The 50,003-nt window shown below is 66.2% G+C and carries 48 protein-coding genes; 22 read left to right on the top strand and 26 right to left on the bottom strand.

Annotated features, from left to right (window positions below; all coding sequences use genetic code 11):
* Nucleotides 1–461 precede the first annotated feature (461 nt).
* Entirely contained in the window at nucleotides 462–755 is a 294-nt protein-coding gene (locus tag RTI28_RS26970) for a hypothetical protein (RefSeq protein ID WP_316923334.1), read from the bottom strand.
* Nucleotides 756–847: 92 nt separating this feature from the next.
* On the opposite strand from RTI28_RS26970, the gene pbpC reads away from it, so the two are divergent.
* Entirely contained in the window at nucleotides 848–3,202 is a 2,355-nt protein-coding gene (pbpC, locus tag RTI28_RS26965; protein ID WP_316923331.1) for a peptidoglycan glycosyltransferase PbpC, read from the top strand.
* Between the two features lie 3 nt (nucleotides 3,203–3,205).
* Here the strand turns inward: pbpC and RTI28_RS26960 are convergent, their stop codons facing one another.
* Nucleotides 3,206–3,655, bottom strand: a complete 450-nt coding sequence (locus RTI28_RS26960) for a DMT family transporter (RefSeq protein WP_316923330.1) — start codon at nucleotides 3,653–3,655, stop codon at nucleotides 3,206–3,208.
* Nucleotides 3,656–3,892: 237 nt separating this feature from the next.
* Entirely contained in the window at nucleotides 3,893–4,750 is an 858-nt protein-coding gene (locus RTI28_RS26955; protein WP_316923329.1) for a hypothetical protein, read from the bottom strand.
* Between RTI28_RS26955 and RTI28_RS26950 the strand changes: the two genes are divergently transcribed.
* Entirely contained in the window at nucleotides 4,685–6,292 is a 1,608-nt protein-coding gene (locus RTI28_RS26950) for a collagen-like triple helix repeat-containing protein (RefSeq protein ID WP_316923328.1), read from the top strand. The genes RTI28_RS26955 and RTI28_RS26950 overlap by 66 nt on opposite strands.
* A gap of 105 nt (nucleotides 6,293–6,397) precedes the next feature.
* On the top strand, nucleotides 6,398–8,068 hold the full coding sequence (locus RTI28_RS26945; protein ID WP_316923327.1) for a ShlB/FhaC/HecB family hemolysin secretion/activation protein: 1,671 nt from the start codon (nucleotides 6,398–6,400) through the stop codon (nucleotides 8,066–8,068).
* A 66-nt stretch (nucleotides 8,069–8,134) separates the two neighbouring features.
* On the opposite strand, the gene RTI28_RS26940 is transcribed toward RTI28_RS26945, so the two are convergent.
* Together RTI28_RS26940 and RTI28_RS26935 are read right to left on the bottom strand one after the other, a co-directional pair.
* Nucleotides 8,135–8,551 (bottom strand): response regulator, encoded by a 417-nt coding sequence (locus RTI28_RS26940; RefSeq protein WP_316923326.1) that lies wholly within the window; start codon nucleotides 8,549–8,551, stop codon nucleotides 8,135–8,137.
* Between the two features lie 70 nt (nucleotides 8,552–8,621).
* Nucleotides 8,622–8,864, bottom strand: a complete 243-nt coding sequence (locus tag RTI28_RS26935; RefSeq protein ID WP_316923325.1) for a Flp family type IVb pilin — start codon at nucleotides 8,862–8,864, stop codon at nucleotides 8,622–8,624.
* Between the two features lie 321 nt (nucleotides 8,865–9,185).
* On the opposite strand from RTI28_RS26935, the gene cpaB reads away from it, so the two are divergent.
* Genes cpaB through RTI28_RS26895 form a run of 8 tightly spaced genes read left to right on the top strand, consistent with a single transcriptional unit; the run spans nucleotide 9,186 to nucleotide 16,598 of the window.
* Complete coding sequence (gene cpaB, locus RTI28_RS26930; protein WP_316923324.1) at nucleotides 9,186–10,118, top strand: Flp pilus assembly protein CpaB; 933 nt, start codon at nucleotides 9,186–9,188, stop codon at nucleotides 10,116–10,118.
* Nucleotides 10,119–10,138: 20 nt separating this feature from the next.
* Nucleotides 10,139–11,404, top strand: coding sequence for a type II and III secretion system protein family protein (locus tag RTI28_RS26925; RefSeq protein ID WP_316923323.1), 1,266 nt, complete (start codon nucleotides 10,139–10,141; stop codon nucleotides 11,402–11,404).
* Complete coding sequence (locus RTI28_RS26920; protein ID WP_316923322.1) at nucleotides 11,401–12,600, top strand: pilus assembly protein; 1,200 nt, start codon at nucleotides 11,401–11,403, stop codon at nucleotides 12,598–12,600. The genes RTI28_RS26925 and RTI28_RS26920 overlap by 4 nt, the downstream gene beginning before the upstream one ends.
* Nucleotides 12,590–13,858 carry a CpaF family protein gene (locus RTI28_RS26915; protein ID WP_316923321.1) on the top strand — a complete coding sequence of 423 codons (1,269 nt, stop codon included), beginning with the start codon at nucleotides 12,590–12,592 and terminating at the stop codon, nucleotides 13,856–13,858. The genes RTI28_RS26920 and RTI28_RS26915 overlap by 11 nt, the downstream gene beginning before the upstream one ends.
* Nucleotides 13,855–14,736, top strand: coding sequence for a type II secretion system F family protein (locus RTI28_RS26910; protein ID WP_316923320.1), 882 nt, complete (start codon nucleotides 13,855–13,857; stop codon nucleotides 14,734–14,736). Before RTI28_RS26915 ends, RTI28_RS26910 begins: the two co-directional genes overlap by 4 nt.
* 1 nt (nucleotide 14,737) lies before the next feature.
* Nucleotides 14,738–15,622 carry a type II secretion system F family protein gene (locus RTI28_RS26905; protein WP_316923319.1) on the top strand — a complete coding sequence of 295 codons (885 nt, stop codon included), beginning with the start codon at nucleotides 14,738–14,740 and terminating at the stop codon, nucleotides 15,620–15,622.
* A 14-nt stretch (nucleotides 15,623–15,636) separates the two neighbouring features.
* Complete coding sequence (locus tag RTI28_RS26900) at nucleotides 15,637–16,320, top strand: tetratricopeptide repeat protein (RefSeq protein ID WP_316923318.1); 684 nt, start codon at nucleotides 15,637–15,639, stop codon at nucleotides 16,318–16,320.
* Nucleotides 16,317–16,598: a DUF3613 domain-containing protein gene (locus RTI28_RS26895; RefSeq protein WP_316923317.1), complete on the top strand. Its 282-nt coding sequence runs from the start codon at nucleotides 16,317–16,319 to the stop codon at nucleotides 16,596–16,598. Before RTI28_RS26900 ends, RTI28_RS26895 begins: the two co-directional genes overlap by 4 nt.
* An 85-nt stretch (nucleotides 16,599–16,683) precedes the next feature.
* Here the strand turns inward: RTI28_RS26895 and RTI28_RS26890 are convergent, their stop codons facing one another.
* The gene (locus tag RTI28_RS26890) at nucleotides 16,684–17,466 is read right to left on the bottom strand and encodes a response regulator transcription factor (protein WP_316923316.1); all 783 of its coding nucleotides are present in this window, start codon (nucleotides 17,464–17,466) and stop codon (nucleotides 16,684–16,686) included.
* A 138-nt stretch (nucleotides 17,467–17,604) separates the two neighbouring features.
* Nucleotides 17,605–18,075 (bottom strand): prepilin peptidase, encoded by a 471-nt coding sequence (locus RTI28_RS26885; RefSeq protein WP_042130540.1) that lies wholly within the window; start codon nucleotides 18,073–18,075, stop codon nucleotides 17,605–17,607.
* A 75-nt stretch (nucleotides 18,076–18,150) separates the two neighbouring features.
* On the opposite strand from RTI28_RS26885, the gene RTI28_RS26880 reads away from it, so the two are divergent.
* Complete coding sequence (locus RTI28_RS26880; protein ID WP_316923315.1) at nucleotides 18,151–18,594, top strand: TadE/TadG family type IV pilus assembly protein; 444 nt, start codon at nucleotides 18,151–18,153, stop codon at nucleotides 18,592–18,594.
* Complete coding sequence (locus RTI28_RS26875) at nucleotides 18,591–21,251, top strand: ATP-binding protein (protein ID WP_410479047.1); 2,661 nt, start codon at nucleotides 18,591–18,593, stop codon at nucleotides 21,249–21,251. The genes RTI28_RS26880 and RTI28_RS26875 overlap by 4 nt, the downstream gene beginning before the upstream one ends.
* Here the strand turns inward: RTI28_RS26875 and RTI28_RS26870 are convergent.
* From RTI28_RS26870 to RTI28_RS26840, 7 genes are all read right to left on the bottom strand, one after another.
* Nucleotides 21,236–23,179: a TadG family pilus assembly protein gene (locus tag RTI28_RS26870; RefSeq protein WP_316923314.1), complete on the bottom strand. Its 1,944-nt coding sequence runs from the start codon at nucleotides 23,177–23,179 to the stop codon at nucleotides 21,236–21,238. The two genes, RTI28_RS26875 and RTI28_RS26870, sit on opposite strands and share 16 nt — an antisense overlap.
* Nucleotides 23,180–23,286: 107 nt before the next feature.
* Nucleotides 23,287–23,847 (bottom strand): DUF4136 domain-containing protein, encoded by a 561-nt coding sequence (locus RTI28_RS26865; protein ID WP_316923313.1) that lies wholly within the window; start codon nucleotides 23,845–23,847, stop codon nucleotides 23,287–23,289.
* Between the two features lie 22 nt (nucleotides 23,848–23,869).
* Nucleotides 23,870–24,493, bottom strand: coding sequence for a DUF4136 domain-containing protein (locus tag RTI28_RS26860; RefSeq protein WP_316923312.1), 624 nt, complete (start codon nucleotides 24,491–24,493; stop codon nucleotides 23,870–23,872).
* A 10-nt stretch (nucleotides 24,494–24,503) separates the two neighbouring features.
* Nucleotides 24,504–25,253, bottom strand: a complete 750-nt coding sequence (locus RTI28_RS26855) for a methyltransferase (RefSeq protein ID WP_316923311.1) — start codon at nucleotides 25,251–25,253, stop codon at nucleotides 24,504–24,506.
* Nucleotides 25,250–25,555: a MazG-like family protein gene (locus tag RTI28_RS26850; RefSeq protein WP_042130553.1), complete on the bottom strand. Its 306-nt coding sequence runs from the start codon at nucleotides 25,553–25,555 to the stop codon at nucleotides 25,250–25,252. Before RTI28_RS26850 ends, RTI28_RS26855 begins: the two co-directional genes overlap by 4 nt.
* Nucleotides 25,556–25,734: 179 nt before the next feature.
* Nucleotides 25,735–26,601, bottom strand: coding sequence for a MaoC family dehydratase (locus RTI28_RS26845; RefSeq protein WP_316923332.1), 867 nt, complete (start codon nucleotides 26,599–26,601; stop codon nucleotides 25,735–25,737).
* 2 nt (nucleotides 26,602–26,603) lie between these two features.
* Complete coding sequence (locus RTI28_RS26840) at nucleotides 26,604–27,956, bottom strand: 3-oxoacyl-ACP reductase (RefSeq protein WP_316923310.1); 1,353 nt, start codon at nucleotides 27,954–27,956, stop codon at nucleotides 26,604–26,606.
* 117 nt (nucleotides 27,957–28,073) lie between these two features.
* Here RTI28_RS26840 and RTI28_RS26835 point away from each other — a divergent pair, with 117 nt between their 5' ends.
* Entirely contained in the window at nucleotides 28,074–29,351 is a 1,278-nt protein-coding gene (locus tag RTI28_RS26835; RefSeq protein WP_316923309.1) for an acetyl-CoA C-acetyltransferase, read from the top strand.
* Here RTI28_RS26835 and RTI28_RS26830 read toward each other — a convergent pair.
* Nucleotides 29,338–30,360: a bile acid:sodium symporter family protein gene (locus RTI28_RS26830; protein WP_316923308.1), complete on the bottom strand. Its 1,023-nt coding sequence runs from the start codon at nucleotides 30,358–30,360 to the stop codon at nucleotides 29,338–29,340. The two genes, RTI28_RS26835 and RTI28_RS26830, sit on opposite strands and share 14 nt — an antisense overlap.
* Before the next feature lie 85 nt (nucleotides 30,361–30,445).
* Between RTI28_RS26830 and RTI28_RS26825 the strand changes: the two genes are divergently transcribed.
* On the top strand, nucleotides 30,446–31,237 hold the full coding sequence (locus RTI28_RS26825; protein WP_316923307.1) for a helix-turn-helix transcriptional regulator: 792 nt from the start codon (nucleotides 30,446–30,448) through the stop codon (nucleotides 31,235–31,237).
* A gap of 128 nt (nucleotides 31,238–31,365) precedes the next feature.
* Nucleotides 31,366–32,259 carry a PA4780 family RIO1-like protein kinase gene (locus tag RTI28_RS26820; RefSeq protein ID WP_316923306.1) on the top strand — a complete coding sequence of 298 codons (894 nt, stop codon included), beginning with the start codon at nucleotides 31,366–31,368 and terminating at the stop codon, nucleotides 32,257–32,259.
* 4 nt (nucleotides 32,260–32,263) lie between these two features.
* Here the strand turns inward: RTI28_RS26820 and cueR are convergent, their stop codons facing one another.
* The 3 genes from cueR to RTI28_RS26805 are packed head-to-tail and all read right to left on the bottom strand — an operon-like array spanning nucleotide 32,264 to nucleotide 35,502.
* Nucleotides 32,264–32,662, bottom strand: a complete 399-nt coding sequence (cueR, locus tag RTI28_RS26815; RefSeq protein WP_316923305.1) for a Cu(I)-responsive transcriptional regulator — start codon at nucleotides 32,660–32,662, stop codon at nucleotides 32,264–32,266.
* Complete coding sequence (locus RTI28_RS26810) at nucleotides 32,659–35,061, bottom strand: heavy metal translocating P-type ATPase (protein ID WP_316923304.1); 2,403 nt, start codon at nucleotides 35,059–35,061, stop codon at nucleotides 32,659–32,661. The genes cueR and RTI28_RS26810 overlap by 4 nt, the downstream gene beginning before the upstream one ends.
* Before the next feature lie 54 nt (nucleotides 35,062–35,115).
* Complete coding sequence (locus RTI28_RS26805) at nucleotides 35,116–35,502, bottom strand: hypothetical protein (RefSeq protein WP_316923303.1); 387 nt, start codon at nucleotides 35,500–35,502, stop codon at nucleotides 35,116–35,118.
* A gap of 147 nt (nucleotides 35,503–35,649) precedes the next feature.
* Here RTI28_RS26805 and RTI28_RS26800 point away from each other — a divergent pair, with 147 nt between their 5' ends.
* Nucleotides 35,650–35,847, top strand: a complete 198-nt coding sequence (locus RTI28_RS26800; RefSeq protein WP_316923302.1) for a heavy-metal-associated domain-containing protein — start codon at nucleotides 35,650–35,652, stop codon at nucleotides 35,845–35,847.
* A gap of 235 nt (nucleotides 35,848–36,082) precedes the next feature.
* Nucleotides 36,083–37,264: a multidrug effflux MFS transporter gene (locus RTI28_RS26795; RefSeq protein WP_316923301.1), complete on the top strand. Its 1,182-nt coding sequence runs from the start codon at nucleotides 36,083–36,085 to the stop codon at nucleotides 37,262–37,264.
* On the opposite strand, the gene RTI28_RS26790 is transcribed toward RTI28_RS26795, so the two are convergent.
* Nucleotides 37,248–37,415: a hypothetical protein gene (locus RTI28_RS26790; protein WP_167335891.1), complete on the bottom strand. Its 168-nt coding sequence runs from the start codon at nucleotides 37,413–37,415 to the stop codon at nucleotides 37,248–37,250. The two genes, RTI28_RS26795 and RTI28_RS26790, sit on opposite strands and share 17 nt — an antisense overlap.
* A 110-nt stretch (nucleotides 37,416–37,525) precedes the next feature.
* Complete coding sequence (locus RTI28_RS26785; protein ID WP_316923300.1) at nucleotides 37,526–38,539, bottom strand: zinc-binding alcohol dehydrogenase family protein; 1,014 nt, start codon at nucleotides 38,537–38,539, stop codon at nucleotides 37,526–37,528.
* Nucleotides 38,540–38,655: 116 nt separating this feature from the next.
* On the opposite strand from RTI28_RS26785, the gene RTI28_RS26780 reads away from it, so the two are divergent.
* Nucleotides 38,656–39,576 (top strand): LysR family transcriptional regulator, encoded by a 921-nt coding sequence (locus RTI28_RS26780; RefSeq protein ID WP_316923299.1) that lies wholly within the window; start codon nucleotides 38,656–38,658, stop codon nucleotides 39,574–39,576.
* 429 nt (nucleotides 39,577–40,005) lie between these two features.
* Nucleotides 40,006–40,728 (top strand): helix-turn-helix transcriptional regulator, encoded by a 723-nt coding sequence (locus tag RTI28_RS26775; RefSeq protein WP_316923298.1) that lies wholly within the window; start codon nucleotides 40,006–40,008, stop codon nucleotides 40,726–40,728.
* 51 nt (nucleotides 40,729–40,779) lie between these two features.
* Here the strand turns inward: RTI28_RS26775 and RTI28_RS26770 are convergent, their stop codons facing one another.
* From RTI28_RS26770 to RTI28_RS26745, 6 genes are all read right to left on the bottom strand, one after another.
* The gene (locus RTI28_RS26770; RefSeq protein ID WP_316923297.1) at nucleotides 40,780–41,733 is read right to left on the bottom strand and encodes an adenosine deaminase; all 954 of its coding nucleotides are present in this window, start codon (nucleotides 41,731–41,733) and stop codon (nucleotides 40,780–40,782) included.
* A gap of 150 nt (nucleotides 41,734–41,883) precedes the next feature.
* On the bottom strand, nucleotides 41,884–43,239 hold the full coding sequence (locus RTI28_RS26765; protein ID WP_316923296.1) for an 8-oxoguanine deaminase: 1,356 nt from the start codon (nucleotides 43,237–43,239) through the stop codon (nucleotides 41,884–41,886).
* Between the two features lie 117 nt (nucleotides 43,240–43,356).
* Nucleotides 43,357–44,040, bottom strand: a complete 684-nt coding sequence (locus RTI28_RS26760; protein ID WP_316923295.1) for an SDR family oxidoreductase — start codon at nucleotides 44,038–44,040, stop codon at nucleotides 43,357–43,359.
* A gap of 408 nt (nucleotides 44,041–44,448) precedes the next feature.
* Nucleotides 44,449–45,033, bottom strand: coding sequence for a YigZ family protein (locus tag RTI28_RS26755; RefSeq protein ID WP_316923294.1), 585 nt, complete (start codon nucleotides 45,031–45,033; stop codon nucleotides 44,449–44,451).
* Nucleotides 45,034–45,043: 10 nt separating this feature from the next.
* The gene (locus RTI28_RS26750) at nucleotides 45,044–45,703 is read right to left on the bottom strand and encodes a TetR/AcrR family transcriptional regulator (RefSeq protein WP_316923293.1); all 660 of its coding nucleotides are present in this window, start codon (nucleotides 45,701–45,703) and stop codon (nucleotides 45,044–45,046) included.
* Between the two features lie 100 nt (nucleotides 45,704–45,803).
* On the bottom strand, nucleotides 45,804–46,721 hold the full coding sequence (locus tag RTI28_RS26745) for a LysR family transcriptional regulator (protein ID WP_316923292.1): 918 nt from the start codon (nucleotides 46,719–46,721) through the stop codon (nucleotides 45,804–45,806).
* A 127-nt stretch (nucleotides 46,722–46,848) separates the two neighbouring features.
* On the opposite strand from RTI28_RS26745, the gene RTI28_RS26740 reads away from it, so the two are divergent.
* Nucleotides 46,849–48,195, top strand: a complete 1,347-nt coding sequence (locus RTI28_RS26740) for an aspartate aminotransferase family protein (RefSeq protein ID WP_316923291.1) — start codon at nucleotides 46,849–46,851, stop codon at nucleotides 48,193–48,195.
* Nucleotides 48,196–48,256: 61 nt separating this feature from the next.
* Nucleotides 48,257–49,750 (top strand): CoA-acylating methylmalonate-semialdehyde dehydrogenase, encoded by a 1,494-nt coding sequence (locus RTI28_RS26735; RefSeq protein ID WP_316923290.1) that lies wholly within the window; start codon nucleotides 48,257–48,259, stop codon nucleotides 49,748–49,750.
* The last annotated feature ends 253 nt before the right edge of the window (nucleotides 49,751–50,003 follow it).

Genomic DNA, 50,003 nt, shown 5'->3' with positions numbered 1-50,003 from the left:
ATGCCTGCGGCGGTTTGGACTGATCACTGCGCAAGATCTCGTCTCAGTGCAACGCTGAGCGATCCAACCGCCGGATGCGGAAAACCGCACGTCCGGTGGTGTGGGAGGGGTAACGGGCACTAGTCCCGTTACCTCGACCCAATCATCGGTTGCAACGTGCCATGGTCTGTTGGATTTGAGTTGTCAGCCCTTGTTTTTTCGACGATGCATCGCGGGGAGGCTGTTGGGCTCGACTCGGTATCGAGTCGAACCAACAAGGCGGTCAACCATGGCCTGACAGACATAGGTACGTTGCAACAAATGTGGGAGCGGGCGTCGCCCGCGATGCGCCGCGCGGGCGGCGCTCGATCTTGAGGGCGCTGCAAGACTCAAGGCAGGCACCTGGCGGCCTTGATGCGGTTTCCCGCCAGGCTTTCAGAGAGGTGTAGAAACCCATGCACCGATAAGGGCACTACCAATGTTCAATGCACCACCCAACTCAACACCCACAACCCCAACAACGCCCAGATGATCCCCGCAATCACCGAAGCCCGCATGAACGCGCGCACCGCCGAATACAGCAGTAACAGGCCGATGAGCAGAATCAGGATGCTGATGAGCGAGGTATCCATCCCCAGCGTCTTCGCCAGCCCGTCGATGAAATTCCCCCCGGCGTTGGCCAGCAGGGCGAACAGCCCGGTCAGGGCGTCCACCACGAAACGGATCGCCGCGCCCAGCACCTGCCCCAGCCACTCGAAAAAACCTTCTACCCACATGGTCGTATCCTGATGTTCATCACAGCATTCGCGCTGCATTCCAGCCTTTGGCCATTGTCGGGCCGTCGCGGTTCCCCGACGCGGTGCGGCCCATGTTCAGCGTAGCCCTGCCGCGCCGGCGCACGACCCGCTGGCTGAGGATCACGGCGCTGGGCGTCGGCGGGCTGCTGGCGCTGCTCTGGCTGGCCGACCGCCTCTGGCCGCTGCCGCTGCCCGCCGATGACCTGGCGCGGGTCGTGCTCGCCGAGGATGGCACGCCGCTGTGGCGTTTCGCCGATGCCGATGGCGTGTGGCGCTATCCGGTGTCGCTCGACGAGGTGTCGCCGCTGTACCTGCAAGCGCTGCTGACCTACGAGGACCGCTGGTTCTATCGCCACCCCGGGGTCAATCCGCTGTCCCTCGGCCGCGCGGCCTGGCAGAACCTCAGCGGCGGTCGCGTGCTGTCTGGCGGCAGCACCCTGTCGATGCAGGTGGCGCGTCTGCTCGACCCGCATGCCCGGACCCTGCCGGGCAAGCTGCGCCAGCTGTGGCGCACGCTGCAACTGGAGTGGCACCTGTCCAAGCGCGAGATCCTCGAGCTCTACCTCAACCGCGCGCCCTTCGGCGGCACCCTGCAAGGCGTGGCCGCGGCGAGCTGGGCTTACCTGGGCAAGTCGCCGCAACAACTGACCCCCGCCGAAGCCGCCTTGCTCGCGGTACTGCCCCAGGCCCCCAGCCGCCTGCGCCCCGACCGCCACCCGCAGCGGGCCACGTTGGCGCGCGACAAGGTCCTGCAACGCCTCGGCGAATACGCGGTCTGGCCCGAGCAACGGATCCGCGAAGCCATGGAGGAACCGCTGTTGCTGGCGCCGCGCCAGGAGCCAGCGCTGGCGCCGCTGCTGGCGCGGCGGCTGAATCGCGCGGACAGCCCGCCCTTGATCCGCACCACCCTCGACGCAGCCCTGCAACGCCGCCTCGAAGACCTGCTCGGCGGCTGGCGTGCGCGACTGCCCGAACGCACCTCGGCGGCGATTCTCGTGGTCGAGACGCAGAGCATGGCAGTACGCGCCTATCTCGGCTCGGTGGACCTCAACGACGAGCGCCGTTTCGGTCATGTCGACATGATCAGCGCCTGGCGTTCGCCGGGCTCGACCCTCAAGCCGTTTCTCTACGGCATGGCCATGGACGACGGCCTGATCCATTCCGAATCGCTGCTGCAGGATGTGCCGCGGCGCTATGGCGACTACCGTCCCGGCAACTTCTCCATGGGCTTCAGCGGACCGGTGGCGGCCAGTTCCGCGCTGTCGCTGTCGCTCAATCTGCCGGCGGTGCAGTTGCTCGAAGCCTACGGACCCAAGCGTTTCGCCGCGCAACTGCGCGCGGCAGGAGTGCCGATCAGCCTGCCGGCGCTGGCCGAGCCCAATCTGTCGCTGATCCTCGGCGGCGGCGGCAGTCGTCTGGAAGATCTGCTCAGCGGCTACAGCGCCTTCGCTCGCGATGGCATGAGCGCCGGCCTGCGCCTGCAGCCGGATGCGCCGTTGCTGGAGCGGCGCATGCTCTCGCCCGGTGCGGCGTGGATCATCCGGCGCATCCTCAGCGGTCAGGCCCGCCCCGATCGCGATCCCCATGCCGAACTGGTGCAGCGTCCGCTGCTGGCCTGGAAGACCGGCACCAGCTACGGCTTCCGCGATGCCTGGTCGATCGGCGTCGGCCCGCGCTACCTGATCGGCGTGTGGATCGGCCGTCCCGACGGCACCCCGGTGCCGGGGCAGTTCGGCCTGGCGTCGGCGGCGCCGCTGATGCTGCAGGTCCACGATGTGCTGAGCAACCGTGACAGCCAGCGCGGGATTGCCGCGGCGGTCCCCGCGGTGCCGGCCTCGGTCGGGGTCGCGGCGATCTGCTGGCCGTTGGGCCAGCAGCTGGCGCGCAATGATCCCAACTGTCGACGGCAACGCTTCGCCTGGACCCTGGACGGCACCACGCCGCCGACTCTGCTGGCGCAGGACCAGCCGCTGGGTGTCGGTTTGCTGGAGCGGGTCTGGGTCGATGCACAGGGGCGGCGGGTCGATGCCGCCTGCGCGGGCGCGCGGGTGCGCGACGTGGCCCTGTGGCCGGCCCCGCTGGAGCCCTGGCTGACCCGGGCCGAACGGCGCGAGGCGCGTTTGCCGGCGGTGGCGCCGGAGTGTCCGCCGCAGGTGCCGGCCACCGCGCCGCCGCTGTCGATCGTCGGTGTTCGCCAGGACGATCAGCTGCGCCGGCCGGCCACCAGCCGCGAGACGTTGCAGGTGGATGTCTCGGCGCTGGGCGGAGAGGGCCAGCGCTGGTGGTTCCTCGATGGCGTGCCGCTGGGCGAGACTGCCGGCCAGGAGACGCTCAAGGCGCGCCTGGACCAGACCGGGCAGCATGAGCTGAGCGTGCTCGATGCCAGCGGCCAGACCGCGCGCCTGACCTTCCAGGTCAGCGACTGACGCTCAGAAGCGCCGGATCATCCACACGCCGGCGAGGATCAGCAGCAGGCCGGCGATCTTGCCCAGGGTCGCCGGCGCTTCCTTGAAACCGGCCCAGCCGAAGTGATCGAGGGTCATGGCCATCGCCAGCTGTCCGGCGAGCACCAGCGCCATGAACAGCATCGCGCCGATGCGCGGGCCGGCGAAGGCTGCCGTGGTGATGAAGAAGGCGCCCAGCAGGCCACCGCTCCAGTGCCACCAGGTGAGTCCCTTGAGAGCTGCCAGGCCGGGCATTTCCCGCTGGCTCATGACCAGTGCGAGCAGGGCCACACTGCCCACGGCGAACGAGATCAGCGCGGCGGCCAGCACGCTGGAGACCTGCTTGGCCAGCTGGCCGTTGATGCCGGCCTGCAAGGGCAGGAAGGCACCGGCGATGAAGGGCAGGCAGAGCAGCCACCAGGCGGGCGTGGTCATAGATTTCTCCTGAAAAAAGGGCGCGGAGTATACGGCGAGCTGGCGTCAGATACCCGTCAAATGGTTATAGCGCTAAAGTCGAAGTGCCACTATCAACCCCTTATTCGCCTCGTAACTAATTGATCAGGTTTGATTTTTTTTGCCATCACGGAGGTATAGATCGGGTTAATACCAATCTCAGAATTGTTACACCACGCGCGCCGGCCTGAGATAGCTGCACCGAGGCGGGGGATTTTGTCAGGAACCCCCCGCATCCATAAAAGCAGCGGCAGCGAAAGCAATGGAGTCGCCATGAAAACTCAAGCGTGGATCAAGGCAAGTACGGCATTGGCAATGGTCATGGCCATGACCCTGTCTGCGGGATGCAGCAGCGGTGGTGGTGGTCATCACAGTTCGGTAGACGGCTCCTCCCCGAGCGATACGGGCGCGGCGGGCGGCGATGCCGGTAGCGGCGGCGGAACCGGTAGTGGTGATGGCGGTACGGGCGGCACCGGCGGCGGAACCGGCGGTGGTGATGGCGGCACGGGCGGTACTGGCGGCGGAACCGGCGGTGGCGATGGCGGTACGGGCGGCACTGGCGGCGGAACCGGCGGTGGTGATGGCGGTACGGGCGGTACTGGCGGCGGAACCGGCGGTGGCGATGGCGGYACGGGCGGCACTGGCGGCGGAACCGGCGGTGGTGATGGCGGCACGGGCGGAACCGGAGGTGGCACTGGCGGCGGAACCGGTGGCGGCGATGGCGGCACCGGAGGCGGAACCGGTGGTGGTGATGGCGGTACCGGAGGTGGCACAGGTGGCGGCACTGGCGGCGGTACCGGAGGTGGCACAGGCGGCGGCACTGGCGGTGGTACCGGAGGCGGCACAGGCGGCGGAACCGGCGGTGGCACCGGAGGCGGTACAGGTGGCGGTACCGGCGGTGGCAATGCGGGCGGCGGCAATACCGTCAATCCGCTGATCGTCGGTCAGGTCGTCGATCAGGTCGGTACCGGCGTGTCCGGACTGGGCACCGGCTTGGGCAGCCTGGCCCCAGTGGTCAATTCGCTGCCGGTGCTTGGCGCCACCAACGCGGGCGGACTGGTCAGTTCCACCGGGCAAGCCGTCAACCGCATCGGTGCGGGTCTCAGCGGCGGCCTTGGCCAATTGGGCACCGGCGGCAACGCGGTCGGCACGACGCTGTCCGGTATCGGCGCAGGCGTCGCTTCGCTCGGCAACGGTGTCCAGGGCGTGGCGGGCAGCCAGGCCATCGAACAGGTGCCGCTGGTGGGCGGTGTGGTCGGCCAGGTCGGCCAGGCGGTGACCATGCTCGGCAACACCCTGAGTACCCAGAGCACCACCGGTGCCCTCGGCAGCCTTGGCCAGCAGGCGAGCAATGCACTGGTGCCGGTGGTTTCGCTGGTGGAAAACACCACCACCAACCTGGGCAGCAGGACCGGCCTGGGAACACCGCTCGACTCGGTGGTACAGAGCGTAGGCGGCGCGCTCGACAGGGTCGGCGACACGGTCACCAGCGCGGGTAATGGCAATCCGGTCACCACGGCGGTGGGCGGGCTGGTCAGCAGCGTCGGTGGCGGCACCGGTACCTCGGGTGGCCTGGTCGGCAATGGCAGCACGGGCGGTTCCACCGGCTTGCTGGAAACCGTCGGCGGCGTGGTGGCCGGGGTCGGCAGCGGGCTCGATGCCGGCAGCAGCAATGGCGTGGTCAGCACCGCGGGCAGCACGACCAGCGGCCTTGGCAACACCGTGGCCTCGCTGGGCACCGTGCTCGGTGGCAATGGTGTCGCCAGCAGCGGCGCGGCGGCACCGGCCGCGGCCCTGGCCAGCAATGTCGGTTCGACGCTGACGCCAGTGGTGAACACGGTCGCCGGCGTGACGCAGCAGGTCGGCGCGACCACTGGCCTGGGGGCACCGGTCAACGGCCTGCTCAATCAGGTGGGCGGCGCGGTCAGCAGCCTGGGTAGCCAGGTGGGCGGTGCCACGAGCAATCCGCTCGTCGATCAGGTGGGTGCGACGGTCAGTACGGTCGGTGCGACCGTGGCGCAGGCCGGTGGTCTGGTCAACGGGTCGGGCGGTGGTGCCGGCGCGGGCCTCGGCGGTGTGGTGAATACCGTCACCAGCACCCTGGGCAGTGCCACTGGCGGGGCCACCGGCGGTGTCGGTGGAACGCTGGGCGGCGTGGTGAATACCGTGACCGGCACCCTGGGCGGCGCGACTGGCGGAACCACGGGCGATATCGGCGGGACGTTGGGCGGTGTGGTGAATACCGTGACCGGCACCCTGGGCGGCGCGACTGGCGGAACCACGGGCGGTGTCGGCGGTGCGCTGGGTGGCGTGGTGAATACCGTGACCAGCACCGTGGGCGGTGCGACCGGCGGAACCACGGGCGGTGTCGGCGGTGCGCTGGGCGGTGTGGTGAATACCGTGACCAGCACCCTGGGCGGCGCGACTGGCGGAACCACGGGTGGCGTCGGCGGTGCGGTGGGTGGCGTGGTCAACACCGTGACCAACACCCTCGGTGGCACGGTAACCGCCGGGGCAGGGGCCACTGCCGGTGGTGCGACGGCCAGCGGCGGTGCCAGCGGGAGTGTCGGCGGTCTGCTCAATGGCGTGACCGGCGGCCTGCTCGGTGGCCGGCAGTGAAAACCAGCCTACAGCGTTAGACGATTTTCCTGGCAACACCTACGCTTGAGTCTGACGAGGGAACCGTCTTGGTTCCCTCGTACTTTTCAGGACATGGAGTGCCCTATGCGATCGATGGCAGTCGCGCTAGTGAGTCTTTCCTGGGTGGGTGTGCTGCAGGCCGAGCCGCTCCCAAGCTATCTGAACAGCAACGAAACCGAACGCAACCTGCCGGCACCGAACCTTCCTGCCGACGCCTTCAGACCGACCACTCCCCAGTTGCAAGTACCGTCTCCCGCCGCAGCCCAACCTCAGCCACTGACGATGAATACCCGGGTGCTGATCCGCAAGATCCGTATCGAGGGCGGCAGCGTCTATCCGCTGAGCGAGCTGCGCGACAACTATCAGGACCTGATCGATCGCGAGGTGACGGTGGGCGACCTGATCGAGGCCACCCGGCGCCTGACCCAGCGCTACCAGGCCGACGGTTACCTGCTGTCCTACGCCTTCCTTCCGGTCCAGGACTTCGCCGAGGGCCGGCTGCGCGTAGTGCTGGTCGAGGGCTATATCCGCGATTACGAGTTGCAGGGCGACATTGGCCGGGTCTCGGGCTATCTGGACAAGCTGGTGGCCAAGCTCAAGGCCGAGCGCCCGCTGACCCGCAAGACCTTCGAACGCTACACCTCGCTGATGAGCCGCGTGCCCGGCCTCACCCTGCAGGCCCAGGTGCCGCCGCCGGGCACCACCGACGGCGCGAGCAAACTGCTGGTGCAGGCGTCGCGCAAACCCTTCACCACCACCATGAACCTCACCGAAAGCAGCCGCGACGATCTCCAGGCGCTGTTCGGTGCCAACAGCAACGCGCACACCGCAGTGGCCGAGCAACTGAGCGTCGGCGCGCTGTTTCCGCCGGGCGATGACAAGGAGCATTACTTCCGTGTCGACTACTCGCAGAACCTCGACAGCGAAGGCACCCAGCTGCTGCTGTCGGCGTCCCGCTATCGCAGTGATCCCAGCGCGGTGGTGCGCCTGCAGAATGGCATCGATCTCAAGCAGCACCGGGAAAACGATCGCTACTCCATCGGCCTGAGCCATCCGCTGATCGCCTCGCCCAATGAATGGCTGAGCCTGTCGGCGCGTTTCTACGCGGTGGACGACACGACCGACTACCGGGTCATCGGCTTTCCGCTGAAAGTCAGCAGCAGCACCGATATCCGCGCGTTTGCCTTCGAGGGCGACTGGCGCAAGGCCACCGACACCCGCCTGCGCATCCTCAGTGCCGGGGTGTATCAGGGCGTCGATCAATTCGGCGCCGATACCGATGCCGGCTACGACCTCGATTTCTTCCGCCTGCGCCTCTCGGGAGTGCAGAGCGACCGTTTCTTCGAGAGCTGGCAGGGCGTGGCGTCGGCAGCCCTGTACTGGACCGACGACAACCTGCCCGACAGCGAGCGCGCGGTGTTCGGCGGGCAGAACTTCGGCCGCGGCTATCCGGTGGACCAGGCCTCGGGCGACAAGGGCTGGGGCGCCGCCTACGAGGTCAACTACAGCTTCAAGCGCGAGGGCGACTGGGTGAAGCTGCTGCAGCCGTACGTGGTGCTGGACGCGGCGCGGACCTGGTTCAACGAACTGGAGATCCGCGATTCGAAGCTGTCATCGGCGGCGCTGGGTCTGCGCTTCGGCGATGCGCGCTACTACAACATCTCGCTGGAGCTGGCCAAGCCGATGTCCGACATCGCCCTCGACAGCTTCAACCGGCGGCCACGCTTTACCGTGAGCTTCAGCTATCAGTTGTAGGCACAGGCAAGCCCCGCGAAGGTCGGGGCAACGTGAATGCAATGAAGGAAAACCAAACAGGCGGTGCTATTGCACCGCCTGTTTGCTGTACGCCATCTCCAGCGGAAACAGGTTGCCCAGGGTTTCCAGGAGGCGGGTGTGGTAGATGGGCTTGCGGAACAGATCCAGCACTTCCAGTTTCATCAACTCGCCAAGGGCATCGAGATTGGCGTGGCCGGTGGTGACGATCACCGGCAGATGCTGGCGTGCGGTATGTATACGCAGGCGTTTGATCAGGGAGATGCCGGATTCCTCCGGCATGTTCAGGTCGGTAATGACCAGGGCGATATCCGGATACCGGGTCAACTGCTGAAGGGCGAGCTTCACCGACGTTGCGCAGTGGCAACGAAAGCCTTCTCCCTCCAGCAGTTCAGCCAGCTCCAGCAACGCTTCCTCTTCATCATCCACCAGCAGCAACTGTTGACGCGGATGGGAAGCTCGCATGGCGCAGTCCTGTTACGCAGTGGCGTCGTTTACTCCTGGGTAAAGCGGGGCCCATGGCCTGTGCCCGCGATCAGCCGCCGCTGGTGCCTCCGCTGGTGCCGCCACTGGTGCCTCCGGTGTTGCTGGTAGCGGCGGCGGGCAGGGCGGTTTTGATCTGCGTGAAGACGTTGGTCAGGCTGCTTTTCATATCGCCCATAAAGGTTGCGAGCACTACGGCCACCATGGCGGCGACGATCGCGTATTCGATACCGGAGGCGCCATCCGTGCGCCGAGCGAATCTCCGTATGGATTGCATGATTTTCGACATTTGCATGATGTTGCTCCTTGCGCCTCGGCGCGGGTGACACGGGGCTCGCTGATACCCCTTTGCCATCAGAGCATCGTCAAGAGTTAACCCCTGAGCAAATGTAAGAAAGCATTAACTCGAAAGTGATAATGAAAAACCGCCGTCAATAAGCTGTTGTTTTAGGAGTGTGACGGCCATCACAGAGAAATTTTCCTGGCTCGGTAATGGCGTTTTGTCCTAGCTGGACTACCGTCAAATAGCGAAATAGTTACTTCGAATTGTGTATTTGTGAGCCTGTCAACAAGACGTCACAGGCCAAGGGGATGAGCGTCAAGGGAGGGGCCAGACATGAGCAGTCGCATCACCTTGGTTCTTGCGGGACTGTTTCTGTTGGGCGCCATCATTGCCGGTTACTGGGGCCTGGCCCTGAGCAAGCAACCCGAACCTCCCGCTCTCCAGCCGACCCCGACAGCACCGCCGGTGACCCAGGTCGTCGACACCGCCGAGGACGAACTGCGCCAACCGGTGGTGGTGCTGCGCCGGGATGTCGCCGCCAATGTCGCGCTGCACAACGATGACCTCGCCGTGGAGCGCCTGCGGGTGGCGCCGGCCGGCAGTTTCCAGACCCTCGAGCAGGTTGCCGGGCGCAGCCTGTGGCGCGACCTGCCCGCCGGCACCTGGCTGGATGAGCGCAGCTTCGACGCCGGCGGCCCGCTGGCGCGGATGATCCAGCCGGGCGAGCTGGCGCTGACCCTCGGGGTCGACGAGGTCAGTGCTGCCGGCGGACATCTGCGGCCGGGCGATTATGTCGATGTGCTGCTCTACCTGCGCAACGAACAGGACAACCCCCAGGCCAGTGCCCAGGTCATCGTGCCGGCCCTGCGCCTGCTGGTGGTCGGCCAGCAGATGGGCCTGGCCAACGACGGCCACCCCGCCGAGCCGGTCGATCCCGATCCCAAGGTGCGTGCCGAGCAACGCCGGGCGCTGCCGCGGACCGTGGTGCTGGCGGTGCCCGAAGCACTCGCCAGCCGCCTGACCCTCGCTGCCCAGGCCGGCAGCCTGCGCCTGGCGGTGCGCAGTGCCGAGGAGAAGCACCTGGCCCGCTACTGGGCGGACCCCAAGGCCGGTGCCGCGGTCGTCGAGCAGACCAATCGCCAGTTGTACCGCTTCAACCAACTGGCCCTGGCTCCGGCGGCGTCGACGCGGGTCGCCGGAGCGCCAGCAGCCCCCCGTGGCATCGAGATCATTCGCGGCGCGCAGACCGCCGAACCACTTCACTGAATCAGCAAGGAAGCCCTTCGATGACCAGCCGTTCCTCGCGGATCACTGCCTCCACGCTGCTCGCCGCGCTGCTGGCCTGGCTGCCGCTGCTCCCGGCGCAGGCGGCCAGCAGTGGCTGCGCCGCGCTGCCGCAGGTGCCGGCGACCCTGGAAATCGACCAGGGGCTGCAGCAGGAAGTCCGCCTGCCGGTGAAGATCAGCCGTGCGGCGGTGGGCGATCCGCGCGTCGCCGATGTGCATCCGCTGGGCAACGATGCGGTGCTGATCACCGCCATGGGCGCGGGAGCCACCAGCCTGAGCCTGTGGACCAGCTGTGCCAGCGGACCACGGCAGACGATGGTGTTCGTGCGTGGCCGGGCGGCGGCGGACCAGGCTTCGACCGTGCTGCCGCCGTCAATGGATGGGGAGTTGCCCAATCAAGTGCAGGCCGATATCCGCTTCGTCGAAGTGAGTCGTACCAAGCTCAAGGAAGCCGGGGCGAAGTTGTTTTTCAATGGTTCGAACAATTCGTTGTTTGGCGCTCCCGGTACAGTGCCGGGGACGCTTGTTTCTCCCGGTCAAGTTCCCGTGGTTCCTGGCGGGGCAACGGTCCCGCTTATTCCGCTAAATAACAATGCCTTCAATATCGTGTGGGGTGGCGGCAGCAGTCGCTTTCTGGCAGCGATCAACGCCTTGGAAAACAGCGGTTTCGCCTACACTTTGGCGCGGCCAAGTCTGGTTGTACTTAGCGGCATGACCGCGAGCTTCCTCGCAGGTGGTGAGATTCCAATCCCCGTGCCTAGCAGCGGTAGTGACAGTGTCTCGATCGAATACAAGGAGTTCGGTATTCGTCTGGCGTTGTCGCCCACTGTCGTCAGTCGAGATCGCATTCACCTCAAGGTCGCGCCGGAGGTCAGCGAACTGGACGACGCCAATGCGGTAGAAGTCGCCGGTACGCGAGTGCCTGCACTCAGCATTCGCCGTACGGATACCAGCATTTCGTTAGCTGATGGCGAAAGTTTCGTTATCAGTGGATTGATCAGCAGCCGCACGTCTTCATCAGTGGATAAGTTCCCTGGACTTGGAGACATCCCGATATTAGGTGCCTTCTTTCGCCAATCGAGGGTGCAACGTGATGAAACCGAACTGCTGATGGTGGTCACCCCGCACCTGGTCCGGCCGCTGGCGGCCAATGCCCAACTGCCCGAACTGCCCGGCGAGCAGCTGCGCAACTACGACCCGAGCTGGGGGCGTCTGTTCTTCCTGGAAAACGGCGACTTTGACCGTCGCAGTGGGTTATCCCGATGAGCGAAAGCCTGAGCCAGACCTTCCTGGCCATCACCCGCAACGAGAGCGACCTGCAATGGCTGCAGTCCGCCCTCACGCCACTGGGACAAGTGGTCGGCGCCGGCAGCGGCAGCCTCGACGAACTGCTCGCGCTGATCGACGTGACCTTCGCCAATCTGGTGTTCGTCGGCCTCGATCGCGAGCATGTGGTCAACCAGTGCGCGCTGATCGAGGGGGTGCTGGAGGCCAAGCCGATGCTGGCGATCGTCGCCCTCGGCGACGGCATGGACAACCAGCTGGTGCTCAATGCCATGCGCGCCGGTGCGCGCGACTTCGTCGCCTACGGCTCGCGTGCCAGCGAGGTCGCCGGGCTGGTCCGGCGCCTCAGCAAGCGCCTGCCGCCGGTCACCGCCAACCCGCATCTGGGCGGCCTCACCGTGCTCTACGGCACCCAGTGCGGTTCCGACGGCGCGCTGCTCACCGTGCATCTCGGCCAGGTGGTACAGAAGAGTGGCCAGCAGACCCTGCTGCTCGATCTCGGCCTGCCGCGGGGCGACAGCCTGGCGCTGCTCGGCGTCGAGGCGTCGTTTCATTTCGGCGATGCCCTGCGCCACCTGCGGCGCCTCGACAGCACCCTGATCGACAGCGCCTTCGCCCGCGAAGGCAACGGCCTGCGCCTGCTGGCCTACGCCCCCGGCGACGAGCCGCTGGAGCGCACCAGCGCCGCCGAGCTGTACATGCTGCTCAGCGCCTTGCGCCAGCATTTCCAGCACATCGTCGTGAACCTCACCGGGCAGGCCGATTGCGAGGCCCTGCGGACCTTCGTCAGTCACTGCGACAAGCTGATCTGGTACACCGACCAGAACGTCATCGAATGCCGGCGCAACCTCGAGGTGCTGAATACCTGGCGCGAGAAGGGCATGAACCTGGAGCACGCCAAGCTGCTGGTGGATCGCTACCTGCGCAGCGTGATTCCCGATGCCGACGCCCTCGGCAAACGCTTCGCCCTGCCGCTGCTGACCGAGCTGCCGGCCAGCGCCGAGGTGCGCCTGAACTCGCGCAACCAGGGCCTGAGCCTGTTCGAACTGGCGCCGCGCGACCACCTCACCCAGGGCCTCAAGGCGCTGGGCGAGCGGCTGGCGCGGCGTTCGGAAAACCTCAAGCCCAAGCCCGACACCTGGCTCAGCCGGCTCTGGGGACACAAGCATGAGCAGTGACGAGCTGTTCGGCGGCCCCCGGCACAACCTGGCTGCCGATCCGCAGGCGCTCAAGCGCGCGCTGCACCGCTACATCATCGACGCCATCGAAGACTCCGGGCGCAACCTGCTGGAAGGCGCGCGGCCGGCGCTGGCGCAGTTCGTCGTCGAGCATGTCGGCGAGTACATCGCCCGCCTGCACCTGGCGCTGTCACGCTATGAAATGGAGCGCATGGCCGAGGAACTGGTGGACGAGCTCACCGGTTTCGGTCCGCTGGAAGTCTTGCTGCGCGACAGCAGTGTCACCGAGATCCTGGTCAACGGGCCGTTCCGGGTGTTCGTCGAGCGCGCCGGGGTGCTGCACCAGACCGACCTGCGCTTCATCGACGCGCACCATGTCGAGCGGGTCATGCAGCGCATCCTCGCGCCACTGGGCCGGCGCCTGGACGAGTCGTCGCCGATGGTCGACGCGCGCCTGCCCGACGGCAGCCGGGTCAACGCGATCATTCCACCGGTGGCCCTCGACGGGCCCTGCCTGTCGATCCGCAAGTTCCGCAAGGATATGCTCAAGAGCGTCGACCTGCTCGCCAGCCGGGCCATCGACCCGACCATCCTGGCGTTTTTCGAACTGGCGGTGAGCAAGCGCTGCAACATCCTGGTCAGCGGCGGCACCGGCACTGGCAAGACCACCCTGCTGAACATCCTCAGCCAGTTGATCAGCCCCCTGGAGCGCCTGGTGACCATCGAGGACGTCGCCGAGCTGCAACTGGAGCATCCCCATGTGGTGCGCCTGGAAACCCGCCCGCCGAACGCCGAGGGGCATGGCGAGGTCAAGGCCAGCGAGCTGATCCGCAATGCCCTGCGCATGCGTCCCGACCGGATCCTGCTCGGCGAGATCCGCGGGGTCGAGGTGATCGACGTGCTCACGGCGATGAACACCGGGCATGACGGCTCGATGAGTACCGTCCACGCCAACACCGCCCAGGATGCGCTGCTGCGCCTGGAGACCCTGGTCGGCCTGACCGGGCGCCAGGTGGCGGAGAAGACCCTGCGGCAGATGATCTGCGCCGCCCTCGACGTGGTCATCCAGCTGACCCGCCTGCCCGATGGCCGGCGCTGCATCAGCGAGGTGCTGGAGGTGGTCGGCATTCGCGACGATGTCTATGTCACCAACACCCTGTTTCGTTTCGATCGCCGCGCCGGTGGCGGTTTCCTCCGCGAAGCGGTCAATCCCGCTGGCGACAAGCTGCGCCGCGATGCGCTGGAGCCGGCGCCATGATCGCCGTGGTCCTCGGCCTGTTCGGCCTGGCGCTGTTGGTTGCGTCGGTCGGTCTGTTCTACAGCGGCGTGCGCAAGTCGGCCGAGGAGCGCACCCTGCAGCGGCTCGGCCAGTTGCCCGAGCCGGTGCCGGTCGAAGCGCCGGCGCGGGGCGGGCTGGAGCTGCTGCTGTTGCGCGCGGGGTTCGATCGCCGGGCCGATCGCTTCATGCTCTGGGGCTCGGCCTGGCTGCTGTCGATCGCCCTGGCCGGAATGCTCGCCGGATGGCCGGGCGCGGCGCTGACCACGCTGCTCTGCCCGATGCTCTGGCGCCTGTACATGAGCTGGCGCTATCACCGCCGCCTGCGGCGCATGATCGAACAGTTGCCGACCCTGCTCGACCATGCGGTGCGCAGCCTGAAGGCCGGGCGCACCCTGAGCGACGCCGTGCTGGGTGCGGTGGATGTCTCCGCCGACCCGCTGCGCAGCGCCATGCAGCGGGTCCAGCGCAACGTGCAGATGGGCGTGAGCCTGGATGAAGCGCTGCAGGATTTCGCCGAGCTCTACGACCAGGACGAGTTCCGCGTGCTGGCCCTGGGGCTGCGCATCAATCACCGCTACGGCGGCAATGCCAGCGAGCTGCTGGAGAACCTGGTCAAGCTGATCCGCGAGCGCGAGCAGGGCGCGCGCCAGCTGCGCGCGCTGACCGGCGAGACGCGGATGACCGCGGGCGTGCTGGCACTGTTGCCGGTGGCCATGGCCAGCTACTTCCTGATGATCAACCCCGATTACCTGCTGTCGATGTGGAACAACGCGGACGGCCGCTCGATGCTGCTGGCCGCCTTCGCGCTGCAGGTGCTCGGCTGCCTGGCGCTGTGGCGCATGCTGCGGAGTATCTGAGATGGCCTTGCTGATCAGCGCCGCGCTGTTCTTCCTGACGTTCGTCCTGCTGGTGAGCGTGCTGGCCCGCCAGCATCGTCGCGAGCGCCTGGTGGCCCTGCGTCTGCAAGGCCGGCCGCTGGAGGACGCGGAGGAGGATGGCTGGTTGCAGCGCCTGGGCCGCAGCCCGCTGGCCCAGCGCTCGCTGACCCTGGACAGCGAAACGCGCATGCTGCTGGACCGCATCGGCTGGCGCCGGACCCGCCAGCGCTCGCTGTTCGCCGCCTTGCAGATCGGCGTGCCGTTGCTCGCGCTGGGTAGCGCGCTGCTGGTGCAGCAACTGTTCTACCCGGACAGCGGCATGCCCTGGGTGTGGCCGCTGTTCGCCCTGGGCCTGGGTTACCTGCTGCCCAAGCGCATCCTCGCCTGGTCGGCGGCGCGCCGGCAGCGGCAGGTCGCCGAGGAGGTCATCAGCTTCATTCCGCTGCTGCGCATCCTCTTCGACTCGGGGCTGGCGGTCGAACAGAGCCTGCGCATCCTCAGCACCGAGGGGCGGCAGTTGCTGCCGGTGCTGAGCGCGGAGCTGCGCTTGATCCTGCACCGGGTCGACTCCGGCCTGGCCCTGGCGCCGGAGCTGGAGCAGACGGCGAAACTGCTGTCGGTGGACGAGTTCAACGACACCTGCGTGATCCTCCAGCAATTGCTCACCCAGGGCGGCGGCGCGATGAAGTCGCTGCTGGCCCTCAAGCAATTGCTCGACGATCGGCGCCTGACGCGCCTGCAGGAACGGATTTCGAAAATGTCCGGGAAGATGTCCATCGTGATGATGGTCTTCCTTTTTCCCGCCTTGCTGATCGTCCTCGCTGGCCCGGGGCTCAGCGCCCTGGCGCGGGCCTTCGGATCCTGAAAGGGGAGTGCTGCATGAAAGTCGCTGGATTGATGGTCGCCGTGCTCCTGCTCAGTGGCTGCGCCGGACAGAACGGCGCGCCGTGGCTGGCCCTGCAGGGCAACACGGCGAGTTGCGCGAAACCGGATGCGTCCCAGGAACTGGCCTTGAGCATGGCCGACGATATGCTCGCCGACGGCCGTCCCCACGCCAGCCTGGCGCATCTGGAAGAGATGCCGGGCGAGCTGATCCAGGTGCAGGTGCGCAAGGCCAAGATCCTGCGCCTGCTGGGCAGCAGCGAGGCCGAACCGCTGTATCGCAGCCTGCTCGGCAGTTGTGTGGGCGCGGAGGCGGAACATGGCCTGGGGCAGTTGGCGGTCGCGCGCGGCGACAATGTCCAGGCCCGCCAGCACCTGCTGCGCGCCGCGCGGCTGGCGCCCACCGACGAGAGGATCCGCAACGACCTGGGGGTGGTCTACCTCAACCTGGGCGACCTGGAAAAAGCCCGTTTCGAGTTCCTCACCGCCATCGAGCTGAAGGACAGCGACCGCCTGGCGGCGGTCAACCTGGTGACCCTGCTGCTGTACCAGGACAAGTGGCAGCAGGCCGCCGACCTGGTCAGCCGTCTCGGCCTGAGCGCGGCGCAGTTCAACGAAGCCCAGGCCCGTGCCGAGCAACTCAAACCCGGCGGCGAGCAGCCGCCCCGGAGGCCGTCATGAACGTTCGCCTGCTTGCCCTGATGCTGCTGGCCAGTGCGCCCCTGGGCGCCGCGGCGATGCCGCCCGGTCCGTCGTCCAAGGCCCAGCTGACCACCGAAACCTGGCTGCAACTGCAGCCCCGCGGCCTGCATGCCTCGGACAAGCCGCAGAACGCCACGCCGCGCGAGTACGACAAGAGCACGGAGCGCTGGTTGAAGGCGTATGACTACAAGATTCCCGAGGTTTTCAAGTGGGACAAGATGAGCTCGGGGAGTTCCGGGGGATCGGGGGGGGAATAGATGCTGGTGCCTGTCTTGAGTCTTGCGGCGCCCTCGATCTCGAGGGCACCGCATCCGTCACGGCGAGCCCTTCAGATTGCGCAAATCAATGCTCCGTCACCCGCTGGCGCAACGCCGAATTGCCCGGCGACAAGGCCAGCGCCAACTGGGTGCGGTTGTGCATGTGGGTCAGGCGCAGCACCTGCGATACATACAGCTTCACCGTGTTCTCGGTGATGCCCAGCTCACAGGCGATCTGGTAGTTGGTCTTGCCCTGGCCGACCAGCCGCGCGACGTCGAGCTGGCGGGGTGACAGCGGGGCGAAGATGGTCGGTACGGCGTCGCTGTCCTGTTCGCCTTCCTCGCTGTCCTCGGCCCTGGGCGGTACCTGGGCGCGGGCCTTGTCGAGGTCCTGGTAGAGGCCGTCGATGGACTCGGCCAGGCATTTGAGTTTCTGATTCAGGTGGCCGAGTTGATGGAAGTCCTTGTGCCGCGCCAGCAGGGCGGTTTCCTGGCGCTTGAGGCCTTCGAGCAGTTCTTCCAGGTCCACCGGCTTCTGGTAGTAGTCGGCGAAACCCTCGCGCAGGGCCTTGATGACGTCCTGCTTGTCGGCGCGTCCGGTGAGCATGATCGCTTCGAAGATGCGCTCGGGCCCGGCGACGGCCTTCAGCGCCTTGACCAGCTCGATACCGTCGTACTCGGGCATGTGCAGATCGCACACCACCAGGCCGATCGCCGGATCGGCACCGAAGCGCTCGATGGCGTTGACGCTGGAATGGCATGGAACGCAGCGGTAACCGCTGCTTTCGAGAAATTCGCAAAGTTCTTCGACGATCAACGGCTGGTCATCGACGACCAGGACTTTCACTTGGCTGGTTGACATGTTCACGCGCGACTCCCTGCTGACGTGCCCTCCCTGAATGCTGCCAAGGAGCGGTCCCGGGTCACGGTGGGGCACTAGCTAAAAAGTAGTCGCTCCTTTCAACTATTTACAAGGAGTGACCGCCGGGTTGGGGCGTCGAGGCGACTAATGGAGCCATAGAATCGCCAGCAGGAAGCCACCCAGCAGGAACGGCGCGAAGGGTTGGCGGCTGGCCATTTCCTCGCGCAGGGCCAGCACGCGCTTCCTAAGCTTTTGATTGAGCAGGGACCACAGCCAGCGCCGGCCGAGCAACCAGGCCAGCAGGGTCAGGCCGGCGCCGATGAAGGTGCCCAGCAGATACCACTGGTCGGTTGCCAGGGCCAGGGCGCCCAGCAGCTTCACGTCGCCGGCGCCCAGCCGGCCGAGGATATAGCCCGGAAGCGTTAGTAGCATCACCAGGGCCAGGGCCAGCGCGGCATCCGCCGGTTCGGCACCGATCCAGGTGTGGCCGGTGAGAAACAGGTAGACCAGGGCGAAGGTGGCTGCGCCAAGGGTCAGGGTGTTGGCGATCTGCCGTTCACGGACATCCTGTTCGGCACACAGAGCGAGCCACAACAGCAGGACGAGACTTTGCATTGGCGAAATGCCATCCCTTGGTCTGATTGATTCTATGCTTGTCTGAGAGGTGTCATTGTCAGGGTAGACGCGATCATGAAAGCAAGCCTTGCGAGACGGCAAAAAGGTGCGGTGGCCATCGAGTTCGCCGTGGTCTTCGTGATGTTCTTCGCAGTGTTCTACGGATTGCTCAGCTATGGCCTGCCCATGCTGATGATGCAGTCGTTCAACCAGGCCAGCAGCGAGGCGGTGCGCCGCTGCGTGGCGCTGGACCCGAACAGCGCGACCCTCGGCACCGACGTCAACAACCTGGCCCGACAGACCCTGGAGCAACAGCTGGCCTGGCTGCCGGGTTCGCTGGCCTTCCAGTTCGCCACCGATGCCACGGTGCACCTGTCCTCGGGCAATCTGCTCACGGTGAGTATCCATTACAGCAAGAGCAAGCTGACCTCGACCTTGCCGGTGCTGGTCCTGCCAGGTCTGGGCGAGGTGCCGAAGCTGCCGGCGACCCTTGGCACCCAGGCGAGCCTGCAACTTTGAACGGCGGTCCGGGACTGTTCGAGCGCTGGCGCACCCGCGTCGGCGAAACCCGCGACCTGAGCCCGACGCCGGCGCCGCCCGCGGTCGGTCTGCAACTGTGGCTGGACGATCTGGGTCGGGTCCTGCGCCTGAGCGGCCCGCTGCGCACGGCCCTGGCCCTGCCGGCACAGCTGTCGGCGCATCTGCACGACTATGTGCAGCCCGACAGTCTGCTGGCCCTGGAGGGACAGCCGGCGGACTGGCAGGCGCATCCACTGGATCTGGATTTTCGTGCCGCCGGCGGGCGCACCCTGCATACCCGTGGCTGGCTCCTAGCTCAGGCCGAAGGCTGGCTGCTGCAGGTGTTCGACATCGGCGACCTGGTCCACACGCAACGCCAGGGCCTCGCCGCGCAGCAGCGGCAAACCCTCGCCGGGCAGATCGCCACGGCGATGCGCGGCTGCAGCCTGGAACGTCTTGTCGAGGAAACCGGCGAGCAGCTGCGGCGCCTGGCCTGGCACTGGCAGAGCGCGTGGGCGGTGTTGCTGCTGCCGCTCGATGGCGGCTGGAAAGCCTACGCCCAGAGCGGTGCCGACCTGCCTCTGCGCGAGCAGCGCCTGGCTGCGCTGCTCGGCGGGTTGCCCAGCGGCCACCTGCTGCACAGCAGCGGCCGGGCGGACCTCGACGCGCTGGCGCTGCCGTTCTACCTGATGCCGCATTCCCAGCAGCATGAGGTGCGGGCCTGGCTGCTCTGCGAGGACAACGGTCAGCCACGCCTGGACGATGACGCGCTGCTGCTCGCCGATGCCCTGGTCGAGCCGCTGCTGACCCGCCTGGCCAGCGATCGCCTGCAGGCCAGCCAGCAACGCCTGGACCACGTCCAGGGGCTGCTCGGTGCCGGCTGGTGGGAGTGGGCCCCGCATGACCCGTGCCTGCACCTGGCGCCGGGGCTGGCCGCCAGTTTCGGCGTGGCGGCGCGGGTGCCGCTGAGCGACTGGCTGGCGCTGGTGCATCCGGCGGACCGCGAGGCGACCCTGCTGACCTTTTCCGCAGTGCAACGGCAGGAAAGCAGCCTGCAGCTGTGCCTGCGCCTGATCGGCCAGCCGCCGCGCTGGTACCGCCTGTGCGGTGAAGTCAGCGGCCAGGGCGAGGCGCGCCGGCTGCGTGGCTTCATGCTCGACATCAGCGACATCAAGCAGCATGAACAACAGGCCGACGCCGCCCATGCCCGCCTGGAAAACCTGATCGCCAGTTCGCCGGCGGTGATCTACATCCAGCGTTACGCCGAGGGCGCCCTGCACGCCGAGTTCTTCAGCGCCAGCCTGCAACCGTTGCTGGGCTGGCAGGCGACGCCTGGCGAAACCCTGCAGCCGGCGCAGTGGGTGCACCCGGACGACCTGCCCCTGTGGCTGGAGCGCACCCGCACCCTGCTGCGTGAAGGCCAGGCGCGCGGGCGCTACCGGCTGCGCGACCAGGATGGCGACTGGCACTGGATCCTCGATGAAGTGCGGCTGCTGCGTGACGACCTGGGCATGCCGGTGGAGGCGATCGGCATCTGGCTCGACGCCACCGAGGCGACCCTGGCTGCCGAGCGCGTGCGCCAGAGCGAGGAGCGCTACCGGGTGCTGGTCGAGGATTCACCGGCGATGATCTGTCGCTATCGTCCCGATCTCGAACTGCTCTATGGCAACCGCCCGCTGGCCGACTACCTGGAGTGCGTGCCGGCGCAACTGCCGGGGATGAACCTGGGTGAATGGATGTCGCCGGCGCAGCGCGTGCTGTTCCTGGAGCGCATTGCCCGTCTCAGCCCCGAGCAGCCGGTCAGCAGCGACGAGGTCTGCATGCAGTTGCCCGGGCGCCAGCATGCCTGGTGGGTGTGGTCCGATCGTGGCCTGTTCGACGAGCAGGGGCGGCTCGTGGAGATCCAGGCGGTGGGGCGCGACAACACCGAGGTGCGGCGCAGCCAGCAACTGGTGTTGCAGAGCGCGAAAATGGCGACGCTCGGCGAAATGTCCACGGGCCTTGCCCATGAGCTCAACCAGCCGCTCAACGTCATGCGCATGGCTGTGGTCAATGCGCTCAAGCGCCTGGAAAACGGCGATGTCGATCCGCAGTACCTGCAGGAAAAACTGCGCCGCATCGACAGCCAGGTCCTGCGGGCCTCGAAGGTGGTCGATCACATGCGGGTCTTCGGCCGTCGCTCCGAGGTCGAGCAGGCCTTGTTCGAGCCGTGGCAGGCGGTCGAGGGTGCGTTGTCGCTGCTGGCCGAGGGGCTGGCCGGCAAGGGTATCGCCGTGCAGCTTGGCGAGCCCGTGGCGGGATGCCCGGTGCTCGGCCATCAGGACCAGCTGGAACAGGTACTGATCAACCTGATGGTCAATGCCCGCGACGTGCTGCTGGAAAAAGGCATCGAACAGCCCTGGATCGCCGTGCGCGCCGAGCGCGACCGGCAGTGCCTGCGGCTGTGGGTCGAAGACAACGGTGGCGGCATCGAGCCGCGCCTGCTGGAGCGGATCTTCGAACCGTTCTTCACCACCAAGTCGGTCGGCGTGGGCACCGGTCTGGGGCTGTCGGTGAGCTACCGGATCGTCGAGAGCATGGGCGGCAGCCTGGGGGTGGAGAATGGGCCGCGGGGGGCGCGGTTCAGGGTCGAGTTGCCGCTTCAGATCACCAGTTGAGCACGGCCGCAGTCCATATTGACGCCAACGTCGACCACCATCAGGTCGATGCCGAGGACTTTCAGCAGCGAGTTGACCAGTGGATCGGTGATGCGGCCGAGTAGCGTGATGATCGGTGGCAGCAGCAGGTTCTTCACGTTGTTCAGCAGGCTGGCCGCGGTGGTCACCAGCAGGCCCAGCGGGTTGCCGGCCTGGGGTTGGTAGACCTGCAACTGGACCCCGTTGAAGGTGGTGTTGAGGCTGCTGACCACATTGCTGGAGCTGCCGGTGGCGGGCAGGTACACCGGCGCCTTGCTGAGACTGGGCGGTGCGCTGACGCCACTGAACAGCAGCGGCGTCGGGGTTCCCGGTGGCGTGCCCAATACCGTGGTGTCGACCTTGAGGCCGACACCGCCGCCAACGAAGGGCACCCGCGTTCCGCAGCCGAGGGTCAGGATCGTCAGCTTGGTGCAGACGTTGGTGCCGAAGTCGATCAGCGGGATGGCCTGCACCACAGCGGTGCCCGAGGTGAAGAAGTCGTTCGGTGTATTGAACTTGCCGACCGCGACCTTCGCCGCCGCTGTTTGGGTACTGGTGTTCAACTGCTTGCCTGGGCTGCAGCTGTAGCCGGTGATCTCGCTGGTCGCCGACGCCACCTCCACGCCGATGTTGAGTTGCTGCACCCCGGGCAGCAGTTCTATATCGCTGACCTTGCACGGCACCAGGATCAGGCAGCCCACCGACTGCAAGGTGCCCTGCAGGTTCAGGCTGAGCAACGGATTGATGATGTTGGTCAATGGCGTGGCGAGGTTGAGCACGGCGTTGAGCAGGCCGGTGATGGTGCTGAGCACGGGCAGGTCGAGCGATACCAGCAGCCGTACCTGGGCGGTATGGACCTTGATCACGTCTTTCGCCGGATTGCCGACGGCGGACAGCTGTTCCGGTTCGATCACCTTCACTTTCACGTTGCCCGTCACCAGCCCGAGCAGGCTCAACGGTAACTGCACCACTGCCGCACTGTTCTTCGCCGCCAGCATCACTGCCGCCTGAACCAGGTCGATGACTTTCAGCGATGCATCCAGCCCGGCGGCAGCGGTGCCGTTCTGCAGGTCGAGGATGTCCCCCAGTTTGACCAGGGTGCCGCTGTCCGCACCTGCCACCACCTGTCCCAGGTTGGTCACCACGTCGGCGGCCGCGCCGCTGCGCGCGAGGACCGTTGCGGCGGCGCGGAGCAGGTCGGTGGCGTGGATGTTCTTCTTGAGTAATTCGTCATAGTGGCCGGCACCGACATTGACGTCGATTGCCAACTGATCGAGGAAGTCCAGCAGCTTGAGGTCGGTGTTGGCAATGCCCTGCCAGCCAACGGCGTCCAGGGTGACACGCCCGCCCAGCGGGTCGATCAGGGCATTGAGCAGTGCCGATTTCTGCGTATCCATGGTCGCAAGGGTCGAGCGCAGGCGCAGCATGGCCTTCGGTATCGGCGCGGTAGCCACCGCCTGGGCATGCAGCACGGTTGTACTGGACAGACTGCGTCCGGCCATCAGGTCCCTGATGCCGGCGGCGAAGCTGGAGGATACGGTGGTGCTGGCCACGACCCTGATGGCTTCGGCGATGCTGGCATCAACCGTGAAGCCACGCAGGCTGCTGGCGCCTGTCGCGACCTTGCCGCAACTGGTCACCAACGTATTGCCATTGCCGACACTGAACCCATTGCGTGCCGCCGCAGCATTGGCCAGCGCCGCCGCCTGGACCCCGCTGCCGGTGCATTTGGCGCTCTGGCCCGCCGCCTCCAGCGCCGCCATGTCCACCACCCGCTGCAGGTTGCGCTGCTCCATGTAGAGCCGCCCGCCATCAGCCACCAGCAGCCCGAAGGCCAGGGCCACAGCCAGGGTCAGCGCCGCCATCAGGCCGATAGCGCCGCGCTGGCGTTTCGCGAATCGGGGGGACACGAGCACTCCTTTGCCGGCATGGGCCGTGCACGTTGCGTGCGTGCCTCCAGTGTAGTCAACGATATGGCCAGTCGCCTGCATCGGCGACCGGCCCGGACCGGCGGGGATCAGTGCGGCGGATAGTTGGACAGTACCTGGGCGACGGTCTTCTGGATCGCCGTGTTGCGTTCATCCGGAGTAGGCGGGTAGTGGTTCATCACCTGCTCGGCGCTGCCGCGCCAGACCAGCTTGCCGTCGCGGGCGTCGAACAGGTCGAGCTGGATGGTCGCCACCTTGTATTCGACGGTGCGCGTCTCGTTGTACATCGGGCCGCCCCAGTAGCCGCCCCAGTAACCCCCCCAGCCGCCACCGTATTGAGTGGTGACCTGCTGATGACGGTTTTCCACGATCAGGTAGGCCTGCACCCGCAGGTCGCCGCGGGTGCCGGGCTGGGCCGGACGCAGGCCGCGCTGGTCGAGTTGCCCGCTGACCGCCTGGCGGATGCGCTGTTCGGTGAGGTCGCTCTTGATTCGCGGGTCGTCCGGGCGGTACTGCAGCGCCGGCTCCTGCCAGACCCAACTGCGGTAGGCCGCGAAATCGCGACTGGCGTCGAAGTCCTGGGTGACGTTGTTGGTCTGGCAGGCTGCAAGCAGTGCCAGCAGGGAAAACAAGACAAGACGGCGCAGCATGATGATTCTCCGGTTCCTGTGACTAGCTGGGAGGATAGCCGCTCATGGCTTTGTCGACGGCCTCGCGCAGGGCGTCGGCGCGCTCGGCCAGGGAACCCCGGCTGTCGCTCTCGGCGCTGGCGCTCCACACCGGCTGGCCGCTGTCGGCATCGAACAGATCGACGCGCACCACCATCACCTCGACCTGGTAGGTACGGATCACCGGCACGCTGCCGTACACCCCGTAGCTGTTGCCGTAGTAACCGTGGCGGTAGCCCATGCCGCCGTAGCCGCCGTAGGGGTAGTAGTCATCGTCGCGGTACTGGCGCAGGCGGCGTTCCAGGCGCACATCGGCGCTGACCAGCAGATCGCCGCGGGCCGTGCGTGCCGGACGCAGGCCACGCTGGTCGAGGGCACTGCCGACCGCCTCGGCGAGCTGCGCCGGATCGGCCGTGGTGCTGCCGGCGGGCAACTGGCCGTTGCGCCAGCTCCAGCTGCGGTAGCGTCCGTAGTCGCGGGGTGGTGCCGGGTAGGCGCTGGCGTCGAAGGTGCTGGCGGCCTGCGCGGGAGCGGGTGGCAGCGGTCGGGAACTGGCGACGTAGGGGTTGCTGCCCTGGCAGGCGGCCAGGGTCAGGCACGTGAAGGCAAGAACGACACGGTACGGCATGTGGCTCTCCCTAACGGGGTCGGCATATCCAGTGCAGGTAGCGGCCGAGGCCGGCGAATGCCGGGTGGCGACGGTGCGCGAGTTCCATTTCCAGCAGATCGATGAGTTCGGCGCGGGCCTGGAATTCCGTCGGCATGTAGTCGTGGAACACCCGTACGCCACTTTCGGCTTCTACCTGCCATAGACCTTCAAGTTGCGCTCGGAGTTCGCGCGGATCAAGGGGTTTCTGCGGGGTCAGGCTCTGCTTTTCGCCGGCCAGGGTGTTGCGCCGCATCTTGCGGAAATGGCCCTTGAGCAGGTTGCGATAGACCAGCGCGTCGCGGTTGTAGAAGGCCAGCGAGAGCAGGCCGTCGGCGCGGGTGAGCTGATGCAGCACCGGCAGTATCGATTCCGGTTCGGCCAGCCACTCCAGCACCGCGTGGCACAGCACCACATCGTAGGGCTCGGTGAGTTCGCCGAGCAGGTCCTGCCAGGGCGCCTGGATGAAGGTCGCCGGCTGACCGGCGGCGGCGAAGCGTTCGCGGGCGCCGTCGAGCATCGGTGCGGCCGGTTCGGCAAGGGTCAGCTGGTGGCCGCGCTCGGCCAGCCACAGGGCCATGTGGCCGAGGCCGGCGCCGATATCGAGGATGCGCAGCGGGCGCTCCGGCAGGCACTCGGCGAGGTCGGCCTGGAGCACCGCGAGACGGATCGCACCCTTGGCGCCGCCGTAGATCTTCTCGGCGAAGCGCGTCGCCAGGGCATCGAAATGACGGTCGTTCATTTGGCGAAGCGCCTCTCGCTGTCGGCCAGTTTGGCCCGCACCACCTGTTCCATGTCCAGGCCCAGCTCACTGCACAGCAGGAGCAGGTAGAGGACGATATCGCCGACTTCCTGGCCGGCATGGGCCAGTTGATCGGCGGGCAGTTGCCGCGACTGGTCCTCGCTGAGCCACTGGAAGATCTCCACCAGCTCGGCCATCTCCACGCTGGCGGCCATGGCCAGGTTCTTCGGACTGTGGAAACCGCGCCAGTCGTTGTTGTCGCGGATGGTGTGCAGGCGTTGGGTGAGTTCGTGCAGATTCATTTCGGGTCTCCTGAGGCGGTATAGCTTCAGGGGGAAGGGCGGGGCTGGCAAGAGGCGCCAGGCGCGGTTTCATCGCCATCACCGTAGGAGCGGGCTTGTCGTGTGACGAACCACCGCGAATGCAACGCAGGCCGCTAAGCAGTCCTTTCGCGGTGGTTCGTCACACGACAAGCCCGCTCCTACAAGGACGGTGCGTGCCCGGTGGACCAGGTTCCGCTCATATGTACCAACCCGCCATGCCCGCTCAAACGGAACTGCCCGCTCGGCGCCTCGGCGCTGCAGTCGAGGAGCACCTCGCTGGGCAGGCGCACCGGCTTGTGGAACTCCACCGCCACCTCGTACCCGCTGCGCGGCAGATGCCCGCGCAGGTGCGCCATGGCCATGGCCTTGCTCCACATGCCATGGGCGATGGCCTGGGGGAAACCGAACAGCCGGGCGCTGAGCGCACTCAGGTGGATCGGGTTGTAGTCGCCACACACCCTGGCGTAATGCCGGCCGATATCGCTGTCGGCGTACCAGCGAGTCAGCTCGCTCAGCTCCAGCGGATCCGGGACCTGCGCGACCGGCACCTCGCCTTCCAGCTTCATCCCGCGACAGAGCATGCGACTGCTCTCCGACCAGATCAGCCCGAGGCCATCCTCGGCATCGGTGCGCAGGTCGAAGGTCGCGCCTTTTTCATGGGGTGCGAGGTTTTCCACCGACACCGCGAAGCGCAGCCGCGAAATGCCGCCCAACGGCCGCAGCACGCGAATCCGATTGCCCAGGTGCACCAGGCCGAGCAGAGGGAAGGGAAAGTCCTTCGCGGTGAGCAACTGCATCTGCAGGGCGAAGGCCATCACATGTGGATAAGTCGGCGGCAGACGCCCGTCATGGGTGAACAGGCAGAGCTTGCGATAGGCATCGAGGTTGCGTTCGTCGACATCGATACCGCAGCGCAGGCCGTAGCGGGGCAGGCTGTCGCCGCTGATCCTGCGTTTCGTCGCGGCTTTCGCATACAGGCCGGAAAGGCCGGCGGTGTGTCCGAGATCGTGCCAGGTCCGGGTCATCGTCATGCCCCCATCACCGCCTGGCCGCACACCCGCAGGACCTGGCCATTGACCGCGCCGCTGCCCGGCTGGGCCAGCCAGGCCACCGCCTCGGCGACGTCCTGGGGCAGGCCGCCCTGGCCCAGCGAACTCATGCGCCGCCCGGCTTCGCGCAGGGTGAACGGGATGGCCGCGGTCATGCGGGTTTCGATGAAGCCCGGCGCCACCGCGTTGATGCTGGCGCCGCGCTCGGCCAGCAGCGGCGCCCAGGCCTGGGCCAGGCCGATCAGCCCGGCCTTGCTCGCCGCGTAGTTGGCCTGCCCGCGATTGCCGGCGATGCCGCTGATCGAGGCCATCAGCACGATGCGGCCGTGATCGTGCAGGGCGCCGCCGTTGATCAGGGCCTGGGTCAGCACGGCCGGGGCCTTGAGGTTCACCGCCAGCACCGAGTCCCAGTATTCCGGGGTCATGTTGGCCAGGGTCTTGTCGCGGGTGATGCCGGCGTTGTGCACGACGATATCGATGCCCTGCGCCAGGCCGTCGAGCAATTGCGCGGCGGCGTCGTCGGCGCAGATATCCAGGGCCAGGGCGCGGCCGCCAAGGCGCTCGGCCAGGGCCTTGAGGTCGTCGGCGGCCTGCGGCACGTCGAGCAGCACCACCTCGGCGCCATCCCGGGCCAGGGTTTCGGCGATGGCCGCGCCGATGCCCCGGGCGGCACCGGTCACCAGGGCCTTGCGCCCCGCCAGCGGCCGGGTCCAGTCCTGCACCTGCTCGGGGCAGGCCTCCAGGCGCAGGACCTGGCCGCTGATGAAGGCGCTTTTCGGCGACAGGAAGAAGCGCAGGGCACCTTCCAGCTGGTCCTCGGCATCCGCCGCCACGTAGAGCAGTTGCAGGGTCGCGCCGTTGCGCAGTTCCTTGGCCAGCGAACGGGCGAAGCCTTCCAGCGCGCGCTGGGCGACCCGCGCCAGGACCTCATCGAGCTGCTCCGGCGCGCGTCCGAGAATCACCACATGGGCGCAGCGGTCGAGGCTGCGCAGCAGGGGCTGGAAGAACTCGCGCAGTTGCTTGAGCTGGTCGATGTCGCTCAGCGCGCTGGCATCGAAGACCACCGCCTTGAGCTTGCTGCCCAGGCCGGCGACCCAGGCCGGCAGTTCCAGGGCCTCGTCGGCGAAGCGGTAGACCTCGCTCGTCAGCCGGCTGGAAAACCCCGCCACCTTCGCCGCCAGCGGGCCGCCACCGAGCAGCAGCGCGCCCTCCACCGGCCGCAGCCGACCGGCCTCCCAGCGTTCCAGGCGAGCCGGCGCCGGCAGGCCGACGGCACCGACCACACGACGACCGAGATCGGAGTTGGCGAAGTTGATATAGCGGTCGCTCATAAGGACATCTCCCGGAAATAAGCCTCAAAGTGTGGACCATGATCGGCCGTTGGTCGTTCGAACCGGGAAAAAAGTCCTACGCTGTATGCGTCTATTTCGCGAAAAAGGAATGTCTTAATGCGAGTTTTGCGTCGGGTCGCGATCATCGGCGGCAATCGAATCCCTTTCGCTCGGTCCAACGGTCCTTATGCCAAAGCGAGCAACCAGGCGATGCTGACTGCCGCGCTGGAGGGGCTGATCGAGCGCTTCGGCCTGCACGGCCAGCGCATGGGCGAAGTGGTCGCGGGGGCGGTGCTCAAGCATTCCCGTGAGCTCAATCTGACCCGCGAATGCGTGCTCGGCTCGCGCCTCTCGGCGCAGACCCCGGCCTACGATATCCAGCAGGCCTGCGGCACCGGGTTGGAGGCGGCGCTGCTGGTGGCCAACAAGATCGCCCTGGGCCAGATCGACTGCGCGATCGCCGGGGGCGTCGACACCACGTCCGATGCCCCCATCGCGGTCAGCGAAGGCCTGCGCCATGTGTTGCTGGAAGCCAATCGCGGCAAGACCACCGGCGACAAACTGAAGGCGCTGCTCAAGCTGCGCCCGGGCCATCTGAAACCCGAACTGCCGCGCAACGGCGAGCCACGCACCGGGCTGTCCATGGGTGAGCACTGCGAACTGATGGCCCAGCACTGGGGCATCCCGCGCGCGGAGCAGGACGAACTGGCCCTGCGCAGCCATCAGAACCTGGCCGCGGCGTTCAACGAGGGTTGGCAGGATGACCTGCTGACCCCGTTCCAGGGCCTGACCCGCGACCACAACCTGCGCCCGGACCTGACCCTGGAAAAACTCGCCGCCCTCAAGCCGGTGTTCGAGCGCAGCGCCAAGGGCACGCTGACTGCCGGCAACTCCACGCCGCTGACCGATGGCGCCGCGGTGGTGCTCCTGGCCAGCGAGGAATGGGCGCAGGCGCGCGGCCTGCCGGTGCTGGCCTATCTGCTGGACGGCGAGACCGCCGCGGTGGATTTCGTCAAAGGCCACGAAGGCCTGCTGATGGCCCCGGTGTACGCGGTGCCGCGCCTGCTGGCGCGGCATGGCCTGAGCCTGCAGGACTTCGACTACTACGAGATCCACGAAGCCTTCGCCGCCCAGGTGCTGTGCACCCTCAAGGCCTGGGAAGACGCCGACTACTGCCGCGACCGCCTGGGCCTGGCGCAGCCGCTGGGTTCCATCGATCGCAGCCGGCTGAATGTGAAGGGCAGTTCGCTGGCCGCCGGCCATCCCTTCGCCGCCACCGGCGGGCGGATCCTCGCCAACCTGGCCAAACTGCTCGACCAGGCGGGCCAGGGCCGCGGCCTGATCTCCATCTGCGCCGCCGGCGGTCAGGGGGTGACGGCGATCATCGAGCGCTGACCAGCCGGCTGTCGTCGCTGGTGCTGTCGCGCTGGTTCGAATAGCTCTCGGCCATGATCGAGCAGACGATCAACTGCAGTGGGTGGTAGATCATGATCGGCAGCAGGATCAGGCCCAGCCCGGGGTGCGCGCCGAAGATCAGCGCGGCCATCGGCGCTCCGGCGGCGAGGGATTTCTTGCTCGCGCAGAACACCGCGGCGATCTCGTCGGGGCGGCTGAATTTCAGGGCGCGGGCGGTGCGGGTAGTCAGCCACAGCACCAGGGCCAGGATCACCGCGCTGCCGACGAAGGCGCTGACCAGCACCGACAGGCCCTGTTGCTGCCACATGCCGGACATCATCGAGTTGCAGAACGCGGCGTAGACCAACAGCAGGATCACCAGCTTGTCCATCACGCTGGTGTAGCGCTTGTACCTGGCGAAGAGCTTGCCCAGCCACGGCCGCAGCGCCTGGCCCAGCAGCAGCGGGGCGAGCAGCAGGCCGCAGAGGTCGAGCAGGGTCGCGCCGAGGTCGATACCGTCGCTGCCGCTGCCCACCACCAGGCTGCACAGCCAGGGGGTGATGAAGATGCCGAGGACGCTGGACAGGCTGGCGTTGAGGATCGCCGCCGGGACGTTGCCACCGGCGCTGCCGGTCAGGGCCACCGAGGACGAAATGGTCGAGGGCAGGGCGCACAGGTAGAGGAAACCGAGCATCAGCAGGGCCGGGATCTGCGTGCCGAACAGCGCCTTGCCCAGCAGCCACAGCAGTGGGAAGACCACGAAGGTGAAGACCTGCACCATCAGGTGCAGGCGCACGTTCTTCAGGCCATGGCGGATCTGCTCGCTGGAGAGGTTGATGCCATGGAGGAAGAACACCAGGAACACGCCGATGTTGATCACGTACTCGGCATGCATCGCCCCGCCCGCCGCGCCGAAATGCGGGAACAGCCAGGCGAGGAAGGTGGCGAGGAACATGCCGCATAGGAACCAGTCGGTGACCACGCGCTTGAGGTGTTTGATTGCTTGCATAGGCGGACCTTCGAATCATCTTGTAATAATCGCCTGCGACGTTAACCTGCGTATCAGTTTCCGTCTTGCGACATAAGGCCAAGCGATGCCGAGTAACGGACAAAACCCTTCACCCCGTCGCATTCCCGACCTGGCGGCATTGCCGCGACCGCTGTATGCGCGGGCGGAAAGCCTCGGCGCGGGGTCGTGGACGACCCGCCATCGGCATGACTGGGTGCAGTTTTCCTACGCCATCAGTGGCGTGCTTGGCGTGTACACCGCCGAGGGCAGCTATTTCGCCCCGCCGCAGTGGGGCGTCTGGGTGCCGGCCGGGGTCGAGCACGAAGTCATCACCTCGACCCGCGCCGAGATGCGCAGCCTCTACGTGCGCAGCAGCGATGCGCTCTGGGCACCGGGGCATTGCCGGGTGCTGGAAGTGACGCCGCTGGCGCGCGAGCTGATCAAGCAGTTCTGCCAGTACCCGGTGGAGTATCCCGAAGGCGACAGCGACGAGGCGCATCTGGTGCGGGTCTTGCTGGATCAACTGCGCACGCTGCCGGAGGTGGGGTTTTCCCTGCCGCTGCCGCAGCACCCCGGATTGCTGGAGGTGTGCAACACGCTGCTGGCGAACCCGGAGCAGGGCCACACCCTGGAGCATTGGGCGCAGCGCCTCGGGCGCTCGGAAAAGACCCTGATGCGCCTGTTCCAGCGCGAGACCGGCTTGAGCTTCCGCGCCTGGCGCCAGCGCATGCGCCTTTTGTCCTCACTCGATGCCCTGGAGCAGGGGCAGAGTGTCGTTCAGGCGGCGTTGGGATGCGGTTACGATTCCACCTCGGCGTACATCGCCGCATTCAAGGGATTGTTTGGCACGACCCCCGGGGAACTGTTCCGGGGCTGAGCTGACGTAAATTGAAACCATGTGGCGGTTGATCGGGATCCGTTCCCCGCAAGGCACATGCGCTATGGTGTGCGCCGCGCCCATGAGGCGTTACCAATCGAGGCAGACAGGAGCCAGAACAAAAGCCGATGAAGACTCCCAAACGGATTGAACCGCTGATCGAAGACGGGATGGTCGATGAAGTGCTGCGCCCGCTCATGAGTGGCAAGGAAGCCGCGGTCTATGTGGTGCGCTGTGGTCGCCAGCTGCGCTGCGCCAAGGTCTACAAGGAGGCCGACAAGCGCAGTTTCCGCCAGGCCGCCGAATACCAGGAGGGGCGCAAGGTACGCAATAGCCGGCAGGCCCGGGCCATGGCCAAGGGCTCGAAATACGGCCGGCGCGAAGCCGAGGAAGCCTGGCAGAACGCCGAGGTGGCGGCGTTGTTCCGCCTGGCCAGCGCCGGGGTGCGGGTGCCCAAGCCCTATGATTTCCTCGATGGCGTGCTGCTGATGGAACTGGTCACCGACGAGGACGGCCAGGCCGCGCCGCGCCTCAACGACGTCCACCTGGAGCCGGAGCAGGCCCGCGAGTACCACGCCTTCATCATTCGCCAGATCGTCTTGATGCTGTGCGCCGGCCTGGTGCACGGCGACCTGTCCGAATTCAATGTGCTGCTCGGCCCCGACGGCCCGGTGATCATCGACCTGCCGCAGGCGGTGGATGCCGCGGCCAACAACCACGCCTTCAGCATGCTCGAGCGCGATGTGGCGAACATGGCCCACTACTTCGGTCGTTTCGCACCGGAACTCAGGCAGACCCGTTTCGCCAGGGAAATGTGGGCGCTGTACCAGGCCGGCGAGTTGCAACCGGAAAGCGTGTTGACGGGACTGTGGAAGGATGACGAGCACCACGCCGACGTCGGCAGCGTGATGCGCGAAATCGAGGCGGCGAAGTTCGACGAGGCCCGCCGCCGCGCGGCGCGGGAAGACGCCGAGCGAGGGCCGGTCAAGGACGAGGAACCACCGCCCCCTTGGGCCCGCTGAGTCCTCAGTGACAGCAGCCGGCTGCCAGGTCCTTGAGGATCGGGCAGTCGGGGCGGTCGTCGCCGTGGCAGTGGGCGACCAGTTCGCTGAGGGTGTCGCGCAGGCTCACCAGTTCCTCGATGCGCCGGTCGAGGTCGGCGATATGCTCGTTGGCCAGGGCCTTGACGTCGGCGCTGGCGCGCTGGCGGTCCTGCCACAGGGTCAGCAGCTTCGCCACTTCCTCCAGGGAAAAACCCAGGTCCCGCGAGCGCTTGATGAAGGCCAGGCTGTGCAGGTCCTCCGGGCTGTAGAGGCGGTAGCCACTGTCGCTGCGCGAGGCGGGCTTGAGCAGGCCGATCGACTCGTAGTAACGGATCATCTTTGCACTCAGGCCCGTGCGCCGGGCCGCCTGGCCGATGTTCATGCCTTGTGTTCCTCCGTGGGCGTGTCGGGTTTCCAGGTCTTCAGCAGCAGGGCGTTGCTCACCACGCTGACGCTGGACAGGGCCATGGCCGCGCCGGCGAGCACCGGGTTGAGCAGGCCGAAGGCCGCCAGGGGGATGCCGATCAGGTTGTAGATGAAGGCCCAGAACAGGTTCTGGCGGATCTTCGCGTAGGTCTTGCGGCTGATTTCCAGCGCCGCCGGGACCAGGCGCGGATCACCGCGCATCAGGGTGATACCGGCGGCCTGCATGGCCACGTCGGTGCCACCGCCCATGGCGATGCCGATATCCGCGGCGGCCAGGGCCGGGGCGTCGTTGATGCCGTCGCCGACCATCGCCACCACGCCGGTCTTTTTCAGCGCCGCCACTTCCGCGGCCTTGTCCGCCGGCACTACTTCGGCATGCACGTCCGCGATGCCCAGCGCCTGGGCGACGACGGCGGCACTGCCGCGGTTGTCGCCGGTCAGCAGGTGGCTGCTGATGTTGCGTTCGGCCAGTTGGCGTACCGCCTGGCCGGCGCCGGGCTTGAGGCTGTCGCCGAAGGCGAACAGGCCCAGCACCCGTGGTTGCGGGCTGCGTTCGATCAGCCAGGACAGGGTACGGCCCTCGGCTTCCCAGGTCCTGGCGCTGTCGGCCAGTTCGCCGGGCTGCAGGCCGCTTTCATCGAGCAGGCGCCGGTTGCCCAGGGCCAGCTCGCGACCGTCGAGGCTGCCGGCAATGCCGCGTCCGGTCAGCGACTGGCTGTCGCGGATGTCCGGCACGTCCAGGCCCTGTTCCGCACAGGCATCGAGGACGGCTTTGGCCAAGGGGTGCTCGCTGCCGCGTTGCAGGGCTCCGGCCTGTTGCAGCAGTTGCGCGTCATCGCCATCCAGCGCGTGGTGATGGACGATGCGCGGACTGCCGGAGGTGAGGGTGCCGGTCTTGTCGAACACCACGCGGTTCACCGCATGGGCGCGTTCCAGGGCTTCGGCATCCTTGATCAGAATGCCGTGGCGCGCGGCCACGCCGGTGCCGGCCATGATCGCGGTGGGCGTGGCCAGGCCGAGGGCACAGGGACAGGCGATCACCAGTACGGCGACGGCATTGATCAGCGCCACTTCCAGCGTGGCGCCGGCCAGCCACCAGCCGATCAGGGTCAGCAGGGCGAGGACCAGCACGGCGGGGACGAACACCTGGCTGACCCGGTCCACCAGTTTCTGGATTGGTGCCTTGGCCGCCTGGGCGTCTTCCACCAGGCGGATGATGCGCGCCAGCACGGTTTCCGTGCCCAGTGCCAGGGTGCGCACCAGCAGACGGCCTTCGCCGTTGATGGCGCCGCCGGTGACGCGGTCGCCGGGCTGTTTCGGCACGGGCAGGCTCTCGCCGCTGATCAGGGCTTCGTCGGCGTGGCTCTGGCCTTCGACCACTTCGCCATCCACCGGGAAGCGCTCGCCGGGCTTGACCAGCACCAGGTCGTCGAGGCGCAGGGCGCTGATCGGTACGTCACGTTCGACGCCGTCCACCACCTGCAACGCCCGCTCCGGGCGCAGCGCCTCGAGGGCGCGGATGGCGCTGGCGGTCTGGCGTTTGGCGCGGCTTTCCAGGTACTTGCCGAGCAGGACCAGGGCGATCACCACCGCCGAGGCCTCGAAATACAGGTGCGGCATCATGCCCGGCATGGCCTGCGCCCATTCGTACAGGCTCAGGCCGTAGCCGGCGCTGGTGCCCAGGGCCACCAGCAGGTCCATGTTGCCGGCGCCGGCGCGCACGGCTTTCCAGGCGGCGACATAGAAGCGCGCGCCGAGGATGAACTGCACCGGGGTGGCCAGGGCGAACTGGGCCCAGGCCGGCAGCATCCAGGCAATACCGAAGGGTTGCAGGAGCATCGGCAGGACCAGCGGCAGCGCCAGCAGCACCGCCAGGGCCACGGCCCAGCGCTCGTTGCGCAGGCGGCGGTCGCCTTCGTCACTGCTGGCCGTGTCGGTGCGCGGCAGGCTAGCGCTGTAGCCGGCGCGTTCAACCGCGGCGATCAGGGTGGCGCTGTCGAGCTGGCCGAGCACTTCGACATGGGCGCGTTCGCTGGCCAGGTTGACGCTCACCGACTGCACCCCGGGCAGCTTGTTCAGCGCCCGCTCGACGCGACCGGCGCAGGAGGCGCAGGTCATGCCGCCGATATTCAGCTCGACGCTGTGGGTCGGCACGCGGTAGCCGGCCTGGCTGACCGCTTCGACCAGCGCCGGCAGGCGATCGGCCGGTGCCTGGACGCGGGCCTGCTCGGTGGCGAGATTGACGTTGACCTGCTCGGCGCCGGCGACTTTGCGCAGCGCCCGTTCCACCCGACCCGCGCAACTGGCGCAGGTCATGCCGGCGATCGGCAGGTCGAAGGTGATTGACTCGGGCATGGGGCTCTCCTCCGTGGACTGGCCTCCAGCATCAACCTTGACATGCTGGCAAGGTCAATAGCCCAGGCCGGCCTTCTTCAGGTAGAGACCGTTCTGGTCCATGGCGATCCGGTACTTGCTGATTTCGCCGGCCCGCAGGCTGAGGCGCTGGGCCTGCTGTTTCTCGATACCGTTCAGGCAGCCCGGGGCCTGGCCCGGCTGCAGGCGCAGGCGGATATCGACAGGGCCTGGCGGCAGGTTGAAGGAGGTCGACTGCTCCTGGAACAGACGCCCGGAAAGCTGGTCGTTCAGGTAGATCCCGATCTCGCAGGTGGTGGCGACTTCCAGACGCTCGCGGGAAATGATCAGCACGCTGTAGTCCGACGGGCCTTCGGCGCTGGCCAGGGGAACGTTGCTGAACAGCCCCAGCAGACCGAGGAGGCCGATTGCTGCCTTGCCCATGGATGAAACTCCTGCTGAAAACTCGACAAGCACGCAGCTTGGCCGACCCGGGCAAGGATTTCCAGCCCGGCAGCGTCACGCCAAACTTGACCTTGCCCCGGTGGCAAGCTTGAGACTGTGGCCAAATCCAACCGGGAGTCAGCAACGATGCAAGTATTCAGTGTGGAAGGGATGACCTGCGGCCATTGCGTCAAGGCCGTGACCAATGCGCTGCAGCGCGAGGACGCGGCGGCCGAGGTCAAGGTGGATCTGGCGCGCAAGCAGGTGTCGGTGAAGAGTGAGCTGGGTTCGGAGCAGATCCTGCAGGTGATTCGTGACGAGGGTTACGAGGCGCGGGCGATATAGTCACTGCGCTGCCCCTCTGTAGGAGCTGGCTTGTCGTGTGACGAACCACTGCGAAAGGACTGCGTAGCAGTCCCAAGACCCTGGGTCTTCACCATTTTGGGACTGCTACGCAGTCCTTTCGCAGTGGTTCGTCACACGACAAGCCAGCTCCTACGGGGCACACGCCGTTATAGCTATCGGAACTGCCCTTGGGGCCGTTAGACTAGGCAACTTGCTTAGCTAGCTATGGATTCCCATGAACCTGCGAACCATCCTGATCCTCGGCGCCCTCAGTGCGTTCGGGCCGTTGGCGATCGACTTCTACCTGCCCGGCTTCCCGGCCATGGCAGCGGCCTTCGGCACCGACGAGAAACATGTCCAGGCCACCCTGGCGGCCTATTTCCTCGGCTTGTCCATCGGTCAGCTGGCCTACGGGCCGGTTGCCGATCGCTTCGGCCGGCGCGTGCCGCTGCTGGCTGGGGTCATGCTGTTTACCATCGCCTCGCTGGCCTGTGCCTATGCGCCGAGCCTCGATGTGCTGATCGCCGCGCGCTTCGTCCAGGCCCTCGGTGGCTGCGCCGGGATGGTCCTGGCGCGGGCCATCGTCAGCGACAAGTGCGATGCGGTGGGCTCGGCCAAGGTGTTCTCGCAACTGATGCTGGTCATGGGCCTGGCACCGATCCTCGCGCCGATGCTCGGCGGCGTGCTGGTCAACCTGTATGGCTGGCAGTCGATCTTCCTTGCCCTGACCCTGTTCAGTGCCCTGTGCGCGCTGGCGGTATTCCGTGGTCTGCCGGAAAGCCTGCCGGCCGATCGTCCGCGCCCGCCGCTGTCCGGCGCCCTCGGCCAGTACCTGCGCCTGCTCAGGGACCCGCTGTTCCTCGGCCACGCCGTGACCGGCGGGATCGCCATGGCGGGCATGTTCGCCTACATCGCCGGCTCGCCGTTCGTCTTCATCAAGCTCTACGGCGTTCCGGCCGAGCACTATGGCTGGCTGTTCGGGGCCAACGCGGCCGGCTTCATCCTGGTGGCGCAGGTCAACGCGCGCCTGCTGGCCAAACGCGGCCCGGCCTTTCTCCTGGCGCGAACGATCTGGCTGTACCTGGCGGCGGGCGTTGTGCTGCTCGGGGTCAGCGCCCTGCATACCGAAGCCCTGTGGCCGCTGCTGGTGCCGTTGTTCGTCTGCATCGCCAGCCTCGGCTGCATCATCCCCAATGCCTCGGCCTGTGCCATGAACGGCCAGGGTGCGCGGGCGGGCAGTGCCTCGGCCCTGCTGGGATGCCTGCAGTTCAGCGTCGCCGCGGGCGCGGCGGCACTGGTGGGTGTCCTGCATGATGGCAGCGCGATGCCCATGGCCATGGTCATCACCCTGTGCGGGGCGGCGGCGGTGACAGCAGCGATGCTGACCCGCCGTCTGCAGCTCAGCCGACCTGCCTGAGCAAGGGATGGGGCGCCTGGATACGCGCCTGCAAGGTGTTGAGGAAGGCCCGGGCCTCGGCCTCGCTACGAAAACTCACGACATGCTGATCAAGCCGGACTTCCCACGGGCGGTCCGGTTTCTTTCCCGTCGCATCGAGCACTACTTTCATCGCGGCTACCTCCGGTTGGCAAAGGTCGCTGGATTGTAGGCGCCAACTTCCACGGCAAGACATGACCTGAAGCAAGGGACGGACTGGCGGTCATGCCGTGCGTCGGATCCTCAGAACCCTTCCAGGACGATCTTGCCCTTGGCCGCTCCGCTCTCCAGCAACTGGTGGGCGCGGCGCAGGTTGTGCGCGTTGATGGTGCCGAAATGCTCGCCGAGGGTGGTCTTCAGCGTGCCGGCGTCGATCAGTTCGGCGACCCGGTTGAGCAGCTTGTGCTGCTCCAGCATGTCCGCGGTCTCGAACAGCGAGCGGGTGTACATGAACTCCCAGTGCAGCGACAGGCTCTTGCGCTTGAGCTTGACCACGTCGAGCTGCTTCGGGTCGTCGATCAGCGCCAGCTTGCCCTGCGGCGCCAGGGCTTCCACCAACTGGTCGAGGTGCTGGTCGGTCTCGGTCAGGCTGGCGACATGCGTGACCTGCGCGATGCCTTCGGCGCGCAGGGCCTCGGCCAGTGGCTGACGGTGGTCGATCACATGATCGGCACCGCGGTCGCGGACCCATTGCTGTGTCTCGGCGCGCGATGCGGTACCGATGACCTTGAGCCCGGTGAGCTGGCTGGCCAGTTGGGTGAGGATCGAGCCGACCCCGCCGGCAGCGCCGACGATCAGCAGGCTCTGGCCCAGGTCGGCCTTGCCTTCGGCGATCCGCAGGCGCTCGAACAGCAGTTCCCAGGCGGTGATGGCGGTCAGCGGCAGCGCGGCGGCTTCGGCGAAGCCCAGGGATCGCGGCATGTGCCCGACGATGCGCTCGTCCACCACATGCAGCTCGCTGTTGGCCCCGGCGCGGGCAATCGAGCCGGCGTAGTAGACCTTGTCGCCCGGCTGGAACAGGCTGACCTCGCTGCCCGTCGCCTTGACCACACCCGCCACGTCCCAGCCCAGCACCTTGGCCGCGCCGTTTTCCGGCTGGACGTTGCGCCGCACCTTGGTGTCCACCGGGTTGACCGAGATCGCCCGGACCTCCACCAGCAGGTCGCGCGGGCCCGGCTCGGGGGCGGGCAGCTCGATGTCCTGCAGCGCGGCGGGATCGGCGATGGGCAGTGACTGGTAGTAGGCGATGGCTTTCATGGGCGAATTCCTCGGAAAAAGTGGATGGCGGCCATGATTGATCCTTTCGTTTGCGGTTGGAAGCCGCTAAAACCGCAGAAACTTTCAAAGATTTTTTGAAAATGGAGGCGCTTGCCTTGCTCCGTTTCGATGACCTGCAACTCTTCGTGTGTGCCGCCGAGCACGGCAGCCTGTCGGCGGCCGCGCGTCTGCTCGACCTGTCCCCGGCCGTGGCCAGCGCCGCCCTCAAGCGCCTGGAAGGACACCTGGGCGTGCGCTTGCTGGCGCGCTCCACCCGCAGCCTGCGCCTGACCGCCGAGGGCGAGGGGTTTCTCGAACATGCCCGGGCGGCGCTGGCCAGCCTCGACGAGGGCCGCCGCCTGCTGGCCCGCGAGGAAGACGAGATCAGCGGTGTGCTGCAGCTCTCGGCGCCCTCCGACTTCGGTCGCAACGTGCTCCTGCCGTGGCTGGACGAACTGCAGCGGGCGCATCCGCGGCTGAGCGTGCGCCTGCTGCTCGGCGACCGAAACGCCGATCTGTTCCGCCAGCCTGTGGATATCGCCCTGCGCTATGGCATGCCGGAAGACTCCAGCCTGGTGGCGGTGCCGTTGTGTGTGGATAACCGTCGTGTCCTGTGTGCCGCGCCGGAGTACCTGGCCCGCCGTGGCGAGCCGCGCACAGTGGCGCAACTGAGCGGGCACAACTGCCTGCTGTATCAGTTGGGCAGTGGCGTACATGACCACTGGCGCTTCCAGTGCGACGGACAGGAAGAAAGCGTGCTGGTCAGTGGCGACCGTTTCTGCGACGACGCCGATGTGGTGCGGCGCTGGGCCCTGGCCGGCGAAGGGATTGCCTACAAGTCCTGGCTGGACGTGGCCGCCGACGTGCGCGCCGGTCGTCTGCGGGTGCTGCTGGGCCAGTATCGCGGCGAGCCCACGCCGCTGAACCTGCTGTGCACCCATCGGGCGCAACTGGGCAAGTCGGTGCAATGGCTGAGCAGCCTGCTCCGCGAGCGGTGCCGGAGCCTGCTCGACGAACTGGATTCGCACAGCCGTTGACCCCCTTCACTTCTGACATCCCCTGCGCATTTGCTTGAAGGATGTGATTACTTTGGATGTAGGCCATTTAATTGAAATGCGTTTGCCGTCGCCTGTTTCTCGCGACGGCAAAGGTATTGTTTCGTGGGCATTTCCCGGCAGCGCGAGGGTGTTTTGACCGCAGCGAATGTGTCGATATTTTACGTCAAGGGTTGGAAAACCTACGGGGATTTGCCGCAAATGTGCCGCTATCCGCGCCAGTCAGCGGGCTTATACTGACCCGGGCAATCGTCGCCACCAAGATAGTGTTTCCTTGCGGGAACGAGGCTGGATGCCTGTTCCGTCATGGATGCATTTGACGAAATACCGAAGCGCTCCGAGCGTGACCCATGGACGTCGCTCGTGGGGAGACTTCACCTCGCCAATGACAATTACGCAGGGAGTGGACAGATGCAACCGATAGCCAGTATCAGCCAGATCGCCAGTTTGATGGCCGACCCGAAGCGCAGCGCGATGCTCTGGGCATTGCTCGACGGAATGGCCCGTCCTTCGGAAGAACTCGCCATGATGGCCGGCCTGAGTCCGTCGTCGGCCTGCGCGCATCTGGCCCGGTTGTCGGCCGGCGGATTGCTCAAGCGCGAGGCGCGCGGGCGCAAGCGTTACTTCCGTCTGGCGGCACCGGAAATCGGTACCGCGGTGGAGGCCTTGGCCAGCGTCACCATCCCCGAGTCCGAGCCCAGGGCGCAGCCCGCGGAGCGGCTGCTCAGCGTACCCCTGCCGATGCGCAGGGCACGCTTGTGTCGGGATCATCTGGGCGGTGAGGTCGCGGCGGAACTGCTGCAGCGTCTGCTCGACGCGCAATGGCTGGAACAGCATGACCAGCAACTTGAAATCACCCTGCTGGGGCGCGAACAGCTGGCTCACCATGGCATCTTCATCGATGCCCTGGCGCCCCGTGACAGTCGCCTGTGCAGCCTGTGCATGTGCAACGGCGAGGCCCAGGACCGTCGCGGGCATATGGGCGGAGCGCTGGGTAGCAGTCTGTTGAAGCTGTTCGTGCAGTCCGGTTGGCTGCGGGTCAGCGACGGCTCGCGGGTGGCGCAACTGACTGCCAGTGGCGTGCGCGGCATCCAGCAGATTGCCCGGCTGCCGCCGCCGCTGTCGATGGGATGAGGATACGCCACCAAGCGCGCGACGCAGGTGGCCGCGCGCCGGGGCAGGGGATCAGGCTTTGATCAGTCGCGCGTCGAGGCTGTTCTGCGCCAGACGGCGGGCCTGGTCTTCAGTCATGCCGAGATGGGTGTGCAGAGCCTGGAAGTTTTCGGTGACGTAGCCGCCGAAGTACGCCGGATCGTCCGAGTTCACCGTCACCTTCACACCGCGTTCGAGCATGTCGAGGATGTTGTGCTGACCCATGTGATCGAACACGCGGAGCTTGGTGTTGGACAGCGGGCAGACGGTGAGCGGGATCTGTTCGTCGATGATGCGCTGCATCAGGCGCTCGTCCTCGATGGCACGCACACCGTGGTCGATGCGCTGGATCTTGAGCAGGTCCAGGGCCTCCCAGATGTATTCGGGCGGGCCTTCCTCACCGGCGTGGGCAACGGTCAGGAAGCCTTCGCTGCGTGCACGGTCGAAGACGCGCTGGAACTTGCTTGGCGGGTGACCCATTTCCGAGCTGTCCAGACCGACGGCGACGAATGCGTCGCGGAAGGGCAGGGCCTGGTCGAGGGTCTTGTGGGCTTCTTCCTCGCTCAGGTGGCGCAGGAAGCTGAGGATCAGGCCGCTGCCGATACCCAGTTGTTCACGGCCGTCCTTGAGGGCACGGGTGATGCCGTCGAGTACCACCTCGAAGGGAATGCCGCGGTCGGTGTGGGTCTGCGGGTCGAAGAACGGCTCGGTGTGGATGACGTTCTGCGCCTTGCAGCGTTGCAGGTAGGCCCAGGTCAGGTCGTAGAAGTCCTGCTCGGTACGCAGGACATCGGCGCCCTGGTAATACAGGTCGAGAAACTCTTGCAGGTTGTTGAAGGCATAAGCCGCGCGCAGGGCTTCGACATCGTTCCAGGGCAGGGCGATCTTGTTGCGTTCGGCCAGGGCGAACAGCAATTCGGGCTCCAGCGATCCTTCCAGGTGAAGGTGCAATTCCGCCTTGGGCAGCGCGTTAAGCCAGTCGTACATGGTTCGTTCTCATCAGGTGCAATCGGCGCATTCTACAGAGGTTGCCGGTCCGGCGCGGTGAAACCTGACCAGCAGGTTCAACAATAGCAGCGCCGGACCGACAGGGCGGCCAGGTGTCAGGGGGAGCTGGTTCCTGGCCGTTACTGCTCGTCAGCCGGCGATCAGTTGCGCCGCGGCCTGGCGGTGGTTGGCGATCAGCGCCTGGATATCCAGGCCTTCGACCTGGCCGTCGATCACCCGCCACTGGCCGCCGACCATGATCCGGTCGGCACGGTCGGCGCCACACAGCAACAGGGCCGAGAGCGGGTCGTGGCTGCCGGAGAAGCGCAACTCGTCGAGCTTGAACAGCGCCAGGTCGGCCTGCTTGCCCACGGCCAGTTCGCCGATGTCGGTGCGGCCCAGCAGTTGTGCCGAACCACGGGTCGCCCAGCCCAGGGCGCGTTCCGGGGTGATCAGTTCGGCGCCGTAGCGCAGGCGTTGCAGGTACAGGGCCTGGCGGGCTTCGAGGATCATGTTCGAGGCGTCGTTGGAGGCCGAGCCGTCCACGCCGAGACCGACCGGCGCGCCGGCGTCGGTCAGTTCGATGGTCGGGCAGATGCCCGAGGCCAGGCGCATGTTCGAGCTCGGGCAATGGCAGATGCCGGTACCGGCGGCGCCGAGGCGCGCGATCTCCTCGGCATTGAAATGAATGCCGTGGGCCAACCAGGTGCGCGGGCCGAGCCAGCCGACGCTGTCCAGGTAATCCACGGTACGCAGGCCGAAGCGTTGCAGGCAGAAGTCCTCTTCATCCAGGGTTTCCGCCAGATGGGTGTGCAGGCGCACGTCCAGTTCGTCGGCCAGTTCGGCGCTGGCGCGCATGATTTCCGGGGTGACCGAGAACGGTGAGCAGGGCGCCAGGGCGATCTGGATGCGGGCGCCGGCGCCGCGCTCGTGGTAGCTGTGGATAAGTCGCTGGCTGTCGGCCAGGATCACTTCGCCCTGTTGCACGGTCTGCTGCGGAGGCAGTCCGCCGTCCGCTTCGCCCAGGCTCATCGAGCCGCGGGTGAGCATGGCGCGCATGCCCAGCTTGCGAACGACCTCCACCTGGACATCGATGGCGCTTTCCAGACCGTCGGGGAACAGGTAGTGGTGGTCGGCGGCGGTGGTGCAGCCGGACAGCAGCAATTCGGCCAGCGCCACCTGGGTCGCCAGTTCCAGCTTGGCCGGGGTCAGTCTTGCCCAGACCGGGTAGAGGGTCTTCAGCCAGGGGAACAGCGGCTGGTTCACCACCGGCGCCCAGGCGCGGGTAAGGGTCTGGTAGAAGTGATGGTGAGTGTTGATCAGGCCGGGCAGCACCACATGCTCGCGAGCATCGAAGGTCTGATCGCAGGGGCGGGAAGGGGTCTGGCCGAGGCCGAGGACTTCGCTGAGGGTGCCGTCTTCGATGACCAGGCCGCCGCGGGCGTCAAGGTCGTTGGCGGTGAAGATGGCGAGTGGGTTTTTCAACCAGATACGGGTCGCAGGCATGGTTGCCGGCTCCTCTGAAAGTGGGTTCAGGGTTAGCCAGCTCAGTGTTGCCCTGTCTGCTGATCCAGGTCCGCCGCGGTGGGCGAGGCGTCGAGTCTACACCCACCGCGCGCAGAATCACCAGATCAGCGTTTCACCTTTGTAGTTGAGGTAGTGAAGACCTGCCTTGCCGCTGTGGGCCTTGACCTGCTCGAGCATGCCGCGGGTGCTGGTCAGCACGTCGATGTCGGCGCCTTCGCCGCCCATGTCGGTCTTGACCCAGCCTGGGTGCATGGCCAGCACGCTCAGGCGGGTCTCGCCGAGGCGTACCACGAAGCTGTTGATCATCGAGTTCAGGGCTGCCTTGCTCGCCTTGTACAGGGCCAGCTCAGGTGCATCCGGGATGGCCACGCTGCCCAGCACCGAACTCATGAAGGCGATCACGCCGCTTTCCTCGCGCAGTTGCCCGGCGAAGCGCTGGGCCACGCGGATCGGCGCCACGGCGTTGGTCATGAACAGTTCGGCGATCTCGCCCAGTTGAGCTACTTCGGCGTCCTGGTTGTCCGGGCCCTTGACCCCGGCGTTGACGAACAGCAGGTCGAAGGTCTGGCCTTCGAGGTGTTTCTGCAGCGCGTCGAGCTGAGCGGTGCTGGTCATTTCCAGGGTTTGCACCTGGACGCCCGGCAGGTTCGCCAGGGCACCGGCCTTGGCGGTATCGCGCACGGTGGCGACGACCTGCCAGCCGTCTTCGCTCAGGCGTTGCACCAGGCCGAGGCCGAGGCCGCGGGAAGCGCCGATGATCAGGGCGGTTTTGGTAGTCATGCGGGAGCTCCTTTCAATGTGAGGGGACAGCGATCTTGCGCACGAGCAGTTCCTGGGGGAGGGGTTGACCCTGGAGCATACTCCAGTTGTGGCCAGTACTTTTGATCAAAAAGTGATCAGGTCCGCCGCGTAACGCCCAGACAGGCGATTGGTGCAGCCTTGCACGGTTTATCCACAGCTTGCTCCACAGTATCTGTGAGCAAGCCGCTGAGTCGGGTATAAGCCCGGCCCGGCGGCCTTCCAACGGCGATAATCGGAGTCAAGCACCTGATTTTTCTGTGAATCGAAGGCTGTCATCAAATATTGATCAAAATCTGATCGTTTCTCTCAAGCCCTTGTCGCAGAAGGCTTGCCAGCGGCTGCCCAGAGGTTATCCACAACCGCACCCACAGTGGATGTGGGCAACTGTCAGCAGGCTTCGAGAAGGATGCGGCCGCGGCTGAGGTCCGCCAACTGGCGCTGCACCTGGTCGACGCACTCGGCACCCAGGGCGAGATGAACGTCGACGCCATTGGCGGTGAACGCCTCGCCAAGAATCACCCCGTCGGCTTCGCCGATCCGCAGTTTGAGCAGGGCCAGCTCACTGAACGAGCAACTGCAGGTGAATTCCGTGCGGCTCACCAGCAGACGTTTCGGCGCCTGTTGCAGGCATTTGTTCGCCCCGCCGCCATAGGCGCGCGCGAGACCGCCGGTGCCCAGCTGAATGCCGCCGTACCAGCGAATCACCAGGACCACGACCTGATCGCAATCCTGCGCTTCGATGGCGGCGAGGATCGGGCGTCCGGCGGTGCCGCCGGGTTCGCCGTCGTCGCTGCTGCGGTATTGCTCGCCGATCTTCCAGGCCCAGCAATTGTGAGTGGCGGCGAGGTCGCTGTGCTGCTCGAGGAACGCCTGGGCATCGGCGGGCGTGCTGATCGGCGCGGCCAGGGTGATGAAGCGGCTCTTGCGAATCTCTTCGCGGTATTCGCAGGTGTCCAGCAGGGTAGAAGGCATAAGCGGGTGTTCAGTTCGGCGGAGTCAGGCCACAGCCTTTGAGAATGATGTGGATAAGGTTGTTGGCGGCATCTTCCATGTCCTGCTTGGTCAGGCGACTGCGGCCGGTGACCTGGCAGATCTGCGTGGCGAAGTCGGCGTAGTGCTGGGTGCTGCTCCACAGAAGGAAGATCAGGTGTACCGGCTCCACCGGGTCCATCTTGCCGGCGTCGATCCAGCTCTGGAACACCGCGGCGCGGCCCCTGAACCACTCGCGGTAGTCCTGGCTGAAATAGTCGGTGAGGCAATTGCCACCGCTGATGATCTCCATCGCGAAGATCCGCGAGGCCTGCGGGTTGCGCCGGGAAAACTCCATCTTCGCGCGGATGTACTGGGCCAGGGCCAGGGCCGGGTCGTCGTCGACGCCGAGGGCGTTGAAGGTGCTGTCCCACAGTTCGATGATGTTGCTCAGGACCGCGATGTACAGCCCCAGCTTGTTGGTGAAGTAGTAGTGCAGGTTGGCCTTGGGCAGCCCGGCGTTCTGGGCGATGGTGTTCATGCTGGTGCCCTTGAAACCATGGCGGGCGAACTCGTCTTCCGCGGCCTGGATGATGGCCTGCTCGTTTTTCTGGCGGATGCGACCGGCGGGCTTGGCGGCGAGGGTTCGGTGAGCGGGCACTTCAAGGGTCATGGGCGATTCCGGCAAGAGCGAGGAAGTAAGGGCACATGCGTTGATACCCCAGGCACGGCGGGCAGACAAGCGCGAAACGCGAGAATATCGCAATTGCGTCCTAACGTGTCGCAGCCAGGCTCTCCAGGAAGCTTTCCAGGACCAGATGCGGGCGTCGGCCCTTGCGTGTGACCCAGGCCAGGCTCAGGTCATAGAAGCGTTCGCCGGGCTTGAGTGCGCGCAGGCGCCCCTGCTGGACCCAGAACATCGCGTAATGATCCGGCAGGTAGCCGATGTAGCGACCGGTAAGGATCAGGAACGCCATGCCTTCGCGGTCGGAAGCGCTGGCGGTGCAGTTGAGTGCCTGGTACGCCGCCTGGATTTCCGCCGGCAGACGGAAGGTCGGGGCGATAGCGTCCTGGGCATTGAGACGCTGATCGTCCAACTGCCGGTCGTCGACGTAGAACAGCGGGTGGCCGACCGCGCAGTACAGCAGCGATCGTTCGCTGTACAGCGGTTGGTATTCGAGCCCGGACAGCGGGCTGGCCTGGGGAACCACGCCGACGTGCAGGCTGCCGTCGAGCACGCCCTGTTCCACCTGGCTCGGCGGAATCATGCGGATGCGGATGCGCACGTCCGGACCGCGGTCCTTGAGCTGGGCCAGGGCATGGGTGATGCGCATGTGCGGCAGGGTCACCAGGTTGTCGGTCAGGCCGATGTTCAGTTCACCGCGCAAGTGCTGGTGCAGGCCATTGACCTCGGTGCGGAAACTTTCCAGGGCGCTGAGCAACTGCAATGCCGACTGATAGACCTCGCGGCCTTCCTCGGTCAGCGAAAAACCGGCGCGCCCGCGCTGGCACAGACGCAGACCGAGACGCTGTTCCAGATCGCCCATCTGCTGGCTGATCGCCGAGCGACCGATACCCAGCACGTTCTCCGCTGCCGAGAAGCCACCGCACTCGACCACGCTGCGGAAAATCTTCAGCAGGCGAATATCGAAATCGCTGACCTGGGAAAGCGGTTCGGGGCGACGGCTCATAGTTTAGTGTCCGGTGAACTGAGGATTAGAAAAGTAGAGTTTTCCAGACTTTATAGCCGTGACAAGTTATCGGCAACACAACGCTTTCTTCCGAATGCCGTTCAACCTGCCTTGCGAGGTCGCGACGATGAACCTGCCTGAAAACGCTCCTGTCGGTCTGGCCAGCCAGCTGAAGCTGGATGCTCACTGGATGCCTTACACCGCCAACCGCAACTTCCAGCGCGATCCGCGCCTGATCGTTGCCGCGCAAGGCAACTATCTGGTCGACGACAAGGGGCGCAAGATCTTCGATGCCCTCTCCGGTCTGTGGACCTGCGGCGCCGGCCACACCCGCAAGGAAATCCAGGAAGCCGCCGCACGCCAGCTGGGCGTGCTGGACTACTCGCCGGCGTTCCAGTTCGGGCATCCACTGTCGTTCCAGCTGGCCGAGAAGATCACCGAGCTGACTCCGGGCAACCTGAACCATGTGTTCTATACCAACTCCGGCTCCGAGTGCTGCGACACTGCGGTGAAGATGGTGCGTGCCTACTGGCGCCTGAAAGGCCAGGCCACCAAGACCAAGCTGATCGGCCGTGCCCGTGGCTACCACGGGGTGAACATCGCCGGTACCAGCCTGGGTGGCGTCAATGGCAACCGCAAGCTGTTCGGCCAGTTGATGGATGTCGACCACATCCCCCACACCGTGCTGCCGGGCAATGCCTTCACCAAGGGCATGCCGGAAGAGGGCGGCATCGCCCTGGCCGATGAAATGCTCAAGCTGATCGAGCTGCACGATGCCTCGAACATCGCTGCACTGATCGTCGAGCCGCTGGCAGGCTCCGCCGGCGTCCTGCCGCCGCCGAAGGGTTATCTGAAACGTCTGCGGGAAATCTGCGACCAGCACAACATCCTGCTGATCTTCGACGAAGTCATTACCGGTTTCGGTCGCATGGGCTCGATGTTCGGTGCCGACGCCTTCGGCGTGACCCCGGACCTGATGTGCATCGCCAAGCAGGTCACCAACGGCGCCATCCCGATGGGCGCGGTGATCGCCAGCAGCGAGATCTACCAGACCTTCATGAACCAGGCGACCCCCGAGTACGCAGTGGAATTCCCCCACGGCTACACCTACTCGGCACACCCGGTGGCGTGCGCGGCCGGTATCGCCGCCCTCGACCTGCTGCAGAAGGAAAACCTGGTGCAGTCCGCCGCCGAACTGGCGCCGCATTTCGAGAACGTGCTGCACGGCATCAAGGGCACCAAGAACGTCATCGATATCCGCAACTACGGTCTGGCCGGCGCGATCCAGATCGCGGCGCGGGATGGCGATGCCATCGTGCGTCCTTACGAAGCGGCGATGAAGCTGTGGCAAGCCGGCTTCTATGTGCGGTTCGGCGGCGACACCCTGCAGTTCGGGCCGACCTTCAATACCCAGGCGCAGGAGCTGGACCGCCTGTTCGACGCGGTCGGCGAAGCCCTGAACGCCATCGACTGATCGATTCCTTTCCCGGGGCAGGCCCGTGCGCCTGCCTGAACCTGAATACTGGAGTTATTGCATGAGCACCGTTGCACATCTGATCAATGGCGAGCTGGTTTCCAGCAACGATCGCAGCGCCGACGTCTTCAATCCATCCACCGGCCAGGCGATCCACAAGGTGGCACTGGCCAGCCGCGCCACCGTGCAGCAAGCGATCGATGCCGCCAAGGCCGCGTTCCCGGCCTGGCGTAACACGCCACCAGCCAAGCGTGCCCAGGTGATGTTCCGCTTCAAGCAACTGCTGGAGCAGAACGAAGCGCGGATTTCCCAACTGATCAGCGAAGAGCATGGCAAGACCCTCGAAGACGCGGCCGGTGAACTGAAACGCGGGATCGAGAACGTCGAGTTCGCCTGCGCTGCCCCGGAAGTGCTGAAGGGCGAGTACAGCCGCAACGTCGGCCCGAACATCGATGCCTGGTCGGACTTCCAGCCGCTGGGCGTGGTCGCCGGTATCACCCCGTTCAACTTCCCGGCCATGGTGCCGCTGTGGATGTACCCGCTGGCCATCGCGTGCGGCAACACGTTCATCCTCAAGCCGTCCGAGCGTGATCCGAGCTCGACCCTGCTGATCGCGCAACTGCTGCATGAAGCCGGCCTGCCGAAAGGCGTGCTGAACGTGGTGCATGGCGACAAGGAAGCGGTGGATGCGCTGATCGAGGCGCCGGAAGTGAAAGCGCTGAGCTTTGTCGGCTCGACGCCGATCGCCGAGTACATCTATGCCGAAGGCACCAAGCGCGGCAAGCGCGTCCAGGCGCTGGGCGGGGCGAAGAACCATGCGGTACTGATGCCGGATGCCGATCTGGACAACGCCGTCAGCGCACTGATGGGCGCGGCGTACGGTTCCTGCGGCGAGCGCTGCATGGCCATCTCCGTGGCCGTGTGCGTCGGCGACCAGGTGGCCGATGCCTTGGTGGCCAAGCTGGTTCCGCAGATCAAGGGCCTGAAGATCGGTGCCGGTACTTCCTGTGGCCTGGACATGGGCCCGCTGGTGACCGCGGCGGCACGGGACAAGGTCGTGGGTTACATCGATGACGGTGTCGCGGCCGGTGCCGAGCTGGTGGTGGATGGTCGTGGCTATCGTGTGGCGGGCAACGAGGACGGTTACTTTGTCGGCGGGACTCTGTTCGACCGCGTGACCACCGAGATGCGCATCTATAAGGACGAGATCTTCGGTCCGGTGTTGTGCGTGGTGCGAGTGAACAGCCTGGAAGAGGCGATGCAACTGATCAACGATCACGAGTACGGCAATGGCACCTGCATCTTCACCCGTGACGGTGAAGCGGCGCGCCTGTTCTGCGACGAGATCGAAGTGGGCATGGTCGGTGTCAACGTGCCGCTGCCGGTACCGGTGGCTTACCACAGCTTTGGCGGCTGGAAGCGTTCGCTGTTCGGCGACCTGCACGCCTATGGCCCGGACGGTGTGCGCTTCTACACCCGGCGCAAGGCGATCACCCAGCGCTGGCCGCAACGTGCCAGCCACGAGGCTTCGCAGTTCGCGTTCCCGAGTCTGTGAGCGTAGCTATATAGAAGAAGGGAGGCCGCAGGCCTCCCTTCTGCGTTTTTGGGCTTTTTGACCGTGATGACAAATTTGTTGCAATAAGTGCTTGACGCCCCGTGTTATCTCTCTATAATTCGCCCCACTTCCGGCGCAGTCGAAACGGAAAACTCATTGAGAATCAATGAGTTGGATGTTTCAGGTAGTATCGGAAGTGCTTCGGTCGTAGACGAAGGCGGTTGAAAAAGGCAGTTGACAGCAGGTTGTAACG

Origin of the sequence: Pseudomonas sp. zfem002 (assembly GCF_032621685.1) — a bacterium.
GTDB classification, from domain to species: domain Bacteria; phylum Pseudomonadota; class Gammaproteobacteria; order Pseudomonadales; family Pseudomonadaceae; genus Aquipseudomonas; species Aquipseudomonas japonica.
The sequence above is the reverse complement of the archived record's forward strand: the minus strand, read 5'-3'. Positions and strand labels throughout refer to the sequence as shown.

Coding starts and splice junctions, on each gene's coding strand:
- RTI28_RS26855 (WP_316923311.1), bottom strand. CDS start 25,253: ATGAACGACCGTCATTTCGATGCCCTGGCGACGCGCTTCGCCGAGAAG.
- RTI28_RS26770 (WP_316923297.1), bottom strand. CDS start 41,733: ATGTACGACTGGCTTAACGCGCTGCCCAAGGCGGAATTGCACCTTCAC.
- RTI28_RS26915 (WP_316923321.1), top strand. CDS start 12,590: ATGAGCAGTGACGAGCTGTTCGGCGGCCCCCGGCACAACCTGGCTGCC.
- RTI28_RS26765 (WP_316923296.1), bottom strand. CDS start 43,239: ATGCCTGCGACCCGTATCTGGTTGAAAAACCCACTCGCCATCTTCACC.
- RTI28_RS26775 (WP_316923298.1), top strand. CDS start 40,006: ATGCAACCGATAGCCAGTATCAGCCAGATCGCCAGTTTGATGGCCGAC.
- RTI28_RS26790 (WP_167335891.1), bottom strand. CDS start 37,415: ATGAAAGTAGTGCTCGATGCGACGGGAAAGAAACCGGACCGCCCGTGG.
- RTI28_RS26825 (WP_316923307.1), top strand. CDS start 30,446: ATGCCGAGTAACGGACAAAACCCTTCACCCCGTCGCATTCCCGACCTG.
- RTI28_RS26750 (WP_316923293.1), bottom strand. CDS start 45,703: ATGACCCTTGAAGTGCCCGCTCACCGAACCCTCGCCGCCAAGCCCGCC.
- RTI28_RS26940 (WP_316923326.1), bottom strand. CDS start 8,551: ATGCGAGCTTCCCATCCGCGTCAACAGTTGCTGCTGGTGGATGATGAA.
- RTI28_RS26850 (WP_042130553.1), bottom strand. CDS start 25,555: ATGAATCTGCACGAACTCACCCAACGCCTGCACACCATCCGCGACAAC.
- RTI28_RS26880 (WP_316923315.1), top strand. CDS start 18,151: ATGAAAGCAAGCCTTGCGAGACGGCAAAAAGGTGCGGTGGCCATCGAG.
- pbpC (WP_316923331.1), top strand. CDS start 848: ATGTTCAGCGTAGCCCTGCCGCGCCGGCGCACGACCCGCTGGCTGAGG.
- RTI28_RS26840 (WP_316923310.1), bottom strand. CDS start 27,956: ATGAGCGACCGCTATATCAACTTCGCCAACTCCGATCTCGGTCGTCGT.
- RTI28_RS26805 (WP_316923303.1), bottom strand. CDS start 35,502: ATGGGCAAGGCAGCAATCGGCCTCCTCGGTCTGCTGGGGCTGTTCAGC.
- RTI28_RS26740 (WP_316923291.1), top strand. CDS start 46,849: ATGAACCTGCCTGAAAACGCTCCTGTCGGTCTGGCCAGCCAGCTGAAG.
- RTI28_RS26900 (WP_316923318.1), top strand. CDS start 15,637: ATGAAAGTCGCTGGATTGATGGTCGCCGTGCTCCTGCTCAGTGGCTGC.
- RTI28_RS26820 (WP_316923306.1), top strand. CDS start 31,366: ATGAAGACTCCCAAACGGATTGAACCGCTGATCGAAGACGGGATGGTC.
- RTI28_RS26865 (WP_316923313.1), bottom strand. CDS start 23,847: ATGCTGCGCCGTCTTGTCTTGTTTTCCCTGCTGGCACTGCTTGCAGCC.
- RTI28_RS26760 (WP_316923295.1), bottom strand. CDS start 44,040: ATGACTACCAAAACCGCCCTGATCATCGGCGCTTCCCGCGGCCTCGGC.
- RTI28_RS26810 (WP_316923304.1), bottom strand. CDS start 35,061: ATGCCCGAGTCAATCACCTTCGACCTGCCGATCGCCGGCATGACCTGC.
- RTI28_RS26960 (WP_316923330.1), bottom strand. CDS start 3,655: ATGACCACGCCCGCCTGGTGGCTGCTCTGCCTGCCCTTCATCGCCGGT.
- RTI28_RS26885 (WP_042130540.1), bottom strand. CDS start 18,075: ATGCAAAGTCTCGTCCTGCTGTTGTGGCTCGCTCTGTGTGCCGAACAG.
- RTI28_RS26755 (WP_316923294.1), bottom strand. CDS start 45,033: ATGCCTTCTACCCTGCTGGACACCTGCGAATACCGCGAAGAGATTCGC.
- RTI28_RS26925 (WP_316923323.1), top strand. CDS start 10,139: ATGACCAGCCGTTCCTCGCGGATCACTGCCTCCACGCTGCTCGCCGCG.
- RTI28_RS26845 (WP_316923332.1), bottom strand. CDS start 26,601: ATGACCCGGACCTGGCACGATCTCGGACACACCGCCGGCCTTTCCGGC.
- RTI28_RS26795 (WP_316923301.1), top strand. CDS start 36,083: ATGAACCTGCGAACCATCCTGATCCTCGGCGCCCTCAGTGCGTTCGGG.
- RTI28_RS26945 (WP_316923327.1), top strand. CDS start 6,398: ATGCGATCGATGGCAGTCGCGCTAGTGAGTCTTTCCTGGGTGGGTGTG.
- RTI28_RS26910 (WP_316923320.1), top strand. CDS start 13,855: ATGATCGCCGTGGTCCTCGGCCTGTTCGGCCTGGCGCTGTTGGTTGCG.
- cpaB (WP_316923324.1), top strand. CDS start 9,186: ATGAGCAGTCGCATCACCTTGGTTCTTGCGGGACTGTTTCTGTTGGGC.
- RTI28_RS26970 (WP_316923334.1), bottom strand. CDS start 755: ATGTGGGTAGAAGGTTTTTTCGAGTGGCTGGGGCAGGTGCTGGGCGCG.
- RTI28_RS26895 (WP_316923317.1), top strand. CDS start 16,317: ATGAACGTTCGCCTGCTTGCCCTGATGCTGCTGGCCAGTGCGCCCCTG.
- RTI28_RS26835 (WP_316923309.1), top strand. CDS start 28,074: ATGCGAGTTTTGCGTCGGGTCGCGATCATCGGCGGCAATCGAATCCCT.
- RTI28_RS26860 (WP_316923312.1), bottom strand. CDS start 24,493: ATGCCGTACCGTGTCGTTCTTGCCTTCACGTGCCTGACCCTGGCCGCC.
- RTI28_RS26735 (WP_316923290.1), top strand. CDS start 48,257: ATGAGCACCGTTGCACATCTGATCAATGGCGAGCTGGTTTCCAGCAAC.
- RTI28_RS26785 (WP_316923300.1), bottom strand. CDS start 38,539: ATGAAAGCCATCGCCTACTACCAGTCACTGCCCATCGCCGATCCCGCC.
- RTI28_RS26920 (WP_316923322.1), top strand. CDS start 11,401: ATGAGCGAAAGCCTGAGCCAGACCTTCCTGGCCATCACCCGCAACGAG.
- cueR (WP_316923305.1), bottom strand. CDS start 32,662: ATGAACATCGGCCAGGCGGCCCGGCGCACGGGCCTGAGTGCAAAGATG.
- RTI28_RS26935 (WP_316923325.1), bottom strand. CDS start 8,864: ATGCAAATGTCGAAAATCATGCAATCCATACGGAGATTCGCTCGGCGC.
- RTI28_RS26905 (WP_316923319.1), top strand. CDS start 14,738: ATGGCCTTGCTGATCAGCGCCGCGCTGTTCTTCCTGACGTTCGTCCTG.
- RTI28_RS26800 (WP_316923302.1), top strand. CDS start 35,650: ATGCAAGTATTCAGTGTGGAAGGGATGACCTGCGGCCATTGCGTCAAG.
- RTI28_RS26830 (WP_316923308.1), bottom strand. CDS start 30,360: ATGCAAGCAATCAAACACCTCAAGCGCGTGGTCACCGACTGGTTCCTA.
- RTI28_RS26745 (WP_316923292.1), bottom strand. CDS start 46,721: ATGAGCCGTCGCCCCGAACCGCTTTCCCAGGTCAGCGATTTCGATATT.